This window comes from Acidaminococcus intestini DSM 21505 (genome assembly GCF_000425045.1).
GTDB lineage: Bacteria > Bacillota > Negativicutes > Acidaminococcales > Acidaminococcaceae > Acidaminococcus > Acidaminococcus intestini.
In genome coordinates, this window is the sequence record NZ_AULA01000006.1 from 1 (window position 1) to 57671 (window position 57671).

The 57671-nt window shown below is 48.2% G+C and carries 56 protein-coding genes, 1 tRNA gene and 1 riboswitch (1 of these 58 running past the window's edge); of the genes, 22 read left to right on the forward strand and 35 right to left on the reverse strand.

Translation table 11 applies throughout. From position 1 onward, the window contains the following. Nucleotides 1-284, forward strand: a 284-nt coding sequence (locus H503_RS0102540; protein ID WP_026385417.1) for an IS3 family transposase, incomplete at its 5' end; no start/stop codon positions are given. A gap of 58 nt (nucleotides 285-342) precedes the next feature. Here H503_RS0102540 and fba read toward each other — a convergent pair. Then, nucleotides 343-1272, reverse strand: a complete 930-nt coding sequence (gene fba, locus H503_RS0102545; protein ID WP_009015259.1) for a class II fructose-1,6-bisphosphate aldolase — start codon at nucleotides 1270-1272, stop codon at nucleotides 343-345. 49 nt (nucleotides 1273-1321) lie between these two features. Further along, on the reverse strand, nucleotides 1322-2212 hold the full coding sequence (locus H503_RS0102550; RefSeq protein WP_009015258.1) for an RluA family pseudouridine synthase: 891 nt from the start codon (nucleotides 2210-2212) through the stop codon (nucleotides 1322-1324). 162 nt (nucleotides 2213-2374) lie between these two features. On the opposite strand from H503_RS0102550, the gene H503_RS0102555 reads away from it, so the two are divergent. From H503_RS0102555 to H503_RS0102655, 21 genes are all read left to right on the forward strand, one after another. Next, a complete protein-coding gene (locus H503_RS0102555) occupies nucleotides 2375-2911 on the forward strand; it encodes a hypothetical protein (RefSeq protein WP_016459525.1) in 537 nt (178 codons plus the stop codon). Then, the gene (locus tag H503_RS0102560) at nucleotides 2908-3375 is read left to right on the forward strand and encodes a dCTP deaminase/dUTPase family protein (RefSeq protein WP_009015256.1); all 468 of its coding nucleotides are present in this window, start codon (nucleotides 2908-2910) and stop codon (nucleotides 3373-3375) included. The genes H503_RS0102555 and H503_RS0102560 overlap by 4 nt, the downstream gene beginning before the upstream one ends. Next, complete coding sequence (locus H503_RS0102565; RefSeq protein ID WP_009015255.1) at nucleotides 3372-3809, forward strand: hypothetical protein; 438 nt, start codon at nucleotides 3372-3374, stop codon at nucleotides 3807-3809. The genes H503_RS0102560 and H503_RS0102565 overlap by 4 nt, the downstream gene beginning before the upstream one ends. Before the next feature lie 91 nt (nucleotides 3810-3900). Beyond that, a riboswitch (Lysine riboswitch) is annotated at nucleotides 3901-4065 on the forward strand. Nucleotides 4066-4161: 96 nt separating this feature from the next. Further along, a complete protein-coding gene (gene dapB / locus H503_RS0102570; RefSeq protein WP_016459524.1) occupies nucleotides 4162-4932 on the forward strand; it encodes a 4-hydroxy-tetrahydrodipicolinate reductase in 771 nt (256 codons plus the stop codon). A 35-nt stretch (nucleotides 4933-4967) separates the two neighbouring features. Continuing rightward, the gene (locus H503_RS0102575; RefSeq protein WP_009015253.1) at nucleotides 4968-5999 is read left to right on the forward strand and encodes an aspartate-semialdehyde dehydrogenase; all 1032 of its coding nucleotides are present in this window, start codon (nucleotides 4968-4970) and stop codon (nucleotides 5997-5999) included. Between the two features lie 17 nt (nucleotides 6000-6016). Beyond that, nucleotides 6017-7249 carry an aspartate kinase gene (gene dapG / locus H503_RS0102580; protein ID WP_009015252.1) on the forward strand — a complete coding sequence of 411 codons (1233 nt, stop codon included), beginning with the start codon at nucleotides 6017-6019 and terminating at the stop codon, nucleotides 7247-7249. 4 nt (nucleotides 7250-7253) lie between these two features. Next, a complete protein-coding gene (dapA, locus tag H503_RS0102585; RefSeq protein WP_009015251.1) occupies nucleotides 7254-8147 on the forward strand; it encodes a 4-hydroxy-tetrahydrodipicolinate synthase in 894 nt (297 codons plus the stop codon). 124 nt (nucleotides 8148-8271) lie between these two features. Then, nucleotides 8272-9120: a PHP domain-containing protein gene (locus tag H503_RS0102590; protein WP_009015250.1), complete on the forward strand. Its 849-nt coding sequence runs from the start codon at nucleotides 8272-8274 to the stop codon at nucleotides 9118-9120. Continuing rightward, on the forward strand, nucleotides 9117-9983 hold the full coding sequence (locus H503_RS0102595; RefSeq protein ID WP_009015249.1) for an Asp23/Gls24 family envelope stress response protein: 867 nt from the start codon (nucleotides 9117-9119) through the stop codon (nucleotides 9981-9983). The genes H503_RS0102590 and H503_RS0102595 overlap by 4 nt, the downstream gene beginning before the upstream one ends. Before the next feature lie 54 nt (nucleotides 9984-10037). Continuing rightward, the gene (gene rnhC, locus H503_RS0102600; RefSeq protein ID WP_009015248.1) at nucleotides 10038-11000 is read left to right on the forward strand and encodes a ribonuclease HIII; all 963 of its coding nucleotides are present in this window, start codon (nucleotides 10038-10040) and stop codon (nucleotides 10998-11000) included. Nucleotides 11001-11096: 96 nt separating this feature from the next. Next, the gene (locus tag H503_RS0102605) at nucleotides 11097-12098 is read left to right on the forward strand and encodes a lysylphosphatidylglycerol synthase transmembrane domain-containing protein (RefSeq protein WP_014128458.1); all 1002 of its coding nucleotides are present in this window, start codon (nucleotides 11097-11099) and stop codon (nucleotides 12096-12098) included. Further along, nucleotides 12098-13021 (forward strand): NAD-dependent epimerase/dehydratase family protein, encoded by a 924-nt coding sequence (locus H503_RS0102610; protein WP_009016285.1) that lies wholly within the window; start codon nucleotides 12098-12100, stop codon nucleotides 13019-13021. Before H503_RS0102605 ends, H503_RS0102610 begins: the two co-directional genes overlap by 1 nt. 12 nt (nucleotides 13022-13033) lie before the next feature. Continuing rightward, nucleotides 13034-14017 carry a TAXI family TRAP transporter solute-binding subunit gene (locus tag H503_RS0102615; protein WP_014128459.1) on the forward strand — a complete coding sequence of 328 codons (984 nt, stop codon included), beginning with the start codon at nucleotides 13034-13036 and terminating at the stop codon, nucleotides 14015-14017. A gap of 292 nt (nucleotides 14018-14309) precedes the next feature. Then, nucleotides 14310-15986 carry a ribonuclease J gene (locus tag H503_RS0102620; protein WP_009016287.1) on the forward strand — a complete coding sequence of 559 codons (1677 nt, stop codon included), beginning with the start codon at nucleotides 14310-14312 and terminating at the stop codon, nucleotides 15984-15986. Between the two features lie 28 nt (nucleotides 15987-16014). Next, nucleotides 16015-18420 carry a DNA translocase FtsK gene (locus H503_RS0102625; protein ID WP_009016288.1) on the forward strand — a complete coding sequence of 802 codons (2406 nt, stop codon included), beginning with the start codon at nucleotides 16015-16017 and terminating at the stop codon, nucleotides 18418-18420. Beyond that, on the forward strand, nucleotides 18417-19613 hold the full coding sequence (locus H503_RS0102630) for a helix-turn-helix domain-containing protein (RefSeq protein ID WP_009016289.1): 1197 nt from the start codon (nucleotides 18417-18419) through the stop codon (nucleotides 19611-19613). The genes H503_RS0102625 and H503_RS0102630 overlap by 4 nt, the downstream gene beginning before the upstream one ends. A 19-nt stretch (nucleotides 19614-19632) precedes the next feature. Then, entirely contained in the window at nucleotides 19633-20961 is a 1329-nt protein-coding gene (gene rimO, locus H503_RS0102635) for a 30S ribosomal protein S12 methylthiotransferase RimO (RefSeq protein WP_009016290.1), read from the forward strand. A gap of 7 nt (nucleotides 20962-20968) precedes the next feature. Continuing rightward, nucleotides 20969-22210, forward strand: a complete 1242-nt coding sequence (locus H503_RS0102640) for a competence/damage-inducible protein A (RefSeq protein ID WP_009016291.1) — start codon at nucleotides 20969-20971, stop codon at nucleotides 22208-22210. A gap of 31 nt (nucleotides 22211-22241) precedes the next feature. Beyond that, nucleotides 22242-23840 (forward strand): DEAD/DEAH box helicase, encoded by a 1599-nt coding sequence (locus H503_RS0102645; RefSeq protein ID WP_009016292.1) that lies wholly within the window; start codon nucleotides 22242-22244, stop codon nucleotides 23838-23840. Nucleotides 23841-23845: 5 nt separating this feature from the next. Then, entirely contained in the window at nucleotides 23846-25663 is a 1818-nt protein-coding gene (gene hflX / locus H503_RS0102650) for a GTPase HflX (RefSeq protein ID WP_009016293.1), read from the forward strand. 3 nt (nucleotides 25664-25666) lie between these two features. Then, nucleotides 25667-26902 (forward strand): methionine gamma-lyase family protein, encoded by a 1236-nt coding sequence (locus H503_RS0102655; protein WP_014128461.1) that lies wholly within the window; start codon nucleotides 25667-25669, stop codon nucleotides 26900-26902. An 854-nt stretch (nucleotides 26903-27756) separates the two neighbouring features. Here H503_RS0102655 and lexA read toward each other — a convergent pair. The 33 genes from lexA to trmFO form a co-directional block, all read right to left on the reverse strand. Next, nucleotides 27757-28401, reverse strand: coding sequence for a transcriptional repressor LexA (gene lexA, locus H503_RS0102660; RefSeq protein ID WP_009014752.1), 645 nt, complete (start codon nucleotides 28399-28401; stop codon nucleotides 27757-27759). Between the two features lie 452 nt (nucleotides 28402-28853). Beyond that, nucleotides 28854-29609, reverse strand: a complete 756-nt coding sequence (locus H503_RS11740) for a hypothetical protein (protein WP_248604825.1) — start codon at nucleotides 29607-29609, stop codon at nucleotides 28854-28856. Then, the gene (locus H503_RS12675; protein WP_248604826.1) at nucleotides 29602-29985 is read right to left on the reverse strand and encodes a hypothetical protein; all 384 of its coding nucleotides are present in this window, start codon (nucleotides 29983-29985) and stop codon (nucleotides 29602-29604) included. The genes H503_RS11740 and H503_RS12675 overlap by 8 nt, the downstream gene beginning before the upstream one ends. Nucleotides 29986-30001: 16 nt before the next feature. Then, entirely contained in the window at nucleotides 30002-31279 is a 1278-nt protein-coding gene (locus H503_RS0102670; RefSeq protein WP_009014750.1) for an amidohydrolase, read from the reverse strand. A gap of 23 nt (nucleotides 31280-31302) precedes the next feature. Then, nucleotides 31303-32109, reverse strand: coding sequence for an S-methyl-5'-thioinosine phosphorylase (locus H503_RS0102675; protein ID WP_009014749.1), 807 nt, complete (start codon nucleotides 32107-32109; stop codon nucleotides 31303-31305). 5 nt (nucleotides 32110-32114) lie between these two features. Continuing rightward, nucleotides 32115-32783, reverse strand: a complete 669-nt coding sequence (locus tag H503_RS0102680; RefSeq protein WP_009014748.1) for an HAD hydrolase-like protein — start codon at nucleotides 32781-32783, stop codon at nucleotides 32115-32117. A gap of 168 nt (nucleotides 32784-32951) precedes the next feature. Next, the gene (locus H503_RS0102685; protein WP_009014747.1) at nucleotides 32952-34109 is read right to left on the reverse strand and encodes a M20/M25/M40 family metallo-hydrolase; all 1158 of its coding nucleotides are present in this window, start codon (nucleotides 34107-34109) and stop codon (nucleotides 32952-32954) included. Between the two features lie 16 nt (nucleotides 34110-34125). Further along, the gene (locus H503_RS0102690; protein WP_014128466.1) at nucleotides 34126-35286 is read right to left on the reverse strand and encodes a hypothetical protein; all 1161 of its coding nucleotides are present in this window, start codon (nucleotides 35284-35286) and stop codon (nucleotides 34126-34128) included. Between the two features lie 9 nt (nucleotides 35287-35295). Continuing rightward, entirely contained in the window at nucleotides 35296-35661 is a 366-nt protein-coding gene (locus tag H503_RS0102695) for a hypothetical protein (RefSeq protein ID WP_016459520.1), read from the reverse strand. 272 nt (nucleotides 35662-35933) lie between these two features. Continuing rightward, complete coding sequence (locus H503_RS0102700) at nucleotides 35934-37232, reverse strand: glycosyltransferase family 2 protein (protein ID WP_009014745.1); 1299 nt, start codon at nucleotides 37230-37232, stop codon at nucleotides 35934-35936. A 13-nt stretch (nucleotides 37233-37245) separates the two neighbouring features. After that, on the reverse strand, nucleotides 37246-37932 hold the full coding sequence (gene pssA, locus H503_RS0102705) for a CDP-diacylglycerol--serine O-phosphatidyltransferase (protein WP_009014744.1): 687 nt from the start codon (nucleotides 37930-37932) through the stop codon (nucleotides 37246-37248). Further along, complete coding sequence (locus H503_RS0102710; RefSeq protein WP_009014743.1) at nucleotides 37929-38570, reverse strand: phosphatidylserine decarboxylase; 642 nt, start codon at nucleotides 38568-38570, stop codon at nucleotides 37929-37931. Before H503_RS0102710 ends, pssA begins: the two co-directional genes overlap by 4 nt. Before the next feature lie 50 nt (nucleotides 38571-38620). Further along, a complete protein-coding gene (locus H503_RS0102715) occupies nucleotides 38621-39361 on the reverse strand; it encodes a WecB/TagA/CpsF family glycosyltransferase (protein WP_009014742.1) in 741 nt (246 codons plus the stop codon). A 20-nt stretch (nucleotides 39362-39381) separates the two neighbouring features. Then, nucleotides 39382-40992, reverse strand: a complete 1611-nt coding sequence (locus H503_RS0102720; protein ID WP_009014741.1) for a peptide chain release factor 3 — start codon at nucleotides 40990-40992, stop codon at nucleotides 39382-39384. 117 nt (nucleotides 40993-41109) lie between these two features. Next, a tRNA-Pro gene (locus tag H503_RS0102725) sits at nucleotides 41110-41186 on the reverse strand. 79 nt (nucleotides 41187-41265) lie between these two features. After that, complete coding sequence (thrB, locus tag H503_RS0102730; protein ID WP_009014740.1) at nucleotides 41266-42201, reverse strand: homoserine kinase; 936 nt, start codon at nucleotides 42199-42201, stop codon at nucleotides 41266-41268. Nucleotides 42202-42222: 21 nt separating this feature from the next. Next, a complete protein-coding gene (locus tag H503_RS0102735; RefSeq protein ID WP_009014739.1) occupies nucleotides 42223-43524 on the reverse strand; it encodes a homoserine dehydrogenase in 1302 nt (433 codons plus the stop codon). Between the two features lie 13 nt (nucleotides 43525-43537). Further along, complete coding sequence (locus tag H503_RS0102740) at nucleotides 43538-43990, reverse strand: ACT domain-containing protein (protein ID WP_026385420.1); 453 nt, start codon at nucleotides 43988-43990, stop codon at nucleotides 43538-43540. Nucleotides 43991-44057: 67 nt separating this feature from the next. Continuing rightward, on the reverse strand, nucleotides 44058-45053 hold the full coding sequence (locus H503_RS0102745; protein ID WP_026385421.1) for an NAD(P)H-dependent glycerol-3-phosphate dehydrogenase: 996 nt from the start codon (nucleotides 45051-45053) through the stop codon (nucleotides 44058-44060). A 10-nt stretch (nucleotides 45054-45063) separates the two neighbouring features. After that, complete coding sequence (gene plsY / locus H503_RS0102750; RefSeq protein WP_009014736.1) at nucleotides 45064-45678, reverse strand: glycerol-3-phosphate 1-O-acyltransferase PlsY; 615 nt, start codon at nucleotides 45676-45678, stop codon at nucleotides 45064-45066. A 22-nt stretch (nucleotides 45679-45700) separates the two neighbouring features. After that, nucleotides 45701-47029, reverse strand: a complete 1329-nt coding sequence (gene der, locus H503_RS0102755) for a ribosome biogenesis GTPase Der (protein ID WP_016459518.1) — start codon at nucleotides 47027-47029, stop codon at nucleotides 45701-45703. 14 nt (nucleotides 47030-47043) lie between these two features. Next, nucleotides 47044-48093: a type 2 isopentenyl-diphosphate Delta-isomerase gene (fni, locus tag H503_RS0102760; RefSeq protein WP_009014734.1), complete on the reverse strand. Its 1050-nt coding sequence runs from the start codon at nucleotides 48091-48093 to the stop codon at nucleotides 47044-47046. Between the two features lie 15 nt (nucleotides 48094-48108). Further along, nucleotides 48109-50151: a bifunctional 4-hydroxy-3-methylbut-2-enyl diphosphate reductase/30S ribosomal protein S1 gene (locus H503_RS0102765; RefSeq protein ID WP_009014733.1), complete on the reverse strand. Its 2043-nt coding sequence runs from the start codon at nucleotides 50149-50151 to the stop codon at nucleotides 48109-48111. 3 nt (nucleotides 50152-50154) lie between these two features. After that, nucleotides 50155-50760 (reverse strand): lysophospholipid acyltransferase family protein, encoded by a 606-nt coding sequence (locus tag H503_RS0102770; RefSeq protein ID WP_009014732.1) that lies wholly within the window; start codon nucleotides 50758-50760, stop codon nucleotides 50155-50157. Continuing rightward, nucleotides 50757-51428, reverse strand: coding sequence for a (d)CMP kinase (cmk, locus tag H503_RS0102775; RefSeq protein WP_009014731.1), 672 nt, complete (start codon nucleotides 51426-51428; stop codon nucleotides 50757-50759). The genes H503_RS0102770 and cmk overlap by 4 nt, the downstream gene beginning before the upstream one ends. An 8-nt stretch (nucleotides 51429-51436) precedes the next feature. After that, entirely contained in the window at nucleotides 51437-52681 is a 1245-nt protein-coding gene (locus H503_RS0102780; RefSeq protein WP_009014730.1) for a BaiN/RdsA family NAD(P)/FAD-dependent oxidoreductase, read from the reverse strand. After that, nucleotides 52674-53414: a pseudouridine synthase gene (locus H503_RS0102785; protein WP_009014729.1), complete on the reverse strand. Its 741-nt coding sequence runs from the start codon at nucleotides 53412-53414 to the stop codon at nucleotides 52674-52676. Before H503_RS0102785 ends, H503_RS0102780 begins: the two co-directional genes overlap by 8 nt. Further along, nucleotides 53415-54026: an SMC-Scp complex subunit ScpB gene (gene scpB / locus H503_RS0102790; protein ID WP_026385423.1), complete on the reverse strand. Its 612-nt coding sequence runs from the start codon at nucleotides 54024-54026 to the stop codon at nucleotides 53415-53417. Further along, the gene (locus tag H503_RS0102795; protein ID WP_009014727.1) at nucleotides 53998-54747 is read right to left on the reverse strand and encodes a segregation and condensation protein A; all 750 of its coding nucleotides are present in this window, start codon (nucleotides 54745-54747) and stop codon (nucleotides 53998-54000) included. Before H503_RS0102795 ends, scpB begins: the two co-directional genes overlap by 29 nt. A 49-nt stretch (nucleotides 54748-54796) precedes the next feature. After that, entirely contained in the window at nucleotides 54797-55450 is a 654-nt protein-coding gene (locus tag H503_RS0102800) for a site-2 protease family protein (protein WP_009014726.1), read from the reverse strand. Between the two features lie 107 nt (nucleotides 55451-55557). Further along, nucleotides 55558-56334 carry a GTP-sensing pleiotropic transcriptional regulator CodY gene (gene codY / locus H503_RS0102805; protein ID WP_026385424.1) on the reverse strand — a complete coding sequence of 259 codons (777 nt, stop codon included), beginning with the start codon at nucleotides 56332-56334 and terminating at the stop codon, nucleotides 55558-55560. Nucleotides 56335-56348: 14 nt separating this feature from the next. Next, nucleotides 56349-57257 carry a tyrosine recombinase XerC gene (gene xerC / locus H503_RS0102810; RefSeq protein WP_009014724.1) on the reverse strand — a complete coding sequence of 303 codons (909 nt, stop codon included), beginning with the start codon at nucleotides 57255-57257 and terminating at the stop codon, nucleotides 56349-56351. 67 nt (nucleotides 57258-57324) lie between these two features. Beyond that, nucleotides 57325-57671, reverse strand: partial view of a methylenetetrahydrofolate--tRNA-(uracil(54)-C(5))-methyltransferase (FADH(2)-oxidizing) TrmFO gene (trmFO, locus tag H503_RS0102815; protein WP_009014723.1) — the end only. 970 nt of this gene lie beyond the right edge of the window; only the last 347 of its 1317 coding nucleotides appear in the window; the start codon falls outside the window, past its right edge; its stop codon occupies nucleotides 57325-57327.

Consider the following 57671-nt stretch of genomic DNA (forward strand, 5'->3'; position numbering starts at 1 on the left):
GGCAGTATCAGCATGAATATTACAGAAGTGAATTGAAAAAGCATGGAATTATACAGTCAATGTCGCGTAAGGGCAACTGCTATGACAACAGTATTATGGAGACCTTTTTTGGTCGGATGAAAAATGAAATGTATTACGGAAGCGAAAAAGAATACACCTCGTTCAAGGTATTTGCTAAAGCAGTGAAAGAATACATTCATTATTTCAACAAGGAAAGGATTCAGAAAAAAACAAAATGGATGCCTCCCGAAATATATCGGGAAACATCCACTAATGCCATTTAACTAATTTATATGCGTCCAGTTTTTGGGGTACACATCAGAAAGGGCAGCTGTTTTTTGATTAAAGACGATGGGAGGAATTAAGGACGTCCCGCATTTTGTGGGAGACCATATCCTTGATGGCCTGTCGTCCAGCCCCTAAGTAGGAGCGGGGATCGAAGTCTTCTGGATGTTCTGCCAGGTACTTGCGAATGGATGCGGTCATGGCAAGACGCAGGTCCGTATCGATATTAATCTTACAGACACCGTATTTGCCTGCTTTAAGGAGCATGTCTTCCGGTACCCCTTGAGCTCCGTCAAGCTTGCCGCCATAACGGTTGCATTCTTCTACGAAGGCGGGAATGACCGTGGAGGCTCCGTGAAGGACCAAGGGGAAGTTTGGCAGCAGGTTGGAGATTTTTTCAAGACGGGCGAAGTCAAGTTCCGGCTTTCCTTTGAATTTGTAGGCACCATGGCTTGTCCCGATGGCAATGGCCAGGGAATCGACACCCGTTCTTTCCACAAATTCAACAGCTTGATCAGGATCGGTGTAGGTTGCATCCTTCGTATTGACCTTAACGGCGTCCTCCACACCGGCTAGTTTTCCCAATTCGGCTTCCACGACAACCCCTTTGCTGTGGGCATAGTCGACAACACGTTTTGTCAATTCGATATTTTCCTCGAAGGGATATTTGGAACCATCAATCATGACGGACGTAAAACCGCCATCAACACAGGCTTTGCAGATTTCGAAATCAGCACCATGGTCAAGATGGAGGGCAATGGGCAGATCCGTATCTTCAAGGGCCGCCTGGACGAGGTGAAGCAAATAAGCGTGCTTGGCATATTTACGGGCACCAGCGGAAACCTGAAGAATCAGCGGGGATTCTTCTTCTTTGGCGGCATCGACAATCCCTTGGACAATTTCCATATTATTGACGTTGAAAGCCCCAACCGCATAGTGACCTTCATAAGCTTTCTTGAACATGTCTTTCGTAGTTACAAGTGGCATAATACATCCTCCTATCAATAAAAGTCGTCCTCATTATATCATATTCCCTTCATCTTTCGTCCTTTTTTTTGGAAATACAGGGGGCAAAAGCCTTATTGGCAGGTAAGAAAAAAGGAAGGGACGGGTCCGTAATCTTCACGTCCTTTCCTGATAAGGGATGGCGGAACTGGAGCCGCATCGCGTGCAGGGCATGGGCTTTTTGGGACCCCTTTGCGCCATAGAGAGTATCGCCCAGGAGAGGATGCCCCATGAATGCCGCATGTACGCGAATCTGATGGGTGCGTCCGGTATAAAGATGGAAAGCAACCACGCTTTTCGCTGCATCCTGCCACAGCACGCGGTAGCGTGTACGAGCCGGCTTGCCCTGGGGCGCGACACAGCGCTCGATAAGGGAGCCATCCTTGCGGGCTATGGGCTGAGCGATGACCCCGGAGAATTTTTCCCAAGGGCCATGCGAGAGGGCAAGGTAGAGCTTTTTCATGGGGGCCTTAGTGAGCATATGATGGAGTGCGGCGTTTTTGGCAAATAGGACAATGCCGCTTGTTTCACGGTCGAGCCGCGAAACCGGATGAAGGGCGGCTTTAATGCCATGTTCCCTGTAATAGAAGAGAACACGGCGGGATAGGGAAGACTCTTGGGTAAGGCCGCTGTTGTGGACAAGCAGTCCTTGCTCCTTATGAACGGCAAGGAGAACCTCATCTTCATATAAAATCGTGAGGGGGCCTTCTTCCGGGACAAGGTCCGTTTCTTCTGGTAAAAAAGGAAAACTGACTCGATCATTGGCTGAAAGCGGTATATCCCATACTGTGACGAGGCCATTGACAAAAAGAGCCCGTGCTTTTTTTAGGGCTTTCCAGTAGGAAGCCGACAGCCCCCACTGCATGAGAAATGTCTTTAAATGAATCCCTGATTGGTTCTTCGGGACAAGCAGCTGGTTCATGGGAACCCTCCTTGGTATTGACTGGCACGCCTTCCGCCCTGAAGCATCCCCTTCAAGCAGTTGACTATCTTACCCACATTGAGTAAGATGAAGGGTAGGAAAATTAAAAGAAAATAAGATCCATAAGTTGTTGCTTAGAAGATGAGAAATGAGGAAAAGGTCATGAAAAAGGAGCTCTTGGTTCTGCTCGCATCAGTTTTGACATTCTATACAGGAAAAACCGTCTCCGCAAAGGAAACCTACCAGCTCCTTGGAGTCAATCCTGCTGGTGAGTACTATGTGGAGCAAGAGTCTCTTGAAAAGGCGCTTCAAAAGGAAAAAGGGGGCCTTCTTGAACAGGTTAAAACAAAAGCCGTTTTGAAGGATCAGAACTTTATCCGTCTTTTAGGGGAAACCTACGAGAAAAAACTCGAAGATAACGATCGACCTGGTTCGTGCGAACTTATTGTATCATTAAACTTAGAAAATCACACCTATAAAGTCGATCAGGTCGCCCTCCTGTCTAAGAAGGGAAAAGTCATAGAAAAGAAACATTTGAAGGAAGCCTTCATTCCCATTCCCAAGATGACATTCATTGAAGCCCTATCACGCTCTGCCCAGGCAGGTGTGGAACTAAGACATGAGAATCCGGTACTTCCCTCTGGAATCAGTGTGAAGACCCTAGAAAGCACAAAAAAGAGAGGTTATAACGAAAAATGAGAAAACGTGGTTTTGAAAAGATTGCCGCTTATGCAGATCGGTCATTTCCCATGCCGACAAGACAGACAAAATATTCCGCTGGCTATGACATTTATTTACCGGAATCTGTGACAATTCCTGCCCATTCCCAGAAAATGATTTCTACGGGGATCAAGGCCTATATGCAGGATGATGAATTCTTAGGTATCCATATCCGCTCCAGTATGGCCATTAAACGTCATTTACGTCTTGTCAACAATGAAGGAATTGTTGATGCTGATTATTACAACAATCCTGATAATGAGGGCCATCTAATGATTGCACTCGCCAATGATACCGATAAAGACATTGTCCTTCAAGCTCATGAGCGGATTGCCCAGGGAATCTTTTATCGTTATCTTACGACGGATGATGATGCAAGCAAGGAAAAGTCGGTTCGCAGTGGAGGGTTTGGCAGCACCACCAGCAAGGAGGCAGACAAATGAAATCAATGAATGATCTTGTAAATGCTTGTGCCACGATAGGTGATTGGGGCGGCTATAAGATCTATGAGTGGTATAAACTCTTTCCAGAAGAACGGGAAAGGGCCCTGCGGGAGTATATGTATCTTAAGACCCATATGATCCAGGACTGTGCGCACCAGGTTGGCCTTCATCCGTCCCTAGAGGTATGGAATGATTTTTTTGATCAGGTTGGCACTGCCTTTGAATTGGATCCTGCCAATCTTTGCCATGCCACCTACGATGGACTTGTGGAGGCCCTGCATGCCTATGAAGGCGAAAAGTTCAACGCCATTTTAAAAACTTTTGAGACCCGTAGCGGGATAGGGAGCACGGCTTATTCGCAGCAATTTGTGCCGGAACTGACTGATCTTGTGACGCGGACAGCTTCCAGCCTGCGCAAGCTTCTCCAAGAGTAGGCTTTTGGGAATCAAAAAAACAAAATACCTTTTTTTCTAAAAAACGATTGACATAATATACTGAAATGCCTATACTATACCCATAAACTTAACAGTTGATAGAGGCGCGGGAACGATAAGTACTTTTCAGAGGGACACCGTTGAAGGAAAGGAAAGGCCAACCGCCGAAGTGGTCCGCTGGGTACAGGGGGCTGCTGGGATGCCGGCTAACAGCGGGTATACTGTCGCCATTATTTGGTGGAGCGCTATCGGTAATAAATAAACAAGGCCTGCTGATGTGGGCTTTATTGTTGCGGTTATTGGGAGCGTTCTCAATGACCGTATTTTTGTAAATAGAGAAAGGATGGAGCCAATGATTAAAGTATTGGTCAATGGAGCCCTTGGCAAGATGGGTTCCACTGTCGTTCGAACGGTTCTTCAGCAAGAGGACATGGAACTGATTTCCGCTGTCGATGTCCATGGTGCTGGTAAGACCGTAGAAGGCGTTCCCGTGGACGCGAGTTTGGAGGAAGCCCTCATAAGAAGTAAACCGGATGTTGTGGTTGACTTTACGCGTCCCGATGTTGTCATGGACAGCCTGCGGATCATTACTAGCCATGGTGTCAATGCGGTTGTCGGCACGACGGGATTTTCTCCGGAAGATCTTGAGGAAGTCAAGGGGCTTGCTGAAAAAAATGGTGTCGGCGTCCTCATTTGTCCAAACTTTGCCATTGGTGCCGTTTTGATGATGAAAGCGGCGGAAGAAATTGCCAAATACTTGCCCCAAGTGGAGATCATCGAACTTCATCATGATCAAAAACTTGATGCACCATCAGGAACCGCCATGCTTACGGCCCAGAAGCTCGCCAAGGCCCGCGGCGGTTATGTGGCGCAGGGCAGGGAAGACGAAACAGAGAAGCTGGCGCATGTACGGGGTGGCAATTATGAAGGCATGCACATCCATAGCGTGCGGCTGCCTGGTTTTGTCGCCAGTCAGGAAATCATTTTCGGAAGCATGGGTGAACGCCTCGTCATCCGCAATGATTCCATCAACCGTGACTGCTACATGCCTGGTGTTATGCTGGGATGTCGGACCATGGTTAAACGCAGGGGCCTTGTGTATGGGCTGGATGCAATTTTGTAAGGAAGCGTTTCTAATTTGAAAGAGGGGGAACAATCATGAAGGAGTATAATCTAGCAATCTTAGGTGCAACGGGTGCAGTGGGGCAGGAATTCATCAATCTGCTCAATGAACGAGATTTCCCTTTTAAGAACCTGAAACTCCTGGCTTCTGCACGCAGTGCAGGCAAAGAACTGACGGTTCGGGGCAAGACCTATAAGGTCGAAGAAGCAAAGGCTGATTCCTTTAACGGAGTTGATGTTGCCCTATTTGCCGGCGGCTCGATCAGCAAGACGTTTGCACCAATTGCTGTCAAGGCAGGAGCCGTCGTCATTGATAATTCAAGTACCTATCGCATGGATCCTGAGGTTCCTCTGATTGTTCCGGAAGTCAATCCTCAGGATATTAAAAAGCATAAAGGCATCATTGCCAACCCGAATTGCTCAACCATCATCATGGTCATGGCCCTGAAGCCGATTTATGATCTTGCACGCATCAAAAGAATCATCGTATCCACTTATCAGGCGGCCTCTGGTGCCGGTAAGGACGGTCTTGATGAACTGGAACGCCAGATTAAGGAAGCTGCTGCCGGCAAGGAAATGACTGCTCATATCTTCCCCAGCGCAAGTGCTGCCAAACATTTCCCGTTGGCCCTGAATCTTGTGCCGCAGATTGATGTCTTCCTTGATAACCTTTATACAAAGGAAGAAATGAAGATGGTCAATGAAACCAAGAAGATTTTCTCTGATCCGGAAATGCGTATCACGGCGACAACGGTTCGTGTTCCTGTGTACCGCAGTCACAGTGAATCTGTCAATGTGGAACTTGAACATGATGTGGAACTTGCTGACATCCGCAAGGCACTCAGCCAGTTCCCCGGTGTTGTTCTTCAAGATGATCCTTCCCAGCAAATCTATCCGATGCCGCTTTACACATCGGGCCTCAATGATGTTTATGTCGGCCGCCTGAGACGGGATGAATCGGCCGACAGAAGCTTCAATTTTTGGTGTGTTGGGGATCAAATCCGCAAAGGGGCTGCACTCAACACGCTCCAGATTGCGGAAACCATGGTCAAGAATAACTGGCTCTAAGAGGAGGCCCTACGCAGATGAAAATCATCGTACAAAAATTCGGCGGAACGAGTGTGGCTACACCCCAGACCCGTCAACTCGTTGTCAAGAAAGTAAAGGAAGCCGTCGATGGAGGCTATGCGCCCATTGTCGTTGTTTCTGCCATGGGCCGCAGGGGAGACCCTTATGCAACAGACACGCTGATTGAAATGCTCCGTTCCGTCAATCCTGACCCGGATGTGCATGAATTGGACCTTATGATGGCCTGTGGGGAAATCATTTCTTCAACGGTTATGGCTTCCACCCTGCAGAAGGAAGGCTTCAAGGCCAAAGCCTTGACAGGTGGACAGGCTGGTATGGTGACAGATGGAAATTTTGGCAATGCCAAGATCAAGACAGTCCGTCCCAAGACACTGAAAACCCTTGTCGAACAAGGGATCATTCCTGTCATCTGTGGATTCCAAGGTGTCACTGATATGGATGGCAGCATTACGACCTTGGGACGCGGCGGCAGTGACACGTCAGCCGCGGCTTTTGGGGTTGCCGTAGATGCTGAAAAAGTAGAAATTTATACCGATGTCGATGGCGTCATGACGGCCGACCCCCGCATTGTTTCCGATGCCAAGATCATCAAGCAGATTTCCTATGACGAAATCCGTGAAATGGCGCATCAAGGTGCCAAGGTCATCCATCCCCGCGCCGTTGAGATTGTCATGCGATATGGGGTACCCATGGTCGTTAAAAGCACCTTTTCTGATGCACCGGGTACCCTTATCACGACGGATGACAAGATTGATACCCTGGAAAGTCAGGATGATGTTGAAAGCAATCATGCCAGTGGAGTTGCCAGCCTCAAGGATCTTTCCTTCTTCCAAGTGGACCTGTCGCAGGATACGTCCAATAATGGCAGCAGGGTCTTTAAAGATTTGGCTTCTCACGGTGTCAGCATTGGGAGTTTGAGTTTCCAGCCTCAGTCCCTTATGTTTGCGGTCTATACGGTCAATGCCCCGAAAGCGGAGGAAGTCCTCAAAGCCGAGGGATACCATTATACCCTCACTAAGGAATGTGCCAAGGTGACGGTCGTGGGTTCCCATATGGGCGGTACGCCCGGGGTCATGGCTCGCTTTGTTGGGGCCCTCACGGCAGCTGGGGTAAAAATCCTGCAGACAACCGATTCTGACAACCTCGTTTCCGCTATTATCGAAGAACGCGACGTGAAGACCGCGGTTTGCGCCCTTCACAGCGCATTTGCAACCCAGGAAGGAGAATAGTCTCATGAAGCCCTATTTTGGACGCCTTATTACTGCAATGATTACGTTTTTCCACGAAGATGGATCCCTCAATGCTGAAGGAACTGCCGAATTTGCTTCCTGGCTTGTCGATCATGGTTCTGACGCCATTCTCGTCGCTGGTACAAGCGGTGAAGCGCCAACCCTGACCTATGATGAGAAAAAGGAACTGTTTACGGCTGTTATCAAGAAGCTTGACGGAAGAGCTCCTGTCATCGTTGGGACTGGATCCAATGATACGGCCCAGACCCTCAACATGAACAAACTTGCTGAAGAAGTCGGCGCCGACGGCGTTCTTGTTGTTGGTCCTTTTTATAACAAGCCTTCCCAGGAAGGATTCTATCAGCATTTCAAGACGGTTGCTGAACATACCAAATTACCTATCTTGGTCTACAATGTTCCTGGCCGCACAGGAACCAATATCAAACCGCTTACCATGGCCCGGCTTGTCAAAAATTGTCCCAATATCGTGGGTATCAAGGAAGCTTCCGGAAACGTATCCCAAGTAGCGGAGCTTTATCGCATCATGCCGGAAGATTTCTCCATCTATAGTGGAGATGACGGTCTGACCCTGCCCTTTTTTGCGGTCGGCGCCTGCGGCCTCATTTCTGTCCGCAGCAATGTAGGCGGTGAACTTCTTCAGGATTTGATGCAAAGCTTTGAAAAAGGGGATGTAGTCCGGGCACGTGAACTCAATAAGGTCATGGTTCCTCAAGCTGATTCTATGTTCCTTGTCAGCAATCCAATTCCCATCAAGGAAGCTGTCGGATTGATGACACCTTTTACTCCGGGACCTTACCGCCTGCCGCTTTGCCCTATGACGGCAGAAGAACGCCAAAAGGTCCATCAGGCTTGGAAAGAAACAGGATTACTAAAGTGAGGAACTGGCGCTGTCGTGATTGACAGCGTCATTTTTTGTTTTATAGGGAGTTTATGAGTCCGTTCTCCGTTTTAGCGTCAATTATGGTATAATGACCATATATAAGAATGGAGGAACGGCACTTATGTTAGCGGACCTGCATATGCATACGACCTTTTCAGATGGGGTCAATACACCAGAGGAACTTGTACGGGAAGCAGAAAAAGCTCACCTATGCGCCATGGCCATTACCGACCATGATAATACCCTTGCCTATGATGAAGCAAAAAAGGTCATCGATGCGCGCCAGGATGGCATCCATCTGATCCGGGGTGTTGAGATGGATACGGATTATAAAGGAAAGGATGTCCATGTTCTAGGGTTCCACTTTGATCCTGCCGTCCCAATTTTCCAGCAGGCCCTTGCCTGGAACCGCAGCGGAAGGGTGGAACGGGTCATGAAGATCATTGAAAAAATCCAATCCCTGGGATATGAGCTTTCCTTTCAGGAAGTAAAGAGGGAAGCAGCAGGCGCCCATAGCCTTGGGCGTCCCCATATTGCCCGCGTTCTCGTCAAAAAGGGGTATTTTCCAACCGTAAAGGACGTTTTTGATACGCTCATCGCGGCAGGAAAACCAGCTTATCTCCGTCAGGTCAAGATGAGTCCCTTCGAGGCTGCCCGGATCATCCACAAAGCCGGTGGAATTGCCGTCCTTGCTCATCCGGCAGAGATTGAAAATCTTTCCTATGTAGAGGAAATCCTTCATAGCGGGGTCATGGATGGGATGGAAGTCTTCCACCCGTCCGTTCTGCAGGAAAAAAACAAACATGATTGGCTTGCCATCGCGAAAAAGTATCATCTCATGGTCAGCGGCGGAAGCGACCTACATGGCAATCCGGGGCGGTTTCCCATGCACTTAGGGGAATTTTCGATTCCGTATGATGCAGTATCGGAGATTGTCACATACCCTCAAAACAGGGGGAATGCAAAATGAAAGTGATTACTTTTACAGGCCCAAGTGGAACCGGCAAAAGTTTTCGTGCCATCAGTGTGGCGCACCAGCATGGCTGTGATGGCATCATCGATGATGGATTGCTTATTGAAGGCACAAAGATTTTAGCAGGAAAATCGGCCAAGACCGAACAGAATAAAGTGCAGGCGGTCAAACGGGCTATTTTTATGGAAAAGGACCACTGCGATGAGGTCAAGGAAGCTATTCAGCATAGCCGGATTAGCTGTCTGCTTGTCATTGGAACCAGTGACAAAATGGCGGTAACCATTTGCAAACGACTTGCATTGCCGGTGCCTTCGGAATTTGTCCATATCCAGGATATTGCCACGACTCGGGAAATGAAAAAAGCTCGTGATACGCGCATAAAGGAAGGAAAACATATCGTTCCTGTTCCGACTATCGAACTGAAGCCGCATCTATCGGGTGTTCTTGTGGATTTACCCCATCGTCTTTTTGGCCGCAATAAGAAACACAAGGATCTGCCTGAAAAATCCATTGTCAGACCTGCCTTTAGTTACTATGGAAAGATTTCTGTGACCGATTATGTCGTCAGTGATATCGTTCGTATTGTGGTCCAGAAAAACAAGGATGTGGACCGGATTTCCGCCATCAAGGTCCGGCGTCCGGCAGATACCAATAAAGGGATGACCATTTACCTGGATTTGGTCCTGTTCTTTGGTGCCCAGATCTTTGAGGTCGTAAGGCAGTTGCAGGCCAAAATCAAGGTTAAGGTCGAAGGCATGACCAGTATGCCCGTTCGGGATATCAATGTTTCAATCAAAAGCTTGACTGTGCGCAGTGAAAAGAAAGAAGAAACCATTGCCGCCATACCTCACGAATCATAAGAGGGGGAGGGGAAGCCCTCCTTTTCTCTTTTCTCTAAGGAGTCTCACGTAACCATGAAGTCCAAAAAACTTCCAGAATCCGTCTTTTTGGAGCGAATCCACGCTCTTCAAAGGGACCTTTGCACTTTGGCGTCCCAGCCTGTTGAACAAAAAAATGTGAACTTTGGCGTCCAGCTCATCGTGGTCAATGGTAGGGAGCGCGCTGTTGTCACGATTTATAATGGAAAAGATGGATGGCGTCCTGTGCTTTCACAGAAAGAGGGGCCCTTCTTTGACCGAGTGAGGAATGTTGTCTTTGGCATGGACGCAGCTTCTTCAACCCCATCTGGGGAAAAAGGTGTAGGGCCTCTTTTGACCCTTTTAGGAGCGGTCAAGAAGCCTGGTGAGTTATGGGCGGGCAGCGACGAATCGGGAAAAGGTGACTATCTTGGCCCTTTGTGCGTAGCCGCCGTCATTCTTGATGAAATTGGTGCCAAAAAACTTCTTGCCCTTGGGGTTAGAGATAGTAAGACTCTCTCAGACGCGAAGATTAGGAGGCTTGCGCCGCAAGTCTATGCCATAGCCAAAGCAAGTGCCGCGGCCGCCCTTATGCCCCAGCAGTACAACGAGGAATATGAGAAGGCGCAGAACCTGAATCCGCTTTTGAGTACTTATCACATTGGGGCCATTATGACTGTCCTTAAAAAAGTTCCGGAATGTCATTTTGCCCTGGTTGACCAATTTACCCGGTCTCCTTACATCAAAAATGAGCTGGAAAGAGCGGTTCCTGGTCTTTCTGTTTATTCTCATACGAAGGGAGAAGCGGATATGGCCGTGGCGGCAGCCTCAATTCTAGCTCGTTCCCTGTTTCTCAAGAAGATGGAGGAGTTATCCCAGGAGGCTGGTTTTGAACTTCCTTTTGGAGGCGGCGCCCAGGCAACACGAGCTGCAGAAAAAATCATCCAGCAGGAAGGGCGAGAACGCCTTGGCCATTACGCCAAACTGCATTTTGCCAATACAAAGAATCTCAAGGGATAGCTCCTTGTCTGTTTTCTTGTTCTCTAACCTATGATATAATAAGAGGGTTATGTAGCACTCATCACTTTCGTGAAATTTTGATGGGAAGGTCTTTCCATGAATAAACAAATTTTTCGCATGCTTCTCGTCCTCTTTTTTGTCGTTGTCTGTGTCTCCGCCGGCGTCATCTATTTTACCTTTGATCGCAGGGCCTTGGATTATCTGACGACATTTCGTCCGCAGTACGCCCTGCTGGCCCTTTTCCTTCTCGGTGTAGGTCTTTTCTTTGACGGGACACGACTTATTACGCTGACTCATCTTTCTGATGAAAAGATGGACTATAAGCACGTGTTCAATGTTGTCTTCAGCAACTATTTTCTGGCCCTTTTGACCCCGGGCCAAGGAGGCGGCGGGATTGCCCAGCTGATGTTCATGAAAAAAGCGGGCGTTTCAGTTGCTAAATCAACCTTGATCATCATTGTCAGGACCGTTATGTCCATTTTGTTTCTTTTCCTCACTGTGCCAGTTGTCTTTTATTTTGATCCGAGTCTTGTGAGCTGGATGCCGCCCAGCGTCATTGCCCTCGTTTGTGCCTTCTTTATTTTTGCACCTGGCATGCTGATTTACTGTATCGTTACAGGACGCTTTGAAAAATGGCTGGTTCGGTTCTGCCGCCGCTTTTCCCCAAAGGTTCAGGAAGCGGTCTTTCTTTGGTACCGTGATTTCCAGCAGGCCCTGCTCCTGCTTTTCAAGAATCCCAAGCAAGTTCTTCGAGCATTTATTGAATCCGGTCTCAGCCTGCTTTTTATTTATTCGGTTGTGCCCGTTTTTATTTACGCCTTTGGCATTACCAATATTCCACTTCATATCATTATGGGACGGATGTGTCTCATCAACCTTGTTTTATACTTTACGCCGACTCCCGGCGGTACTGGGGTTGCGGAAGGGGGATTTCTGGTCCTTTTCAACTCCTTGCTTCCAGCGGGTGTGGCCGGTGTAGTGGCCGTTATGTGGCGCTTTTTCTGTGAATATATTCCCTTTACGATTGGGGCCATCGTCACAATCAAAAGTTTTGGCCTTGATGTGTTGACGCAGATTCGGAGGAGGAACATCGACTGATGAAAAAAATCCTAGTGACCGGTGGGGCAGGTTTCATTGGATCCCACATCTTGGAAAAATGCAGTGAAGTTCCTGGACTTTCCGTAACTGTCCTGGATAATCTCTCTTCAGGATTCAAGGAATATGTCCCTCTTTCGATGAATTTGGTGCAAATGGACGTGCGGGATAAAGCATTGATTGATTTCCTGCTACAGGAAAAGTTTGATACAGTCATCCACCTAGCTGCCCAAACCTTGGTGCCTTTTTCCATGGAATATCCTTTGGTTGATGCGGACATCAACATCAAAGGGCTAATTAATCTATTGGAAGGCTGCCGCAAGAGCGGTGTCAAGCGAATCATCTTTTCATCGAGTGCGGCCGTCTATGGGGATAATCAGCATCTTCCCCTTACGGAAAAGGAAATCCCAGCGCCGACTTCTTTCTACGGTCTATCCAAGGTGACGGCAGAATCCTACATTCGTCTCTACTGCTTACTTTACGGGATGCATGGAATCATCCTGCGATTTGCCAATGTCTATGGCGAGCGGCAGGGAGAAACGGGTGAGGGCGGTGTCATCAGTATTTTTGCCCGTCTTCTTCACGAACATAAGCCCCTTACCGTTTTTGGCGACGGTCAGCAGACCCGGGACTTTATTTATGTAGGTGATATTGCGGAAACAATGGTTCGTTCCCTTAGTTATGAAGGACTTGCCACGCTGAACGTTTCGACAGGATGCAAGGTTTCCCTCAATGCGCTTTTATCCGTTATGGAAAAGCTCACGGGACAGATTCCTTCAGTACAATATGGACCGAGGAGGAAAGGGGATATCCGTGATTCGGTTTTATCCCATGAAGCCCTTCAAAAAGAACTCGGACCTATGACATTTACTTCACTTCAGGATGGCCTTTCCCGTACGCTTGCGTATTTTTCTACCCATCCGTAAGGAGGGATTTTCTTGAAAAAGATTATCATGGTCCTATTGGCGGTCAGTCTCTTTTTGGTCAGCGCCTGTCATAAAAAAGAGACGGCGCCTCAACCGGCTGCAGCACCGATGCCTCAGCTGCGCCTGGCAGCTGATGAAGGACCAAATACCAATGCCCGTGCAGCGGTTGCCATCAGCCGCTTGTTGAGTCTTCATTTTGATGGCCTTGATACAAGTACCCTTTCTACGGCGGGCTCGCTGGCTTCTTTGGATCTTATGAAGCAAGGAAAAGCTGATTTGGCCATTGTTCAGCAGGACGTTGCCGAAGCAGTTTTTTCAGGAAAGGCACTCTACGAAGGAAAACCTTACCAGGATTTTCGTGAACTGTGTTATCTGGGGTCCCGCACACTGTATTTTCTGGTGCCTCGACTTTCCACCCTCTCTGATATAAGGGAGCTCAAGGATTGTAAAGTCGCAGTAGGCGCTCCTGGATCGGGCATGGAAGTTACAGTTCGTGCCTTGTTGCGTGCTGCCCATATGAAACGTCAGGATATGGTCTTTCAGTATCTTTCCGATCAAGAAGCTTTATCTGCTGTAGCTTCCGGTCGAGTCGACGCAGCTTTGGTTATGGGGGGCTTACCGGATAAGGAAATCAATGAAGCTCTCGCGGGCGGAGCCCTTCGCTTGATTCCTCTTGAGGGAGCCGCTTTTGAGGAGCTAGCTGAACGGACGGGACTGTATTTGCCAACAACAATCAAATTAGGGACATATCCTTATATGGAGGGCCCTGTTTCCACCCTTTCTGTTCCAGTCCTACTTGTAGGAACAAGCTCGCTCCCGAAGGAGAGGACCCTGGCGCTGCGAAGCTTACTCCAAAATGGGGTGGGGGAGATCAAAAAAAGCGATGTTTCCCTCCTTTCTTTTCCAAATCAGACACTTTTTACGCCCTCAGGAATTCCGTTTCCTGAAAGTTGGGAGAGCTCGGAGAAGAAGAATCCGGGCGAATCTTCTCAATAAAGAGGAGAATGGCTGATTTTCTGCGCCAATCCGTTGCAAATCTAGACGCTACAAGTTATAATGAAATACTAGGGATTAGGGGAAGGATGGTCCATATCCTTCCCTTATTCTTAACGTGATTCTGTGTTAGCAGAGTAAAACAGGAATTTTCCACGGACTGTCATCGTCCCGTGGTTGATGGGTTTTAGGATCTAAAACCCCATAATTCATAGATTATCGTACTTTTGGAAGCCTTTCAGTCTCTTTTTTGTGTTAAAGGTGAGCTGCGAGCTTTCGCTAAAAAATTGAGGAGGTGTCCCTTTTGGCAAAAGGACAACAGAAAAAAATAAGCATCATCCCTTTGGGTGGTCTTGGTGAAATTGGTAAAAATATGACCGCGTTCCGTTACGGAGAGGAAATCATCCTGGTTGATGCCGGTCTTGCTTTCCCGGATGATGAAATGCTCGGGATCGATCTTGTCATTCCAAATTTTTCCTACCTTGTTGAAAACAAGGATAAGGTCAAGGCAATCTTCCTGACCCACGGTCATGAAGATCATATCGGTGCCATGCCCTATGTGATGAAGGAACTGAACTGCCCCGTTTATGGCTGCCCACTGACGCTAGGAATCCTGTCGGGCCGTCTTCGTGAAAATGGCGTTTCAGATCAAAAGTGCAAAGCGGTCAAGGCTGGGGCCACTGTTCGTGCTGGATCTTTTCGGGTCGAATTCATCCATGTGAACCATAGCATCCCCGATGCGGTATCTCTTGCAATCCATACGCCTGTGGGTACAATTGTCCATACGGGTGACTATAAATTCGATCAGACCCCTGTTGACGGCCAGCCTACGGACTTTGCACGGCTTGCCGAAATTGGAGATAAAGGCGTCCTGCTTCTGCTGGCTGATTCAACAAATATTGAACGGCCTGGATTTACGCCCAGTGAAAAGAATGTAGGAAAAACGCTCGATGAACAGTTCAGGGCTGCCAAGAACCGGATCATCGTGGCCACCTTTTCCTCCAACGTCCATCGCCTGCAGCAGGTCATTGACGCAGCTGTCATGACGCGCCGCAAGGTTGCCGTCATTGGACGCAGCATGGTCAATGTCGTCAATATTGCCAGCGAGATGGGATATCTCAAGATTCCTAAAGGTGTACTCATTGATATTGATGAAACACGCAACTATTCACCGCGTCAAATTGCCATCATTACGACGGGCAGTCAGGGGGAACCCATGAGCGCCCTTACCCGTATGAGCAATAGTGAGCATAAAAAAGTGTCCATCATGCCCGGCGATACGGTCATCATTTCCGCTACTCCGATTCCAGGAAATGAGCGCGGCGTGGGGCACACCATAGACAACCTCTATAAGCTCGGAGCGGAGGTCGTCTATGGACGGGAGCGGGGCATTCACGTTTCCGGTCACGCCAGTCAGGAAGAAATCAAGATGATGCATCGACTGATCCGTCCAAAATTTTTTATGCCGGTCCACGGTGAATACCGTCACCTCGTGCTTCATAAGAAGCTCGCTATGCAGCTTGGCATGAATAAGGATAATGTCGTCATTGCTGAAAATGGATCTGTTGTGGATGTAACTCCGAACTCCATTGGAATCAGCGGCCACGTAACAGCCGGCAAGACCCTCATCGACGGACTTGGCGTAGGCGATGTCGGCAATGTCGTTCTTCGCGACCGCCGCCAGCTCTCACAAGATGGGATTCTCATCGTTGTGGTAACTATTGATCACAGTAATTATTCCATTGCTGCTGGTCCTGATATTGTCTCCCGCGGATTTGTCTATGTCCGTGAATCGGAAGAACTCATGGAAGGCGCACGTGACCGGGTTCTCTCCACTCTTGATAAATGCCGGGAAAGCCATGTGACGGAATGGTCCAGCTTGAAGTCCGCCGTACGGGATTCCTTGGGGCGTTATCTCTTTGAAAAAACGAGACGCCGTCCCATGATTTTACCGTTGATCATGGAAGTTTAACTGTCTGATAAAATAAGGAAGGATTGCCGTGAAGAAAAAAACGCAGCCAAAGAATACAAAGAAGAGGACAAAGGCCGGGGAAAATGGTTTTTCCTACAAGCTTGAGGCCCTTGGGATCGTATATGCTGCTCTTGGCCTCTTCATGGCTGTAAGCCTTTGGTATCCCGAAGTCGGTTTTTTGGGAGATTCTGCCCATTATTTCCTGACCATGGGTCTGGGAAGGGGCGCTTTGCTTCTTCCTATCTATTTGGTGATTTTGGGGTTAGGCTATGTTGTGAATCATAAGCGTCTCCAGTTCTCCAAAAGATTCTTTTCCATCCTGCTTTTTTTGGTGTCCCTTCTTTCCCTCTGGCATGCCAGTGTGATCCCGGAAGGGGCTGAAATCCTGCCAGAATCATTACCTATCGGTGGCGGCCTCCTTGGAGGCGCCATCGTGTTTGTTTTCACAAAGATTGCAGGCCGTATTGGGACCTTTATTCTGCTCATTGCCCTGACCTTGATTTCCTTGGTCCTGACAAATCGCTTCTCCCTCAGCAAACCCTTGAAGGCAGCTGGGGAAGAGATGAAGAACGGAGCCATGACAGCCGCTCAGAAATGGAATGATTACCAAGATGCTCGCAGAAAGCGGAAACGGGAAATTTATGATCAGGAGCGGCAGGAAGAAGCACAAATAGATCAAGAGGCCCAAACCGAGGACCCTAAGCATCAGAGCATCAGTGAGATCATCAAGGGAGCCCTATCGAGTACAAAACCACTTGTTAAATTTGATAAGGATGAAATTGAGGGCACTTTGGCAGCCCAGTCACCGGCTGTGGAAAAGGAACCAGAATATGTGCCCTATGAACCTGTCATCCCACCGAATATTCCCGATGAGCCGGCAGGAACGGAGAAAGAAAAAACACAGACAGCCGTATCCAAAGCTCAGGCAGAGGGTACTGCCCTTAGCACAGTTGAACAAGCCGATGCGTCCAGCTATGAATTTCCTCCCTTGACGCTTCTTAACCCACCGCGACCTGTCAATCGAAACCATTCTCGCCAGGAAATGGAAACCCAGGGGCACATCATTGAAAAGACGCTGACCGATTTTGGTGTTAAGGCGGCCCTTGTCAATGTCACCAAAGGGCCTTCTGTTACGCGGTATGAACTGGAACCGGCTCCCGGTGTCAAGGTGAACAAGATCCAGAATCTAGCTGAAGATATTGCCTTGAAGCTTGCCGTGACGAGCGTCCGTATTGAGCCAATCCCAGGCAAGGCTGCCATTGGGATTGAGGTACCGAGCCGCTACAGTGAGGCTGTGACATTCCGTTCCATCGTGGACTGTGATGAAATCCGTAACGCCAAAGGAAAACTTTGCGTCGGTCTCGGCAAGGATATCTCCGGCCGTGTTATTGTGGCCGATCTCAGCAAGATGCCTCATTTGCTGATTGCCGGTTCTACCGGGTCTGGTAAATCCGTTTGCATCAATACCATCATTGCCAGTCTTCTTTATCGGGCAAAACCGAACGAGGTCAAACTTATCCTTGTTGACCCAAAGGTCGTAGAACTGACAAATTACAATGGCATTCCCCATCTTTTGACCCCCGTTGTTACAGGGCCTAAACAGGCCGCCTCGGCCCTTCATTGGGCTGTTGTTGAGATGGAACGGCGCTACAGCCTTTTTGCAAAAACGCAAGTGAGAAAGATTGACGACTATAACGCCGTTGTTCCTGCTGATGAAGCCCTGCCCTTTATTGTTGTCATCATCGACGAATTAAGTGACCTCATGATGGTTGCCGCCGTCGATGTAGAAGACGCAATCCTGCGTCTTGCCCAAAAGGCCCGTGCTGCTGGAATCCATTTGATCCTTGCGACACAGCGTCCGAGTGTCGACGTCCTTACGGGGACCATCAAGGCCAATATCCCTTCGCGGATTGCCTTTGCTGTATCCTCCAATACGGATAGCCGGACCATCCTTGATATGAGCGGGGCTGAAAACCTTTTGGGCCGTGGGGATATGCTTTATTTCCCGACAGGTGCCAATAAGCCAACCCGTGTCCAAGGCGCCTTCATCACCGACGAGGAATTGGGACGGATTGTTGACTTCATCAAATCTGAATCCATTCCGACCGCGTATGAGGAAGAAGTAACGACCCAAGCCCTATCAGAAGATAAGAAAAAGCATGCTGCTGGGGAAGGGGAGGACGAGGCTGAGGACGACTTATTTGAAGATGCCTTGCGTCTTGTTGTTTCTACCCACCAGGCATCCAGTTCCATGCTCCAGCGAAAGTTCCGTATCGGCTATACCCGTGCCGCCCGGCTTGTAGATATGATGGAAGAAAAGGGAATTGTAGGTCCCAGTGAAGGGAGCAAGCCCCGCAGTCTCATAATGAGTGAGACTGCCATTGCGGAACGTTTCTTTACCAAGAACCCAAAGAAAGAGGCTGACTTTTCATGAAGCATATTGGAGAATACCTAAAGCAGCGGAGATGCGAAAAAAATATAACTCTGGAGGAAGTGGCATCCCAGACTGGCATCCGGGAGCAATATCTTACCGCTCTCGAATCCGGTGATTTTGAGAAGATTCCTGGAGATGTGTTTATCAAAGGGTTTATCCGGAATTACGGCAACTTCCTTGAAGAAAATGGCAATGATCTTGTCGAAGCTTACACAAAGGGCCTTGCCACACCAGAAGCCCTGCATGAACCCTTGAAGGCAGCTCCTTCGGATGTAAAAGAACAGCCCGAAGTCCTGCAGGAGCCCGCTTCTTCCCCTGCTTCCACAGCAGATGCCACGCCCGAAAACGACGAAGAGCGCACCATGGTTGTGACCCCTTCCATGATGGAAGAGGCGAGACGCTCGTGGGAAGAAGAGGAAGCATTCGAAGAAGAACAAGAAAAGACTACCCCGAAAGTGCAGGCCGTCATCAAGGAAATCGATGATGAACCGGAACCCGATGAAAATCAAAAAGAGGAATCTGGTATCGTTAAGAAACTGCGCCATTTCATTGAAAGCATCCTGTATGAAGAAGTCGACGAGGATGATGACGAAGATGACGACGCTGACGATGAGGCGTTAGAAAACGGCGAGGATAGACAGGAAAGCCCGCTTTATGCCTATCAAAAAAAGGAACGTCAAGACAATCGGAAGGGTGTCAGTGCCTATCTAAATATTCGGATCTTCGGCATTGTATTTGCCATTTTCTTTGGGATCTTCTGTGTGGTCATGGCTTATTTCCTGTTTGGCGGCAAGACCATGCCGGAAATCCCTGCTACGACGAGTCTATCTGACAGTGTAAAGAGTGAAAATTCTTCAACCAGGAAGGCGGAAGAAGCAAAAAAAGAAGAGAAACAGCCGGAGACAAAGGAAGAAAAAAAGGGGGACACCAAAGCCTTTGGAAAAGAACAGAAAAATGGGGTCACGGTAACAGTTACGTATAATAAACCCGTCTGGACGGAAGCCGATATTGACGGTAAACGTGTGGAAACGGCTACGGTCAGTGCTGGGTCGACAAGAACGTACAATGGAAAATCCACTGTTAAACTGAGTTTCGGCAGTATTCGAGACGTATCCATCAAGGTCAACGGAAAAGACTATAAATTGAAGGATACAGAGTGGGGGACCATGAGCAAGACTTTCCGTGCCCAGTAAATAAAGAGAGGAGTCCAAGTTGAAAATAGGAGTTGTAAGCCTAGGATGCCCTAAGAACCTCGTTGATTCTGAGGTCATGATGGGACTTATCCGTGACCGTAAATGGGAACTGACTAATGATCCATCCCATGCCGACATCATTATCGTCAATACCTGCGGTTTCATCGAAAGTGCCAAAACCGAATCCATCAATACCATCCTGCAGATGGCAGAATATAAGAAAATAGATTCCCATCGTAAACTCATTATGACGGGCTGCTTGGGTCAGCGTTATGCCCACGAACTTTTTGAACAGATGCCCGAAGTGGATGCAATTATCGGAACAGAATGTTATGATGCCATTGGGTCGGTCATTGATCGCGTGGAAAAGGGAGAGCGTTTTGTGCTGCTTGAAGCGCCTAAGCAATACTCCCAGCCTAAGAGCCGCGTCCTTTCCACTCCGCAATATACAGCTTATGTGAAGATTGCCGAAGGCTGCAGCAATCGCTGCTCCTATTGTGCTATTCCAAAAATACGGGGACCATATCGCAGCCGACCCTATGAGGAAATTGTAGAAGAAGTAAAATCCTTGGTTCAGCAGGGTACGCGGGAAGTTATCCTTGTTGCGCAAGATACGACGCAGTACGGGATTGATTTATACCACAAACTGCGTCTTTCCGAGCTTTTGCGTGATCTGAATGAGATCCCTGCCTTAACATGGATCCGCATCCTATACTGTTATCCCGAATCCTTTTCTGATGAACTCATAGAGACCATGGCCCAATGCAAGAAGGTTTGCCACTATGTTGACCTTCCGCTGCAGCACGCCAGCAATTCTCTTTTAAAGACCATGCGCCGTAGGGATACGCGGGAACAGGTTGAAATGCTCCTTGCTAAACTTCGCAACAGGATGCCTGACATCTGCCTGCGGACGACTTTTATTGTCGGCTTTCCAGGAGAAACTGAAGCGCAATTCGAGGAACTCCTTGATTTTGCTCAAAAAGAACACTTCCAATGCGCAGGTGTCTTTACCTATTCACAGGAAGAGGAAACCGAGGCAGGTGCCATGAAAAACCAGATCGATGAAGCAACCAAGCAGGAACGCTATCATCGCTTGATGGCACTGCAAGCCAAGATTTCTGAGGAAATCCAACAGGAACGGGAAGGAAAGGTCCTGACAGTTCTTGTGGAGGGACATGATGAAAAAAATCCGGACCTTGCTGTGGCGCGGTCCTATGCGGAAGCTCCTGATATTGACGGTAAGATCTTTATTGAAGGTGCTAAGGGACTTCGGGTAGGGGACTTTGTCAACGTCCAGATCGATCAAGGCTTTACGTATGAGGCTGTTTCTCACCTCGTAAAGGAGTGAATGTTCTGTGGATGTAGAAATCATCAGTACGGGAACGGAACTTTTATTGGGGGATATCCTTAATACGAGTTTCCAGCTCCTGTCAAGAACCCTGAATGACGCCGGTTTCAGTGTCCTTTATCAATCAACGGTGGGAGATAATCAAAAGCGCCTTTTAGCTGCCCTTTCCATTGCGCAAACGCGTGCCCAGATCATCATCCTTACGGGCGGCTTAGGCCCCACAAGAGGCGATATTACAGCTCAGACCGTTGCCGATTTTCTTGGTCGTCCCCTTGTGCTGAGTGAGGAATGGCTGAAAAAGATGGAGGCTTATTTTGCCTCTCGCGGACTTGTCATGAGCCCCAATAACCGGAAACAGGCCTATGTACCGGAAGGGGCGGTCATTTTCAATAATGATGTGGGAACCGCACCGGGTATGGCGATTGAAACAAATGGCGGCAAGGTTTTAATCCTGCTGCCAGGACCGCCTGAAGAAACCAAGTTCGTCCTTGAAAATGAGATGATGCCTTACCTTCGCCAGAAATTCCAAAGTCAAGGGATCATCCATTCCCGCATTCTTCATCTAAAAGGGTTGACCGAATCCATGACAGCCGAAAAACTTGATGACATTATCATGGCACAGACCAATCCGACAGTGGCACTATACGCGCGCCGCGGTGAAATCCTTGTACGGATCACAGCAAAAGCTGCAAGCCTGGAAGATTGTATGGCACTCATTCACAACGAGGAGACCAAGATCCGTGCCAAAGTTGGAGAATATATTTACGGAACTGACTATGAGACTTTGGGGGAAGCACTGGGAAAGTTGCTGCGTGCTAAGGGCATGACCATCGCTTTTGCAGAATCCTGCACGGGAGGGCTTGCCTCAAGTCTGGTGACCGATGTACCGGGAAGTTCGGAATACCTCATTGGTTCCGTTGTTTCCTATACCAATCAGGTCAAACATGAGATCCTGGGCGTTCCCCAGGAAACGCTCGATACGTATACGGCGGTATCCAAGGAAACGGCGATTGCTATGGCTGAAGGGGTGCGCCGTTTAATGCGCAGCGATATTGGTGTCAGTATTACAGGGATTGCAGGTCCTACAGGCGGTTCACCGGACAAACCGGTAGGACTGGTTTATGAAGCCTGTGCAACAAAGCATGGCACGGTTGTACAGGAACTTCGCTATCGGGCTTCGCGCACGACCGTCAAACTCCGTGCAGCAATGAACGCCATGGCCCTTGCCATGGATGAAGCTAAGAAATGAATCGTGCCAAACAAGTATGTTAGGAGAACCTATGACAGAACCAACAATTACGACCTTTGAAGACCTGAACCTTGACAAAAAGATTCTCTCTGCCCTGAAAGACATGGGCTTTGAGGAACCGTCACCCATCCAGAAAGGGGCCATTCCCCTTGCACTTGAAGGGGATGATATCATCGGACAGGCTCAAACCGGTACGGGCAAGACAGCGGCTTTCGGCATTCCCATCATCCAATCCATTGATGAAAAGAATCGCCATGTCCAGGCCTTGGTCATGTCCCCAACACGGGAACTATGCATCCAGGTGGCAGAAGAAATCAGCAAAATTGGCCGGCTGAAGCGTGTCCATGTCCTGCCTGTATATGGCGGACAGCCGATTGAACGCCAGATTCGGAGCCTGAAACATGGCGTCCAGGTCGTTATTGGGACCCCGGGCCGCCTTTTGGATCATTTGCGCCGCGGCACCATCAGTTTGGACCATATCCACTTCCTCGTCCTTGATGAAGCGGATGAAATGCTTGATATGGGGTTCATTGAAGATATTGAGACCATCATCAAGGAAGTTCCGCCAGAACGGCAGACCATGCTTTTTTCAGCGACGATGCCCCGTCCAATCTTGAGCATCAGTAAAAAGTACATGCGGACACCAAAGGTGGTAGCCATCCACAAGGAAATTGTGACGGCTCCGACCATTGATCAATATTATTATGAAACGCGCGATAAAGTGGATGGTCTGTGCCGAATCCTTGATACGACAGATGACTGCAAGATGATCATTTTCTGCCGCACCAAGAAAGGCGTGGATGAACTGGTCATTGCCCTTGCCACCCGTGGCTATGAGGCGGAAGGCCTCCATGGGGACCTGAGCCAGACGCAGCGTGATCGGGTAATGAAGAAATTCCGTCAAGATCAGGTTGATATCCTCGTTGCAACAGATGTAGCGGCCCGCGGTATTGATATTGACAATATCACCCACGTGGTGAATTTCGATGTTCCCCAGGATCCGGAAAGCTACGTCCACCGCATTGGCCGTACTGGTCGCGCCGGCAATACCGGCGTCGCCTTGACCTTTATCACTCCTCGTGAATTCCGTCAGTTAAAGCTCATTGAACGAAGCGTAAAGACGAAAATTATCCGCGGCCAGCTTCCGACCGATGCCAATGTCCTTGAAAAACAGCGGGAACAAATCATTTCCAAAATGCAGAGCATTCTTGAACAAAATCAATATCATGATTATCTGCCTATTGCAGAAGCCCTGGAAAATGATTATGACATTCATGATATTGCGGCGGCCGCTATCAAATTCATGCAGGAAGGAAATAAAGCTTTGGAAGAGCCCCAGACTGCGGATGCGCTGCCTGAAGCTCTTGCCAACACGGGGGCTCGCCCCGGCATGGTTAGACTATTTATCAACATCGGCCGCAGTGCCAAAGTCACGGTACGGGATATCATCCAAAGCATTGCCATCGAAGCCGAGATTCCAGCAAAATCGATTGGCCGCATCAGCATCTATGACAAATTCAGTTTTGTTGAAGTTCCTGCCGACTCAGCAGAAAAAGTCATGGCCGTGATGCATAAAAATACCATTCGCGGATTCCGCGTCAACATGGAGCCCGCTAAAGCACGGAGATAAGCACCATGGATAACATCGTCTACGGGAAGACGGAGGGAATTAAAAAACGGGTCTTGGAGCAGCTTCAATCGCTCTACGACCTGCATCTTGATCAGGGCCAGCTCATTTCGGAGGAACTGGCCCTCCTTCTGCGTGATATTTCGGAATCCATTGGACGCGAAGTCTCTGTCTATGTGGACCGCAAAGGAATAATTTCCAGTGTTTCAGTTGGCAGTGATCATGCAGTTTCCCTTCAGGATACGGGAAGCCGGCGTTCTCTGTGGCGTTTGTCAGGAATCACTGCAATCCATACTCATCCGTCCGGCACATCTCGCTTAAGTGGGGTAGATATTTCCACACTTAAAAATTTGCGTCTTGACGGCATGGCGGCTCTTGCTTGGAAAGATGCGGAAGCGATGCCCCTTCTTTCTTTAGGCCTGATTACAGACCTTACTGATGATGGAGTGCCAGTTGCCGAGGAATTTGGACCTTATTCTGCCAAAGAAGCTGCCCGTATTCCTTATGGAACGCTCTTGCAGACGATTGAACGAATTTTAGGAAAAAAGACACGCAGCGAAAAAACGGGAAAAGAAGTAGAACGAGCCATGCTGGTTTCCCTTCATTGGGGAGAGGATTGTTCTCGCTATTGTGTTGAAGATTCCGTTGAAGAATTGGCACAGCTAGCAGAAACGGCAGGGGCCATTGTCGCAGCTAAATTTGTCCAGTCCCGTCCCAAACCAGATCCAGTATTTTTTATTGGAAAGGGGAAAGTTGAGGAAATGGCCCTTTTTGCTCAACAGGAAGATATTGATTTATGCCTTGTTGACGATGACCTCTCTCCGGCCCAGCAACGCAACCTGGAACAAGCGTTAGGTGTCCGGATCATTGATCGAACAGGCCTTATCCTTGACATCTTTGCCAAACGGGCCAGAACCAGTGAAGGTAAGCTTCAAGTGGAACTGGCTCAACTGCAGTATCTTCTGCCCCGCATCATGGGGCAGGGCGCCAGTTTGTCTCGCTTGGGCGGCGGCATCGGAACAAGGGGCCCTGGCGAAACTAAACTTGAAGTGGACCGCCGGCGGATCCGTGACCGTATCGGATTTTTAGAAGCCCAGATTGAAAAGATGAAGGGGGCACGCCGGACGCAGCAGAAAGCCCGGGAAAAAAGCAGGATCAAACAAGTCTGCCTTGTGGGCTATACAAACGCAGGTAAATCTTCCCTGCTGAATGCCCTTACCCATTCAGAAATCTATGCAGAAAATCAACTTTTTGCAACGCTTGATCCAACAACGCGGCAACTCAGCCTGCCCAATAAGGAAGTTTGTACCTTGACAGATACGGTCGGCTTCATTCAACGCCTGCCGCATCAATTAGTGGCCGCTTTTCGTTCGACGCTCGAAGTCGTAAAAGGGGCAGATCTCCTGCTCCATGTGATCGATGTGAGCCATGAACTTCACGAGAAACAGGAGGAAGCGGTGCTAAGCGTCTTAAAGGAACTTGGTGTAACAGATACACCAATCCTGACCGTCTACAATAAGATCGATAAGCTGCCGGATCATGAGGGGCTAAAAAAGCGGCTTGATCGAGAGGAATCCCTCGCCATTTCTGCCCGCTCTGGAGAAGGAATCCCCGCCCTTATTAAAAAGATTGCAAGCTTTCTCAATGAAGGAAAGACGGAAGTGACCCTGCTGATTCCTTATACAGAAACAAAGCTCTCGGCTCAGCTTCACGAAAAAGCGACGGTCCTATCCGAAAGTTACGGGGAAAAGGGAGCCCTTATGAAAGTCCGTTTGGATAAACATGATGTAAAGCACTATGCCCCTTATCTAAAGGAGGAAACATAAAACATGATCAATTGGGATGAAATCGAAGAGAAAGCCTTGCTTGAGGTGCAAAAGACGAGCTTTATCCATGAAAAGACTGCCCTTCTCAACACTCGTAAGGTCCTTAAAGCATTCCGTAATCATCAAGTAGCCGATTATTACCTGAAACCAAGCACGGGCTACGCCTATTCTGATACGGGAAGGGATGAACTGGATGGAATCTATGCGGAACTCTTCGGCACGGAAGCAGCCCTTGTAAGAAGTCAATTCGTTTCTGGTACCCATGCTCTTGCCGTTGCTTTATTAGGTGTTTTAAAGCCGGGAGATGAGCTGATTGGAGCTACGGGAGAGCCCTATGATACGATGCAGACCATCATTGGTTCCCCCATCAAGACCCCGGGCTCCCTAGTCAATCAGGGTATTAGCTATCACGAAATCCCCATGATTGCCAATCATCCCAACATCGACGCCATTGTGGCCGCAATTACCGACAAGACCCGGATGGTCCACGTACAGCGTTCCTGCGGCTACAGCAGCGTCCGCAAAACACTGACTGTCGATGAAATCGGAGAAATCTTCAGTGCAGTCAAACGGGTTAAGCCTGATATCATCTGCTTTGTCGATAACTGCTATGGCGAATTTATCGAAGATAAAGAACCAACCCAAGTCGGTGCTGACCTCATGGCCGGTTCCCTCATCAAGAACCTAGGCGGCGGTATTGCTCCGACCGGCGGTTATATCGTGGGACGCAAGGATCTTGTCGAACTTGCTTCCTATCGTCTCACGGCGCCAGGATTAGGCGGAGAAATGGGAGCAACGCTTGGGGATACGGCCCGTGAATTTTATGAAGGCCTGTTTTTTGCGCCTCATGTAGTCCTTCAGGCCATCAAGACTTCGATTTTTGCGGCTTCCGTATTCCAGAATCTCGGATTCGAAGTGTCTCCGCTACCAGAAGAACGCCGCAGCGATATCATCCAAACGATTACCCTAAAAACCAAGGAAAATCTCTGCCGCTTTTGTGAGGCCATTCAGGCAAGTTCTCCCGTTGATGCCCATGTAACACCTGTACCCAGCCATTTGCCGGGCTATCAGGATGAAGTCATCATGGCTGCCGGCACCTTCGTCCAAGGGGCTTCCATAGAACTGAGTGCTGATGCCCCTGTGCGCGAACCCTTTACGGTATACCTTCAAGGGGGCCTGACTTTTGAACACGGTCACATTGCCATTATGGAAGCAGCAAGAAAAATCATGGATAAATAATCGTGCAGCGGCAATTGATTCATAGATTGTGGATAAAAGTAAAATAGGAGAGGGGAGGGATAGAAAAATCCCTCCCCTCTCCTATTTTACTTAAGTTTCCAAGACAAGGCCGTCACTTGATGATTTCTCGCTCACAGCATCCCAGACAGGATTCTTTTAAAGGACCAAAGGGAATTGTTCCTGTATAGCAAAAGAGCTGCTGTCTCTAAGCTGCGGATCCCCTCTGATCGGATTTTACTCACCTTGCTGTTTATTTGGCAATCTACGTATTTTCTTTATGCCCATTTTGCCTCCTGTCCAATCTTCTTGTTCCAATAAATCAAGATTGACTGCTCCATTTGACCTTTGCTGGGTGCTGGATCGTTATGGATAAATAAGCACATATGTCACCATATTTCTCTTCTAAGACGATTTTAGAAAATGATAGACACCTCTTATGAGAAAACATGCTCTAAATGCAGATTTGAGCTTATAAGCCAGATTTCCATATCTGTAGGGCCATTATAAGAAAGACAGTCAGTTCGTCTTATGAAGAAATGAACAGTAGTCTTTTAGAAAAATGAAAATAATAAACAGCTGATCATGAGAAAAGTAGGAGCAAGTGGGAGCCATAGGAAAAAGCATCCTATATAACATCAAAATAGTAGTAAGAGGTAAAATGTGAAAAAGTGCTTCTTTCGAAAAATAAAACCGCCTCTATATTTTATGTTAGAGGCGGTTTTATTGAAATATGCATATATTTAATCATAAAATAGATAAAAGCCCTTAAAACGCAAATTTAAGCGTTTTAAGGGCATGAAACCTTTGTTGGGAATTTCATGGCTTATTATCTATCGTAAACGAGCAGGAAACAATCAAAGAACACGGAAAACACCTACAACAACTCCGGTAATCTTAATATTATCCGTACCAACGATGGGTGAATAAGCGCTATTTTCCGGAACTAGACGAATCTGTTTGAGTTCACGGAAATACCGTTTTATCGTCGTTTCTTCTCCATTTAAAAGAGCAACCACGATATCCCCATTTTGGGCGTAATCTTGACGGCGAACAAAAACATAGTCCCGGTCAAGAATTCCGGCATCTTTCATACTATCGCCTTCGACGACCATCATGAAGACATCGTCCTTGGTCCCGAGAAGTTCTGTTGGAATGGGGTACATATCCTCGATATGTTCATCAGCAAGAATGGGATCGCCGGCGTGAACAGCCCCAACAAGAGGCACGCCAACTACTTCCTTCTTGCGCCAGGCTTCATCAGAAACAAGTCCATACGTACGGGGTTTATCCGTATCCCAGTTCAAGAAACCTAAACTCGCAAGCTTCTTCATATTGTTATGAACACTGGCACTGGAGGCCAGGCCAACACCCTTACCAATTTCACGGACGGATGGGGGATAGTTATTTTCAGAGATATAACTTCGAATAAATTCAAGGATCATTTCCTGACGGTCCGTAAGTCCATTAGCGTGTATCGAATTTGCTTTAGGTCTGCCCATAAGAAAGCCTCCCATACAAGGTATTTTAAAGAAATATACTATATGTAGTAGTATATCAAGAGTTCAAATAATAGTCAAACGTACGTTTAGTAAAAGAGAAGAAAATATGAATAAAATAAAGATAATAAAAGAAAAACGAACAACGGAATGCAAAAGTAAAAATCATGATAGATTAAGGAAAAAGAAAATAAAGTTTACGCTAAGAGAATTCCGAGATTAAGATACGTAAAAGAAGATTGTCATTTTAGATAGGAGTGTAGCTTGCAGGAATGGTTGGCTGCAGCCACTTAAAACTGTACGCAGCTAAGGACGTGGGGAACAGAAAAAGCATTTTTTAAGCAGAAATTTTTACGTCCTATAATATATATTATGTAAAATGGTATAAAAATAAAGGCCGTAAAAAAAATCCCGGAACCCTCTTTTCCTAAGCCGTTCCGGGATTGTATCCGTTCTTAAGTTGATTTCTTTTTTTGACCAAGAAGTGTAAATGACTGTACGGCTCGTTTAAATGCACTGAGCTTCAGGTCATAGTTGATGGTATCATCTGTTTGAAAGTGGATAACATAACCTTCACCTTGTGGATTAAGGAGATATGCATTGAGTAGGAAGACTTTCTTTAAGTCTTCATTATCGGTCGACTGCGAAAGACTTCCGCGAAGGTCACCGACAATGATGGGTTCATGATGAAGGATTGTAATATTGGGTGTATAGCTTGTGATTTTTTCGATGAAGTTCTTTTCTGCTTCATTGATAGTCGCCTTTGTGGCAGACCCTAATTCCTTGAAACTGTCATCGCTGAGCCTTCGGATCATCATGGAATCCGTATGGACACTGCTCAAGCTGCGTCCAAAAAGGACATTATCGGCACGCAGTGTATAAATACGCCACCCACTGGGAATTTCCATCTGGAATCCGAGGTTGGGGTCGGTTAGGATATTTTCATCCGTATAATGGATCTTTTTCAGATCTAGATCCTTTGTGATTGCTTTTAAGGCTTCCTTGCCAGCTTCTTCATTGGCCTGTGTTGTACGGACCGTTACAACGCATAGATTATTTTTCTGCGTTTGGTATGCCCGTCCAATGATAAAGGGACGTCTTGTCTTTTCTGGATCTTTGGGAACACTGCGAAAATCATAGCAGCCTGCTTGCATTTCTTTTTCTAACTGAGCCGATGGGTTGTTCTTTTTTCCGTGAAGTTTATCACGCAAAAGAGCTGCCCTTATCAGTTGTTTGGCCAGTGGCCTTATCATCCATGCCTACAATCGTATTATCCTGATCATCTTGGATTTTCTTAAGGAATTTCGAAAGTTCCCGTTTCTGTTCTCCTGAGTATTGTTTCATGGGAACAGAAATAAAACTGGGCAGTGTATAAAGATCCGCACTGATGAGAAAGTCTTCCCCAACCTTAAAGCGAACACCTGTTTTTGTATGATACAATTCTGTACTGCCTGGCGGAATGGTCATGGTAAAGCCACCGCTTTTGGGTGTATAGCGCTGCGGAGCGGCCGCCATGGCAGGATGCTGGATGCTGAGGCCTAGGACTGTAAAGGCTGCCGTAAAGAGTGCAGCTATCCGTTTTTTCACTTCTCTCCCCTCCCCTTTAGGCCCTGGAAAGTCGCTCAGCACAGCGCTGAGCTTCGGCGCAAACTTTTTCGTAATCAAGGGTCAGATATTCGCCGTTTTCATAAAGCAATTTTCCATCTACAAAAACATGGCTGACACTGTGGGAACTGGCGGCATTGCAAAGAAGGGAATAGCGGTCATTGCGGGGGAACCATTCCGGTTCTTTCAGATCATAAAGGACAAGATCTGCTTTGTATCCTGTTGTGACGGCACCCACTTCATCAAAGCCGATGGCTTTGGCGCCTTCTAGGGTTCCGCATTTGATTGCAGTTTTAGCGGGCACGCTTCTAGGATTATCCTCTTTGACTTTGGACAGCATGGAGGCTAGACGTACCTCTTCAAGCATATCCAGATTATTGTTGCTTGATGCCCCATCCGTTCCAAGACCGAGGACAATGCCTTTTTGGAGCATTTGGCCGATGGGGGCAATTCCGCTTGCCAGTTTAAGGTTGCTCTGCGGGTTGGAGGCAATGCGTACATGATGCTTCCTTAGGATTTCCATATCCTTGTCATCAACATGGACGCAATGGGCAGCAAGGGTTCCCAGCTCAAATAAGCCCAGTTCTTCCATCAAGGCAATGGGCGATTTGTCATATTTCTTGAGACAGTCCGCCACCTCCCCTTTTGTTTCCGCAAGATGCATGTGGATTTCGGCTCCTTTTCGGGCCGCTTCCTTTACGATGCTGCAAATATATTCCGGAGCGCAGGTATATGGCGCATGGGGGCCATACATCACATGAATCCGGTCATTTTCGACGCCGTTCCACGTATCAAATAGAGCTGAATTCTCATCAAGACGGGCTTTGCCATCGGCTGCGGAAGACCCGGTAAGGCCCCTTGATAACGCAGCACGGATTCCCGATGAAGCCACGGCACGGGCCGTGGCTTCCATAAAGAAGTACATATCGGCAAATGCCGTTGTACCTGTACGGATCATTTCCGCTATGCCAAGGAGACTGCCCCAATACACGTCATTTCCCGTGAGATGATTCTCCATGGGCCAGATTTTGTCCTGCAGCCAGTCCATAAGGAGCATATCATCGGCATAACTGCGAAAAAGAGTCATAGCGATATGAGTATGGGCGTTTACTAAGCCCGGCGCAAGAAGATGGTCTCTGCCATCGATTACGAGGCTGCCTTGAACCGGCTCTTGACCGATATAGGCAATGCGTCCATCCTTTATCCCAACTTGATAGGTTTTTCCGTCATTTCGATCCAAGATCTCAGCGCCTTGGATCACGGTATCGTAAAACATCTGTTGCTTGTACCCTCTTTTCTTTAGATTTTATCAATGGGAAAACCACCCACAGCATGAGCCGCTTCCCGGCAGTGACAAGATGCCAAGGTCTGTTCTTCCTCTGTTAGGAAGGCATGGATGATGCGAGCAATGGTTTTGGCATTTTCATCCATCATGGCAACAACTTCCTCATGAGATAGGGCCGTCCAAGAAAGACCGGATCCCATATTGGTCACTAGGCTGCAATTGGCATAGCAAATCTCTGCTTCCCTTGCAAGGACGGCTTCCGGCATTTGGGTCATCCCTGCTACATCACCGCCCATAAGTCCATACATCCGAACCTCGGCAGCAGTTTCATAGCGTGGCCCTTCTGTAGCTACATAGCAGCCAGCTTTACTGTGTCGTACGCCAAGTCTTGTGAGGATGCCGTTGAGCCGCTCCCGCAGGACTGGACAATAGGGAAAGCTGAAGTCAACATGGCAGACCGGCATGACACCGCCATCAAAAAAAGTATGCTCGCGCGATTTTGTAAAATCAAGGATTTGACTCGTATTGACAAACGTCCCAGGAATCAAGCCGCGATTCAGGGAGCCTACAGCGGTAAAAGATAAGATTTCCGTTACACCCAACTTCTTCAACGCATAGATATTGGCACGATATGGAATGCGATGCGGCGGCAGACTGTGCCCCTTGCCATGACGAGCAATGAAGTAAACAGATGTATCATCGATCTTGCCTGCAAATCCTTCCGCCGTACCAAATGGGGTTTCTACCGTAATGAGGGACAGCGTTCCAAATATGGAGGTATCTTCGACACCTGTACCCCCAATGATTCCAATTTTGCGCATAACGTTCACCTCTGCTGATTCAAACTTTCAATGATAGGGAGAAGTTCCGGTAAAGATGCAATCGTATAGTTCGGTTTTATTTCTTGCTGGAAACGTATGGGGTCAAAGCTGGACCACCCGACCTTGACTGAAGCACGGCATCCAGCTCGCATTCCGCTCACTAGATCATAAGGACTGTCACCGACACAAAGGCATTCCTCACCGGAAAGTCCTAGCTTTTTTAGGGCAAGAAGGCTGGGTTCTGGATCAGGCTTATGAAGGGCTGTATCCCGTACGCCAATCACACCTTCTATATAGGGAGAAAGCCCCAGACAGCGTAGTCCCCGTTCACAAGTCTCATTGGTCTTGCTTGTCACAATGATGGAATGGATCCCCTTTTCCTTTAGGCGCTGACAGCCAGCCAAAACAGAAGGAAAGGGACGGATCATTTCATCATGAACAGAAAGCTGATACGTCCGATAAAAAGTCAGCAGCTCGTCGAGATGGGCTTCATCCCCACCACTCAGCTGCAGCATGGCCTGAGGCATAGGAAGACCAAACGTCGTCAAGATTTTCTCATCAGGCGGGACCTTCCCATAAAAATGAGAAAAGGTTTGATGGAAACAATGAAGGATGAGGGGTGTTGTATTGGCAAGGGTTCCATCAAAATCAAATAAGATTCCTGAAATGGTCATGAATGGCTCCTTGTGTGTGTCGCTTACGTTTCATCTGATAACAACTCATTTTACCATAATTTACCGTTGAAATAAAATGCGAACGTCCCAAAGGGTGTGAAAAGTCAGGGACATCTTTGCGTCAAATTCGGAGAAAAACCCCTCTGTCAGCAGAAGGAGGGGTTTTTCTTATAAAAGATGAAGCAACGCAGCTGCAAGGACCGATCGTTCAAAGAGGGAACTGACCAGGGCTTTTTCTTCATCCGTATGGGCACCGCTACCAATGACACCCATTCCACAAAGCGTTGGTATCCCCAGGCTTGCGGCAAGACCCGCATCGGATAAGCCGCCTACTTGAATGCCCTTAATTGGACTCATGGAATAAAAGGCGGCCGCTTCCTGAAGCTTCACAATCAGGCCTTTTCCCCCTTCTTTTAGGTCCATGGCAGGAATCAGATGGGTCAAATCAAGATCCGCCCACGTATCGGGAACGGTCTGGCTTGCCGTGGCCTCCTTTAGGTTTTCCTTGATTTCCTGGGCTAGGCTTTCCGTGCGGTAGCGGACCCCAATACGCAGCGTACATTCCCCAGGAATCGTATTTTCACCAATACCGCCATCGATGGCTCCGCAATTGATCAATTTTCCTCGGGAGATATCATTTTTGCTTTCCAGATAAATGATCTTATGAGCGGCTTCCAAGATAGCGGAACGTCCTTTTTCAGGGCTCGTACCGGAGTGGGCTGCACATCCATGTACATGGATGGATACAGGACCGCCGCCATAGCGTGAGAGAACGACCTGTCCGTTTTCGGCGCAAGGTTCAAAGTTTAAAAAGGCTTTTGCCCCTGTAATTTCCCTGCGCAGCACGGCTTTTGCATTGGAGTGCATATGAAGGGTTTCCTCATCCGTTACAAAAACAAATTTAATTGGAGGCGTGACGAGCGACAGTGCGCTAAGGGCTTTAACCGCATAGAGACTTACGACAAGCCCGCCCTTCATATCTAGGACACCAGGCCCGTGAGCATACCCCTCTTCGTCAATGAAAAAAGGGCAGGTCGACGCTTTTCCTTCCGGAAAAACGGTATCCATATGGCCGGAGAGGATGATGGGACCCTCCCCTTCCTCTTTTCCCCGTTCCGCTATAAGAAGGTCCGGGGCGCCCGAGACTTTTTGGAGCCGTATGGTAAATCCCATGGCGGCCAATTCTCCTGCAAGAAGGCTTCTTACCGATTCAACCCCAGTTGGCTGTTTGGGCCCGCTTTCTGTTTCTACAAGGGTTTTCCACAGCGATAGCATTTCTTTTTCATGTCCATATAGGTAGTGTGTCAGTTTTTCATTGTCTTCCATTGGCAAAGATTCCTCCTTACAATAGTGTGACGACAAATCCAGCAAGCAGGACAGATGTGATGGTAACGGTGACAAAACCAGCTACAAGCATCTTTGGGAGAAGGTAGTGCAGCAAGGCTGCACGTTCCTCCTCATTTCTTCCCATGGCAGCGGATACTTCCTGAGAGACAAGCATCGTTGTAGGAAAACCAAAGGTGCAAGTCACGCCAAGACTCACGCAAAGGGGAAAAGGCAGGGAAAAAAGCCTATTTGTCACAAGCCCCGCCGTAAAAAGCCCCAATATACCCAATAAGGCCGTAGCTGCAAGCGGCGGAAGGACGGAGAGCACTTCCTGCGGGGTTGTCCGGCTCAAAGAAGAAAAGATCACGATGGTAACGAAAAAAAGGATGATGCCGCTTGACTGTGTTTTTTGAAGGATGCCTTTTTCCAAGAATCCCAGTGCGTAAAAAAGGGTCCCAAGAAGAAGACACATGACAAGGTAATGAACCGCCCCACCCGTGAATCTTGAAGCATAATAAGCAATGGAAGCAACAAAAGATAATTTTGCAAGGTGTACGGAAGGACGATCAAAAAGACTGGGAAGGCGGAGCGGCTTTTTGACCTTATTTTCTTCCCCTTCCGACGCATAGCGTTTTACGAAATCCACGTCGTCCCTGAGATTTTTGGCCAAATGGCGCAGCATCAGGGAAGCAATAGGAATCCCGAAGAATTTTTGTGTCACGAGAAGGACAAGACAGAAGGTTCCTACTGTCTCGATTCCTTTTTCCTGTACCGCGTCAAGGATAATGAGCATGGCCGCGTTCCCGCCGGCAAAAATGGGAGACCCTGCGATGGCAAGGGCTCCATCCATGAAAAATGGGCCTAAATAGATGATAAAAATAACGGCCATCGTAACAGAAATCACACTGACTGCTGCCACCTTCCACTGACGGCGAAGTTCAGCAAAATCAATGGTGGTGCCCAAGGAGACAAGAAGCATTCCCACGGTCAGCATTCCGATTCCTGGAATATGGGCAAGTTGAATGATATCCTTGGGTAAGAGATTGAACCAAAAACCGATGGTTAGGATTACGGAAATCCCAAGAACCGTTGATAGAACAGCATTTGAACGCAGGGCGATGATTTCGCTCAAGGCGTAAAGAAAAAATAAAATCGTTATGGCAAGGATACCAGGCATAATCACACCTCACAAATAACTTGACAGATTCTTTCGGTGGCCTTTTTCCGGTAAAGAAAAATGGTCAAAAGCGTAATGAGAGCCAAACAAAGGGCTGACCCCAGCATACTGATGATAGGAAAAGAGCAGGTACCGCAATCGATGGGCATCAGCAGGCCTGTGGACACCATAATAACCAACGAAGATGCTGATCATCACTCTAGTTGATATAATGGCTCCAGCTATGATCAGTCGATTGACAAACATGAAGAGATAAGGGGTTGTTACAGAGGTTCCGAAAGCAAGATTGATAAATAGACCGTGAACGGCAAGAGTCCTATCGTCGCGGCACTGTGGGTAAAGGATGGCTGCAAACGTAATCCGTCCGGGTACCATAATAAGCTCCATCATATCGAAGGCGCAAAGAAAAGAGCTTCCTCGTCTGTTCTATTTCAATACGGATAATAGGCAGAATGAGTGCTGCCAATGAAAGCAATCTTTTTCGTCATTATCCGGTTCCCCCTTTTCTTCTCTGCTGCTAGACTGCGCATGGAAAATGTAAATCTTACCTTACACCTCTTTATCGCGCTGTGTCAATAAAGAAGAGGAAAATAGAAAAAACACCCTTCCCGTCTGTTTCATTTGATACGGTAAAGGGTGTTCATTGTTTAGGATTTATTCTTATCCTTTTCTTTGGAAAGGATAATCTGCTTGGGTCCGTGTTCGGAACTTTCCGGAACCAGTACATCATTGAAACTGATTCCCCTCGTATGAAGCGTATGGCTCCATACATGTTCATGACGGTGAAGGAATCCCAGCACCGTAATGGGTATCCAGCTATAAACAAAGATCGGATAAAAGATGGTATAGAACCAAGATTTAGGTGCTGCGTGGATTTTTAGAAGGATTACGGCAGGAATGACGTACTGACCAATCCCAATGACCTGCCAGATTTCATAAGGCAGGATGGCATAGAGCACGTTCGTGTAAAATGGAACATAGGTGTAGATTGTACTGGCAATGACAAACAGCGTTGAAAGAAGGAGGAAATAAGGCTGAAAAAGATCGATGACACCGTCAAGGATGATGATATCCCGTTTTTTGATGCCTTCCTTCAGGAGCTTTGGAATATACCGTTCCCCCACATCAAAGTGGCCTTGTACCCACCTTTTTCTCTGGTTCCAAGACTGTTTAAAGGTCAGGGCCTTTTCATCATAGACAATCGCATTGTCACACCAAGTCGTTGGAATGCCTTCCAAGAGGGATTTCATGGTAAATTCCATATCTTCCGTCAAGCAGGTTGCTTCCCATCCGTACTTCTTAAGGATATCCACGGCAATGCACATCCCTGTTCCGCCAAGAATGCTGGAAAGGCCAATATTGTATTTGGCTCTGGACCAAACTGCATTGGTGATCCAGAAGGAAATGGCAAAGACACCGCTTACCCACGTATCATTAGGGTTCTTGGAATCAAGATACCCCTGGATGAGGCGTTCCCCTTTTTGATAGCGGGAATTCATTTCCATGAGAAAGTCAGGATGGACAAGGTTATCGGCATCAAAAATAACAACCGCGTCAAATTGACGATTCATTTCAAAAAGCCGCTTGAACATCCATTCAAGGGCAAAGCCCTTCCCCTTTTCCGTATCATTAAAGCGCTCATGAACGCTGGCTCCGGCCTTGCGTGCGACGTCCGCAGTATGGTCCGTACAATTGTCGGCTACGACAAAAATCTCGTACATGGAATCAGGATAGCGAAGCATGCGAAGATTTTCCACTAGTTCGCCAATCACTCGTTCTTCATTATGAGCTGCTGCAATGACAGCAAAGGTTGTCTTCGGCGTTGTAATTTTCTTTTCTTTTTTTCCAGGCAGGATTCCGAATAAAGACAGGACAAAATAGTAAATGGTAAAAAATACAATCATGACCTGAAGCGGAATCATGATGATGTCAAAGTAACTCGTCATGAAGGACTCCTACTTACTCCCCTGCTTTTTTCCCCGTAACCTTTACATAAATGGCGTTGAGGACCCCGCAAATCGTGTAGGTAAACATGATGATAAAAGGCCAAGCATGGAAATTGGTTACAAGCATATAAAGACCAATGGCAAAAGACAAGATGACAGGAACCTTGAAAAGAGGATTGCCGTGTCCCTTGAAATCAGGGTAACGAACTTCACTGTACATCAATTTTGCCACTAACAGCGTCAGGATGGCTGTCCCCATCGGCCCAAATTGATAACCAGAAAGCACATAGGTCACAAGGACGCAGGCACCAGCCGGCGCCGGCATCCCTTCAAAATACCCAGAAACAACGCTCGTGTTGACATTGAAACGAGCCAGGCGCAGTCCCGCGCCAAAAGTGAAGAGGGACGAAATGATTTGTCCCCAAAGACCCAGATCCGTAAGACCATAAGTATAAATCAAGACAGCAGGAGCCATTCCGAAAGAACAAACATCGCAAATGGAATCCATTTCCTTTCCGAATTCCCCACTGACGCCAAGAAGACGTGCAGCCCGTCCATCGCAGGAATCTGCAAGGACGGCTAAAATAATGAAGATGGCAGCCCTTGAAAATTCACCATCCATGGAAAGATAGATGGATAAAACCCCAAGGACCATGCTGAGACCACTGATGCTGTTTGGAACCATGCGTCTATAATTCATTGTACTTGCTGCCTCCCCATAATTGTTATGCCGCCTTTGACTTTATCTCCCTTTTTGACAAGGATTTCTACGTCGCGAGGAACGATAAGCTCCGTGCTGGAACCAAATTTAATCATTCCGTACGTTTCCCCTTGCAGAAGCTGCTTACCAAGCGATGTCCAAGAGACAATGCGCCGGGCAAGGATACCCGCAATCTGGACGACGAGAACACGGCTTTGTTCGTTTTCAAGTCCAATGGCCATGCGTTCATTGACGATGGGCGCAGATCCCTTGAAAGCGGGCTCAAAGCCGCCGCATGTATAGCGCAGATATTTAACATAGCCCTTCATAGGTGCGCGATTAGTATGGACATTGAAAACGGATAAGAAGATGGTTACCTTCTTTGCTTCCTCATGAAGAAATTCGTCATCAAAGAATTCCTCGACAGCCATGACAGTCCCATCAGCCGGGGAATACAAGACATGGGGATCATCCGGCAGGGGGCGGTCCGGTTCCCGAAAGAAATAGGCAAAGTATATGGTCAGGATGAGCGGAATCCCAGCAAATGCCGGATCAGCCAAAAAGCCGACAAGGATGGTCGCTGCAAGACCTGTAAAAATGAACGGATAGCCGTCCTTTATGATTGTATATCGGGTCACGCCCTCACCTCCACTATTTGGTTATTATAATACAATTCAACACCCTTTGTCTATTTATGGGTTCTTTTTTCCTTCTGGACAGCAAGGACAAAACGCGGCAGGGCCATCATACGACCGATTCGGCTCGGTTCCTTATAAAGACGATAGAGCCATTCCAGGGAAGCTTTCTGCATCCAGTGAGGGGCCCGCGTCGTCTTACCGGCAAGTACATCAAAGGATCCTCCCAGTCCAATCCGGATAAGGGGCCGCAGCTGTTTTGCGTGATCACGCAGCCAGTACTCCTGCTTGGGCGCGCCAAGAGCTGCAAATAAGATCTGGGCCCCAGAAGCATTGATTTCGTCAATGATTTCCTCTATATCTGTTTCTGAAAAATACCCATTCCGCGTGCCAACGATGGAAACGCCGGGAGCCAACATCTCAGCTTTGGCTTTTGCAGCTTCTGCGATACCAGGAGCGGCTCCAAAAAAGTAGAGTTTGATTCCTTCCTCAGCTGATTTTTTGATCAGTTCCACGAATAAATCAAAACCAGCCACCCGTTCAGGGACTTCATATCCTAAGGTGCGGCCAGCCCAGACCGTTCCCGCCCCATCTGCAAGAACCAAATCGGCCTGTTGAAGGAGCGTACCATAGCGTTTGTCGTTCCGTGCCATCATGATGATTTCAGCGTTAGCCGTGACCACCTGTGTGGGCATCTTCTTTGCAATCCGATCCATGAGGAAGGAGACTGCTTCTTCCATGGAAAAAGGCGTAACAGGAACGCCAAGGATATTAATGGCCTTTTTCATGAGCATACCCTGCTCCTTTCCATAAGTTAGATGGCTCTTGCTTCAGATGGCACTTCTGTGAAATTGATACCAGGATTCCGCTCCAAGAGCCAGTTAAGATTCCATTCATTGGAAACAAGAACGACGGGACGGCCAAGTTTATCATAGACAAGCATCCCATTATCAAGGCCCTTCATATTACGAATGGCCTCGGCATCATCAGCATAGACCCAGCGAGCCACACTGTAGGGCAGGCGATCCATGAGAAGTTGGGCGCTGTATTCATTCTTAAGGCGATAATCCAGAACTTCTAACTGGAGGACACCGACTACTCCTACAACAAAGCTTTCCATGCCAATATTCTTTTGACGGAACACCTGGATGGCCCCTTCCTGTGCCAGTTGAACAATACCCTTTTCAAACTGTTTGCGTTTGAGGGAATCCTTAGGCTGGACCTTTGCAAAAATTTCAGGCGGAAAAATAGGAAAATCCTCGAATTGGATCTTATTCTTTTCACTTGTAAGGGTATCCCCAATGGTAAAGATGCCAGGATCGAAGACGCCAATGATATCACCAGGATAGGCTGTTTCTACGGTCGTCCGTTCCTGTGCCATGAATTGCTGGGGCTGGGAAAGCTTAACTGGATGATTGCCTTGGAGGTGCCAGACGGTCATGCCCTTCTCAAATTTGCCGGAGCAAATGCGCATAAAACTGATACGGTCGCGATGGGCCGGATTCATGTTGGCCTGGATTTTAAAAATGAAGGCGCTAAAATTCTCATCGTCAGGCATGACGACACCGCCATCCTTTAATTTGCGAGGCTGCGGCGCGGGGGACAGTTCCAGAAATTTTTCAAGGAAAGGCCGGACACCAAAGTTTGTCATGGCAGACCCGAAGAACATCGGCGTCAGTTCCCCATCCAGGACCTTTTGGAGGTCAAATTCATCACCGGCTAGGTCAAGAAGCTCAATGTCATCGAGCAGTGTCTGATAATTGGCCTCGCCGATGGCTTCCTTGATGGCAGGATCGTTTAAATCCCCCGTCGTTGATTTAAGGATCTTGCTGCCATGGCTGTTATCATTGTCAAAGAGTTCCACCTGTTTTTTGATTCGGTCGTAGACCCCGATATAGTGCCCATCAACCCCAATTGGCCAATTGATAGGGAAAGCATTAATATGAAGGATCTTTTCGATTTCGTCCATAAGATCCATAGGGGCCCGGCCATAGCGGTCCAATTTATTGACAAAGGTAAAGATCGGCAGTTTTCTTCGGTGGCAGACCCAAAAGAGTTTTTTCGTCTGTGGTTCCACGCCCTTGGCCGCATCAATCAGCATGACCGCGGAATCGGCAGCAATCAAGGTTCGATAAGTATCTTCACTGAAATCTTGATGGCCCGGTGTATCAAGGATATTAACGCGGTACCCATCATAATCAAATTGGAGCACGCTGCTTGTAACAGAAATCCCTCTCTGTTTTTCAATTTCCATCCAGTCAGAAACGGCGTGACGATTTGTTTTGCGGCTCTTGACCGATCCGGCAAGATGGATGGCGCCCCCATAAAGAAGCAGTTTTTCGGTCAAGGTCGTTTTACCAGCATCCGGATGGGAAATGATGGCAAAAGTCCGCCTTTTATTGATTTTATCCTGTAATTCACTCATCGATGAAACTCCTCCTAAAGCCCGGTTAAGGTCAATTCCGTATGCTATGTTCATACCCTGAAAGAGGCATGAAAAAACGCCACAAAGTTTCGAACTTTATGGCGTCAAATCACAAATTGGTCGGAGCGGCGAGATTCGAACTCACGACCTCTTCCACCCCAAGGAAGCGCGCTACCAAACTGCGCCACGCCCCGACAACAGTAATAATTTTACTCGATATTCTCCATAAAGTCAACCCTTATTTTTGAAATCACGAAAATAAAGGAGGCTTCATCAGAATCTTTCCGCTTCTTCTGCTAGAGAAACAACGGCTCCTTCCGTGTCTATGCTGACCTGATGAAGGGTGCACGCAATGCCAAGCTTACGGAAGGGTGCTGCTAGAGCCTCTGCAATGCGGGAGCGATCCTTTTCCTCCGGTACATAGGCCATAAGGGTCGAACCCGATCCTGAGATGACGGCATTGTACGCACCGGCATCGCGAGCCCCTTTGAGGGCCTCTGACGCCCCCGGGATCAGGGGAAGCCGATACGGCGTATGAAGCTTATCTTCCAGCGCTTCCGGAAGGTTTTCAAAGTGTCCTGTAATGAGTGAGCCGACGAGCATAGCTGCGCGGCTTGCAGAATACACCGCATCCTTATGAGGAATCTCTTTCGGCAGAACCTTCCTTGCCTCTTCCGTGGATACATGAAGGGCTGGGACCAAGACAATCATGCCCAGAGGACAGGCCGGCAGAAAACGCAAGCTTTTGACCTTGTCATCGGCCATGATATTGATGGTGATCCCACCGAGGATGGCAGGTGCTACATTATCTGGATGCCCTTCAATGAGGGTTGCTTCCGTAACCAGTTCCTTTTTGGTCAGCGGTGATCCCAGCATGGCATTAGCTGCCATAAGACCAGCCACTACAGCCGTCGAACTGCTTCCGAGCCCCCTTGATACAGGTACGTGTATGACGCTTGTGACGCGGATTCCCGTTTCCTTTCCCTGATATTTCTCCCATAATGCATAAAAGGAAGAGACCGCCAGATTATGGCGGCCCAAAGGAAGGATTTCGGCACCTTCCCCTACCCCTGAGACTTCGATTCCCTGCGGAATCCGTTCAAAAGTAAATACATTATAGAGGGAACAGGCAAGTCCTAAGCAGTCAAATCCAGGTCCGCAGTTGGCGGAAGTTGCAGGGACTCGGACCGTGACTTTTTGAACGTCCATACTTTCCACTCCTTTGCTGACTTAACAGATGGATTGGTCATCTTCAACGCGAAGTACGTTGCTGATGCGATTGACGACTTTCGTTACTGCCAATTCCTTTGTGGCTTCTTCCAGGTCATAAACGGAAACAGGATGAGTAATTACAACAATTTCTGCTAAATCACCTAATTTACGAGTCTGCAGGACATTGAAGAGACTGACCTCGTGTTTGCCAAAGACACTGGCAATCTGTGCCAATACACCAGGCGCTTCGTCGACGAGAAGGCGCACGTAAAACTGGGAGAAAACTTCCTCCTTAAGCGCCAGGGCTTTCTCTTCATAGCAGGTACAGCCAACCCTGCCATTGCATCCTTCACGGATGTTACGGGCACATTCAATGATATCACCGCACACCGCACTGGCCGTCGGAAAACGGCCGGCACCGCGGCCATAAAACATGGCCTCACCAATGGGCTGACCTTCGATATAGACGGCATTAAAGACATCATCCACCGACGCAAGCGGGTGATTCTTACGAAGCATCGTTGGATGGACCCCCACAGAAATCTTCCCATTTTTCAACTGCTTGGCGATTCCCAAGAGTTTGATGGTGTAGCCCAGTTCCTCTGCATAGACGATATCACGAAGGGAGATCTTTTCAATACCTTCAATTTCGACTTCATCCAAATGGACCCGTGTATTGAAGGCAATGGAAGAAAGGATGGCAATTTTTCGCGCTGCATCAAAGCCACCGATATCAGCGGTTGGATCCGACTCGGCATAACCTTTTTCCTGTGCCTGTTTGAGCACTTCTGTAAAATCCATATGCTCTTCAGTCATCCGGGTCAGCATGTAGTTCGTCGTCCCATTGATAATTCCCATAATGAGGGAAATCCGGTTGCTTGCCAAGGATTCTTTCAGCGGTCGAATAATGGGGATTCCCCCAGCCACCGATGCCTCAAAAAGAAAATCGACATGGTGGGCTGCTGCCAACTCAAAGAGTTCTTTCCCGTGAACAGCCACAACATCCTTATTGGCCGTAACAACGTTCTTACCGGCCAATAAGGCTTTTTTCATGTACTCAAGGGCAGGATGCTCCCTGCCAATCAGTTCAACAACAATATCAATATCAGGGTCACCGGTGATTTCTTCGATATCCGTGACAACTGGCAGGGACGGATCCAAAGCATGCACCTTTTCCGGATGCCTTGCCAACACCTTTTTGATACGGATAGGTGTCCCCACCCGTTCCGTAATGAGCGCTTCATGATCTTTTAGGACAAGAATCACGCCTCCACCGACGGTTCCTGTGCCCAAAAGCCCAATATTGATTTCTTTTTTCAAAATAAGGACCCCTTTAATCGACCTGACCAAGCACGTTCAGCCGTTTTACTCCTTCGATGAGGCGAACCTTATCCAAAAGGGCCTCCATATCGATGGTGAGGAATTTTGTTTCCACGGAAATGGTTGTGTTGGCAACACCCTGCAGGGGAACACCTTGGTTGATCGTGATAACACTTCCCCCATCAGCGGCAATTGTGTTGAGAACGCTAGAAAGAACACCTGGTTTGTGTTCCAGGAGCAGGGAAATAGTGATGACCTTTTCACGACTTGCATCATAGAAGGGAAAGACGTAATCCTTGTATTTGTAGTATGCACTACGGCTTAGCCCAACCTTTGCAACAGCTTCATTGACAGTCTTAAGTTTACCGCGTTTGAGGATTTCCTTGACCATAATGGTTTTTTTGATGGCTTCAGGTAGGATTTCCTCTCTGACTAAATAGGACTCTGATTTTTTTTCGTTTGTCATGTTGCATCTATCCTTTTCCAAAGAATGTTTATCCTTTCTAGAAGGACATTATATCATAATTCAATAATTAGTTCCACTCTTTCTTCCCCGATCGTGACATAAGATCATGGGCCGCAAGAGTGATTTCCTTATGATGGTACAGAACTTCATAAAGTTGATCGATAATAGGCATTTCGACACCAAGTCTGTGAGAAAGGGCATAAACGGTCTTTGTCGTACTCATGCCTTCAATGACCATATGGGTCCCTTGCTCTATGTCCTTGGCAGCTTTTCCTTGGGCAAGCAAGGTGCCTGCCGTATGGTTGCGGCTCAAAGGACTTGTGCAGGTCGCGACAAGATCTCCGATTCCACTTAGCCCGGCAAAAGTTTCCTGATGGGCTCCCAATTTAAGCCCAAGTCTTGTCATTTCTGCAAGGGCTCGGGTAATGAGAGCTGCCTGACTGTTTTCACCAAGCCCCAGACCCGAAATCATCCCTGTCACAAGGGCATAGCAGTTTTTCAGGGCACCGCATAACTGAACGCCAAGGATATCGTCTGAAATATAGGGCCGAAAATATCCATTGAGGAACAGATCCTGCAGGATTTTTGCTGCCTTTGGATCTTTTGAGGCGATGACGGAAGCACTTGGCTGCTTTTGGGCAAGTTCCTTAGCAAGATTGGGGCCGCTTAATGCTGCGATGGCCTGTGCCTCAGGAAAATAGTGTTCCAACACATCCGACATCAGCTTTCCCGTTTCCCGAGAGAATCCTTTTGTACAGGTAAGAAGGATCTTTCCTTTCCCTTTCGTAACCCTGGAAAGGTCACTGCATACAGTCCCCATCCCCTTTGATGGGACAACAAAGACAAGGACCTCCGCTGTTCCCACCCATTGAAAATCATGGGTTACATGAATGGATGGTGAAAGCGTAAGGTCTGGCAGATAATCGTTATTGATCCGCGTCTGTTCAATGAGCGCGGCTTTTTCTGGATTCCGAGCCCAAAGCACGACGTCATGGCCATTATCAGCAAGGATTTTCGAAAGGACGGTTCCCCAGCTTCCTGCACCAATTACAGCGATGGACATGGTTTCCTCCTTATTTTTTATCTTTCACGGACAGATGACCTTCCCGAATTTTGTTTTCCGTGCCGTGAAAGAGTCGGACCATATTTTCATAATGGCGGACAATGACAACAGCAGCGATGATTGCCGTAAAAATAACAAGAGGAAGATCGTAGCCTAAATAATAGGCGCCAAGAGGTGCGCAAAAGGCAGCCACAATGGAACCCAACGAGACATAGCGTGTGACAAAGACGATGGCAAGCCATACGGTGAGGGCAAAAACAGAAACATCAGGCATGAAATAAAGCAGGACACCAAGCCCGGTAGCAACGCCTCGTCCGCCTTTAAAATGGAGGAAACAGGAAAAACTGTGCCCCAAGATGGAGGCAGCTGCACAAGCAAGCTGCGGCCAAAGGTCAGTGGACACAAAACGGCTAACCAACAAAAGAGCCACAACGCCCTTGCCCAGATCCCCCAATAGGACCAGGGAAGCCATGCGCGCACCGACCGTTCGAAAGACGTTCGTCGTCCCAATATTATGGCTTCCGTACTGCCTAATATCAATGCCGCAGATGGCTTTTACAAATACGAGGCCACAAGGAATGGACCCCATGAAATACCCGATAAGAGCTCCTAACAATACACTCATTCCAATGCGCCTTCCTTATGGGTCAGTTATCTTCATTCTTACCGCGTACAATGAGATTGATGGGCGTTCCTTGGAATCCAAAGGCTTCCCTCAGCTTATTTTCAAGGTAACGCTGGTAGGAAAAGTGCATGATTTCCGGTTCATTGCAGAAAATCACGAAGGTCGGCGGTTTGACCTTGACCTGGGTTGCATAAAGAATTTTCAGGTGCTTGCCCTTTTCCATGGGCGGTTGGTTCATAGCCACGGCATCGGTCACAACCTGATTGAGGACGGATGTTGAAATCCGCATGGCATTAGCTTCGGCCGCATCTTTGATAAGATCGGGCAGGCGGCTGATGCGCTGCTGCGTCAGGGCCGAAACATAAACGACATTGGCATAAGGCATGAAGATGAGTTCTTTTCGAATAGTTTCCGTATAATGAACAGTTGACATCTCATCCTTTTGATACAGATCCCACTTATTGACAACAAGGACAATACCCTTGCCTGCCTCGTGGGCATAGCCTGCAATCTTTTTATCCTGTTCGGTAACGCCATCAACGGCATCGAGGACCATGAGGACAACATCGGAACGGTCCACTGCACGTAGGGTACGGATAATGCTGTACTTTTCAATCGGTTCATCGATTTTCCCTTTGCGGCGCATCCCTGCCGTATCGATGAAGAGGTAAGTCTGACCATCCTTCATGACAGGAACGTCAATGGCATCACGGGTTGTCCCTGCCACATCGCTGACGATGGAGCGGGTCTGCCCAATGATGTCATTGAAGATGGAGGATTTGCCCACATTCGGTCGTCCAATGATTGCAACCTTGATGACGTCATCATGATCATCATCATCGGATTCATCCTCATCAGGAAAGTGGGATACAACGGCATCAAGCAGGTCGCCGAGGTTAAGTCGGTTGGACGCCGAAATCATATAGGGTTCTCCAATGCCCAGGTTATAGAATTCATAGGCTTCCAGTTCCTGGGTCGGCGTATCGGCTTTATTAACAGCAAGGACGACCGGTTTTTGGGCCATACGGATCAGTTTGGCCACTTCTTGGTCTTCTGTCGTAACCCCTGTACGGGCGTCACAGACAAAGAGGATGACATCGGCTTCCTTGATGGCAATCTTAGCCTGCTCCCGGATGGAAACGGCAATGGAGTCGGTATTGGCAATTTCAATCCCGCCCGTATCGACCATCATGAAGCGGCGGTCGAGCCATTCTGCTTCGGCATAAAGCCGGTCCCGCGTGACACCCGGCGTATCTTCCACAATGGAGATGCGGCTGTCCGCAAAAATATTGAATAAAGTTGACTTGCCGACATTCGGTCTGCCGACAATGGCAACAATGGGTTTACTCATATAGGATTCCTCTTTCAATCATTCTGGTCATACTTCCGGAGCCATGAAACAGCTTGGGCCGTCTCGCCGGTTAGATAATATCGCGCCTCGTGAAGATCCCTGAAGGTTCTGCAGCCAAGAAGGGTATAAAAGTCAAGAACCTTGTTCAGCAACCGCTGCAGAAAATGAATGGTTTCCTCAGTTCCTTCCTGCTGAATCTTTTGCAGCAGATTACCTGCCATGGCAACCGCTGAAGCCCCAAGGACCTGGGCCTTGACCACATCAAGGGCGCTCCTGATGCCTCCTGAGGCAATGACCCCATTTCCCCAACCAACCGTCTGTACGACGGATAGCAGGGACAGGACCGTGGGGATGCCCCATTCCGAGAGCTCTTCATTGCCTTCTGGGTAACGCTGATGCTCGATGGCAGGGAAATTGGTTCCCCCTGCCCCACCAATATCAAGGAGTGTTACGCCAACATCAAGGAGGTCCTGGGCCTCTTTTTTGGCCATGCCGCAGCCTGTTTCCTTGACAATAACAGGGACCCCAACACCTTGTACCATAGCTTCTATATGAGATAGGCAGTTCGAAAAGTCCCGATCCCCTTCTTCCATCGCAAGTTCCTGGGCAGGATTCAAATGAATCTGAAGGGCGTCGGCAGAAATCATGTCAATAGCGGCCTTTGCCTGCTCTACAGAGGCAAAAGCACTTAAATTAGCAAAGATGAGCCCCTTGGGATTGCACTTTCGGACAATCGTATAGCTATCTCGATGAAGCCCCGTTCGCACCGTACCAAATTGGGAACCAACGGCCATGGCTGAACCCGTTTCGCGGGCGACAATGGCCAGTGATTCATTGATTTTTGCGACCGCGTCTGCCCCGCCTGTGATGGCATTGATGATAATCGGATGGGCCAGAGCGGGCAGGCCTGGCAGTAAGCAAGTCAGGTCCACCTCATTACGGCAGATGCCTGACAGGCAATGATGAAGCAAATGAACGTCAGAAAAGCCGGAAGCGCAAGGCCCATCCCCGACACAAAGTGCGTATCGGATATGATCGAGCTTACGACTTTCCCGGCTTTTCATTGGAGACTCCTTTAATTAGTTGGCTTCGTTTTCTACCTCAGCGAGTTTTTCACCCAGATCCTGGGAGAGAGCGCCTTTTTTGCCTAGGTACTGGCTCATTTCAGCCTTTTCAGCATCTTCCTTTGCTTTGGTGATGCTGAGGGCAATCTTCTTATGTTCCGTGTCAACACGCAGAACCTTGACCTTGACTTCCTGACCAACTTCCAGAACATCTTCCGGTTTTTCGATACGCTGTTCGGAAATTTCGGAGATGTGGATCATGCCTTCGTTCTTATCATTCAATTTGACAATCGCACCGAAGGGAAGGAAGCGAAGAACCGTACCGGTAACAATGTCACCGACATGGATGTTCTTTGCAGCAGCCTGCCAAGGATCTTCCTGAAGCGCTTTAACAGAAAGGCTAATACGGCCTTTTTCAGCGTCGAGGCCTTTGATGTAGACTTCAACTTTGTCACCGACTTTGTAGAGATCGGCCGGTTTGACGCTACGATCCCAGGAAATTTCAGAGATATGAACAAGGCCCTGAACAAAAGGTGCAATTTCAACGAACATCCCGAAATCGACGATGCTCCGAATCGTCCCTTCAACAGTTTCACCTTCATGGAAGGTTTCAAAAGCCTTATCCATGGCTTCCTTGCGTTCTTCTTCACGGCGAGCGCGTTCTTCCTTATAGGCAGCGTTTCTGGCAGCACGTTCTTCTCTCAGGACATTTCTGCGGGAGAAGACAAGACGTTTCTTTTCAGGGTTGATTTCAAGAAGGGAAACTTCAAGTTCCTTACCTTCATATTCCTTGACATCATCCACATGTCTAAGATCAAGGTGAGAAGCAGGGATGAATCCTGTTAGGCCTTCATAGGCAACGGTCAGGCCGCCTTTAACGGCACGCAGGCCTTTAACGGTAACCACTTTCTTTTCATCAGTGAATTCTTCCGGCAGTTTCAGCCAAGCCTGGTCAGCTTCAGCTCTCGTCTTGGAAAGAACAACGAGACCATCCTGATTTTCGCTGGCAATGACTTTCAGCGTGACCTTATCGCCTTTATTTACAGTGGGAGCGACGGTTTCCTTGGTACCACCCTGAACCCATTGGTCAAAGGGTACGGAACCTTCGCTCTGGTAACCAAAGTTAACAACCACTTCATCTTTGGTTACGTCGATGACCGTGCCCTCAACAATCATACCAATGTGCAGTTTCATGCTTTCTTCTTGTCCCAACAGTTCTTCCATCGTTTCCATAGCTACAATAGCCTCCTCAATAATTTCCTGCGGTGTAGATGCACCAGCAGTAATGCCAATTTTTTCTGCTCCGGCAAGCATGGATAAGGTAATCTCGCTAGCGTCCTGCAAAAGATAGGTTCGGGGATTGATAGGGCGTGCAAGTTCCGCCAAATGGCGTGTGTTGGCACTGTTTTTTCCGCCAAAGACAAAGAACGCGTCACAGTTTCCAGCAAGTTTCCTTGCTGCTTCCTGACGTTCAGCAGTGGCTGTACAGATGGTCCTTTCCACTTTGTAGTCACCAGATCGTTTCTCCTGCGACAGATGAAGCAGAAGGTTAAACTTCCCTGCCTCAAAAGTCGTCTGGCTCACTACACCAAACTTATCTCTTACAGGAAGAGATTCCAGGTCATCAGCTGTTTCGATGACCAGAGAATCCTTACCTGCCCAAGCCTTGATACTTTGCACCTCAGGATGACGCTTCTCCCCAATGATGATGACAAACCGACCTTCCTTGGAAAGGGCGGCGGCTGTCTTTTGTGCTTTCCGCACATGGGGGCAAGTGGCATCAATGATCTTAAGTCCTTTTTGTTCGGCTTCCTCATAAATTTGAGGAGCTGCACCATGGGAACGAAAGATAACCGTATCACCAGCGGAAAAATCGGCCAGTGTTTCCTTGCATTGTACACCTTTTTGCGCGAGCGATTCCACAACCCGAGGGTTATGAACAATTTCACCTAGGGTGGCAATACTAGTATTATATCCTTTTACGTTCATTTGTGCAATGTCTATCGCACGTTTTACTCCATAACAAAATCCACAGGGATCTGCGACAATGATCTGCATGGCTCAAATGCCCCCATTTTCCTTGATGAGACGGGATATTTCACCCATCAGTTCCTCCGTAAAGGCTTCCGTATCTTTTTTACTGCCTTCAGCCCCAAAGACAGAAATAGGTTGACCAAAAACAACTTTGATATGGGGCCAGAAGCCTTTTTGAGCTCCCAGGTTGGACCCTAGGATGGCTGTGGGGACTACTTGTGCCTTTCCCTTGATGGCAATCGCCATGGCACCTGGTTCTGCTTTTCCGAGCTTTCCCGTCCGGATCCTGTGCCCTTCTGGAAAGATTCCAAGGACCTTACGGTCTTTCAGAAGTTTCAAGGCATGACGAATGGCATGCGTATCGGCAGCCCCGCGATGGACCGGAAAGGCGCCCAAGGAGCGGTAAAGCGTTCCTAGAACAGGAACAAAAAGTTCTGATTTGGCCATAAAGTGAATGGGTCTTGAAGCCGCCGTTCCAATCATAGGAGGATCAAGGAGACTGACATGATTGGAAGCGATGACAACAGGTCCTTCGTGAGGAATGTTTTCGCGGCCAATGGTCTCCAAACGGAAAAAGATGGAAAACAGTACTCTAAAAAGCAGCTGTACAAATCGGTACCACATGAGATTCATCTCTCCTTTTTAGCCAAGGACAGGATTGTTTCCGCGACTTCCTGAATGGACATCTGTGTAGAATCAATGAGCACTGCATCATTTGCCTTTTTGAGAGGAGAAATCGCCCTTGTCTCATCTAAACGATCCCGCTCACTGATTCTCTTTTTAAGGTCTTCCAAAGAAACAGTCTCCCCCTTCACCTTAAGTTCCTCAAAGCGCCGGCGAGCCCGTTCTTCCACGGAGGCAGTCAAAAAGACCTTAAGCTGGGCATGCGGAAAGACGACCGTGCCAATATCACGTCCATCCATGACAATCCCACCGTTTTTTCCCATCTTCCGCTGCTGAGCAACCATTGCTGTGCGAACGCCGCCATAGGCACTGACCTGTGAAACATTCCGGGAAACTTCAAGGCTACGAATGGCATCTGTAACTTCGTGATCATTGAGATAGACCTGGTTCCGGCCATCTTCATAGCGGAAAGAAATCTTGATGCCTTGGGCCATTTGAGTCGCAGCCGATTCTGTAAGAGAAAGTCCTGCAGTTAGGCAGGAAAGGGTCACAGCACGATACATGGCCCCTGTATCGATATAGGCATAGCCAAGACTGGCAGCGACTTTCTTTGCAATCGTGCTTTTCCCTGCTCCCGCAGGGCCATCTATAGCAATGATGATCTTTTTCAATGTCATTCCTCTTTTCAAAGTTCAGCTGCTTCTTTTCCCGCTACATAGCCGGAGGAAAAAGCCGCCTGCAGATTATAACCGCCTGTAAAGCCATCTACATCCATGACTTCACCGGCAAAAAAGAGATTCGGGTAAAGCCTGGAAGCAAAGGTCGATGGTGAGATTTCCTTGATGCTTACGCCGCCGCTTGTAACAATGGCTTCTTCAAGAGGGCGCGTCCCCGTAACCGGAAGGGGAAAACCCTTGAGGACATCAACGAGACGAAGGCGTTCCTTGCGTGTCAGCTGATTGACAGGCTGCTCAGGCACCAAACAGGCCTCTTCTATGACAAAGGGGATAAGGGCCTGGGGCAGCAAGTCGTGCATGCCCGCTTTGAGGCCTTTGCGGCTGTATTTCTGAAAATCCCGCTGAAGCCGCGCGTCAAGCTGCTCCCGGGTAAGCGCCGGCTTAAGGTCGATGGAAAGATTCAAAAAGCCTTGCGGATGGGCTTTGAAATAACGCGCCGCTTCCCGGGAAAGGGTAAGAATAATGGGTCCGCTGACTCCAAAATGAGTAAAGAGCATTTCGCCAAATTCCTTTCCTACCAGCTTTCCTTTATCCCAAAGGGAAGCCTCTACATTGCGCAGGGATAGGCCTTGGAGGGCCTTCATGTCCCCCAGGTCGCAATTCAAGGGAACCAAAGCAGGACTCGGCGCAATAATGGTGTGGCCAGCTTGCTGGGCAAGGTCATAGCCGTCCCCCGTTGATCCAGTTCGCGGATAGGAAGCCCCTCCTGCCGCAATGATAAAGGCATCAGCTTCATAATAGCGACCATCTGTATCATATACGGCACTGACCTTACCTTCTTGACACGCTAGCTGCGTGATTCGGCGGTGAAAGAAAATCTTTCCTCCAAGTCCATAAAGGATTCCTTCCAGAGTCCGAACTACATCGGAAGCTTTATCGCTTTGGGGAAAGACGCGGCCTCCCCGCTCCACTTTGGTTTTTAGTCCATGGCTTTCCAAAAGAGCAATCATATCTTCATTGGTAAAGCGATGAAAAGCACCGAAAAGGAATTTGCCATTACCCGGGATATGGGCAATCATCTCATCCATCGTGCAGTGATTGGTGATATTGCAGCGCCCTTTCCCCGTAATCATGAGCTTCCTGCCAGCCCGTTCCATTCGCTCCAGGATAGTTACGTCGGCTCCCCTCTGGGCTGCAGAGATTGCCGCCAAAAGTCCCGCCGCCCCGCCGCCAATGATAATGACCTTATTCATGATGCATCACCAGCTTCTTCAAATGCACGACTTCATCATCTGTCAATTCGCGATAGGCTCCTTTTTTGACACCCTGTAAAGAAAGGAAAGCGACCTGAGTCCGTTTGAGTTTCCTCACAGGATAGCCAATGGCTTCGCACATGCGCCGAACCTGGCGATTGCGTCCTTCGTGAATGGTGACTTCAAAAATTGACTGATCACGACGGGAATCATAGCGTTTGACCTCCACGAGGGCAGGCGCTGTCATCCCATCACACAGACGGATACCCGTCCTCAGCTTGTCCAGCTTTTCTTCTTCAACGTGCCCGTCGACAACGACTTCATAGGTCTTATTGATGTGATAACTGGGGTGGGTCATGCCTTGGGCCAAGGCGCCATCATTCGTCATAATGAGAAGGCCCTCCGTCATGAAATCCAAACGGCCCACTGGATAGACGCGTTCCCGTTCCTTATCCATCAGCTCGGCGACCGTCCTGCGGCCCCGCGGGTCCTTCATGGTGGTCATGACGGCAGGCGGTTTATTGAGCAGGAAATAACGGTGTCTTTCCTTGCGCAAGGGACGCCCGTCAATGAGGATCCGATCCGTAGGAGAGACCTTTGTTCCAAGTTCTATCACGGGCTTGCCATTCACGGTGACCCGTCCTTGCAGGATGATCTTTTCACACTCCCGGCGGCTTGCAACGCCAGAGGCTGCCATCATTTTCTGCAGCCGTTCAACTTGTACTTCCGTCATTTATTCATGCCCCGTCTGGTCCAGACTGGGTACTCCTTCCTCATGTACAGATTCTTTATCTCTTCCTATGTCCGCCGCCTCTTCCCTTTTAAAGACCCCATCCAGAAGTTCTTCAGGCAGTTCCGGCAACGCAGAGAGGGATTCAAGGCCAAAGGTCACAAGAAACTTTTCTGTCGTGCCATATAAAATAGGCCGCCCCATGACTTCCTTGCGGCCAACTTCCATAATGAGTTCCATCTCCGTCAAGGTACTAACAACCCCATCAACCTTGACCCCACGAATGGCTTCAATCTCACTTTTGGTAACCGGCTGTTTATAAGCCACAATGGCGAGAGTTTCCATAGCTGCGTTCGAAATCTTCTGTTCCTGCTTTTCGTAAAGATCCCGGATCACACTAATGGCCTCTTTTTTAGTGACCGCCTGAACGCCCCCAGCGACTCGCCTTAGTGTAAGGCCCCGATCCTCCTCTTGATAGGACGTTGAAAGCAGACTCAAGAGATCATCGGCTTCATTCAGCGAAAGATGAAGCGCACTGGCTATCCTGTCAAGGGATAGGGGGTCACCAGCGGCGAAAAGCAAGGCTTCAAGCTGTCCCAGTTTCGATATCGCCATGAGCGGTCTCCTTTCGTTCTGTAATATAGATAGGGGAAAAGGCGCCATCCTGCTGAATGGAAATCTGCTTTAGGCGCAGCAGTTCTAAAAGGGCCAGAAAGGCAGCAATGGTTTCACTCCGATTATGTCTGGCATGGATAAAGTCGGTAAAAGCCAGTTTCTGTTTTTTACTTTTCTTTTTTCTCAGAAGGTGGAGAACTTCTTCCATTTTGTCCTGGACATGGAACTCCTGCCGCGGAATAACAGCCGGGCGCTCGTCTGGAGCAGGAATCATCCTGATCAGGGTGCGAAGCAGATCGGCCATGGTGTAGGACTTGATCTTTCTTGTCCCTGTATCCAGCTTCATAGGTGCCCGAACAGCAAAAAGGCGGGATTCCGTAAGGCATTCCCTAAGGAGTCCAGCCCTTTTCTTGAACTTTTGGTAGAGAACAAGCATTTCTACGAGCATGTCCCGCGGATCGTTCTCTTCATCCTCTTCCGCATCATCCTTTGGCAGGAGCATACGGGATTTAATTTGAAGCAGCATCGCTGCAATGAGTAGAAACTCACTTGCCATATCAAGGTCATAGACCTGCATCTCATTGATGTATGAGATATACTGCTGCGTAATTGATACGATGGGGATATCGTAGATATCGACTTTATCTTTTTCAATGAGATGGACAAGCAGGTCCAGCGGTCCTTCAAAATCAGGCAGTTTGACGGTCAAGGCTTCCGACATAAAACGCAATCCCCCACAAGCTGTCCCCCGTAACGCAAGGCCGCTTCCCTTACGGCAGGAAAAAGGCAAAAGGCGTCAGCAGAAGATAGCTGACTTCACTGGCCAAACGAAGATAAAGCGTTGCAAGAGGACTGATGATGATTCCAATTATACCTGTAAAACACAGGACAATCAAGATAAGGTTCGAATAAGGCCCAACAAGATTGGCATAGCGATATTGCGCACTGGGCGATAAGAAATAGCTCAGGACCTTGAATCCATCCAAAGGTGGGAGAGGCACCAAATTGAAGAAGGCAAACCAAACATTGTATAAGCTTAGCCACTGCAGGAAAAAATGGACGCTGTAAAACGTTCGGGAAGCAAAATAGCGCAGGAAAAATCCGTCCAGTGAAAGGGCCAGGAAACAGAGAAACAAATTGGCCAAGGGTCCAGCAAGGGCCACCTTCATCATGTCATGTCGGGGGTGCCGATAATATCTTGAGTCGACCATGACAGGTTTGGCCCAACCAAAACCGACAAGAAGCAGGACCAAGGTTCCGATGATATCCAAATGGGCCAAAGGATTCATCGTAAGGCGCCCCTGCGCACCTGGGGTTGGGTCACCCAAATGCGTGCTCATGGCACCATGGGCATATTCGTGAACCGTAAGGGCCATAAGCAGGGCCGGGATGCGGTAGATAATGGTTGCATCAAGGGAAAGCATAATGGTATTCCTTTCTGAAACAACATAAGGAAGCATGACGCGGAACTGTCCGCTGCCCTTCAGATAAAAAGCAAGGGTGCCGAATAGACCAGCACCCTTGATGCAGATTATTTTCGATGTTCTTTTAGACCATCCCGCAGATATTCATTGAGGATACTGACATAAGTTCCTTTCATTCCCAGGGATTCGGTCTCGAGGACGCCCGCGCTTTCAAACTTACGCAGGGCATTGACGATGACGCTGCGCGTAATACCGGCCTGGTCAGCAATCTTACTGGCTACCAGAAGGCCTTCATCCCCTGGCAGTGCCTTCAGGATTTCAGAGATGGCTTCCAGTTCGCTGTAGGACAGATTTGAAAAAGCAATCTGAACCATAGCCTTTTTACGGGAGGCTTCCTCGATGTGTACAGCCTTGTCATGGAGCAGCTGCATGCCGATGACAGTAGCTGCATATTCTGACAGGAGTAAATCGGAATCGATGAACTCCTTCTTGAACTTTCCAAGGATCAGTGTACCTAGACGGACCCCGTTTCCAAAGATAGGGACAACCGTTGTATATTTGCTTTCAAAAAGACATTTGGTATCATCACTGAAGGCACACATATTCTTGACAAGTCGATAGTTGGAAGAGGTCTCACGAATCTGTTCCAGCCACTTTACATAATTTTCAGGAAAACGGCCAACGTCAAGGACCTTTTTGATCATCAGTTCACATTCAAATCCATCAAGGATTGAATAGCCCAGCAGTTCACCTTCACTGGAAACAATGTAGATATTGGCCTTGATGACGTCCTTGAGGACTTCGGCCATCTTTTTGTAGCTGATGACTTCCGTGTTCTGCAGAAGCTTGTTGATCATTCTTGTTTTTTCTAATAATGCCAGCATGCTGTCTCCTCCCATTACGCTCTTGGATGATGTTTCTTATACACCGATGCAATTCGGTCCGCTGTGACATGCGTGTAAATCTGCGTTGTTGATAAACTTGCGTGTCCAAGCAGTTCTTGAACGGAGCGCAAATCCGCTCCGTGATCGAGTAGATGTGTGGCAAAAGTATGCCGAATCGTATGAGGGCTGACGTGTTTTTGAATGGACGCCATTTCCACATAACGGTCAAGGATACGTCTCACACTGCGTGCTGTAAGAGGCGTACCTCGATGATTGACAAAGATGAAGTCATGAGAAGGGACTTCATACTTTTCCATGAGTACGCGCCGAGCTCCTGTCAAGTAAGCGTTCATGGCCCTAATACAGGGATGACCTAAGGGAACGATCCGTTCCTTATGGCCCTTTCCCAAAAGTAGGGCATAGCGATTGGATAGGTCCAAACGGGTCAACGTCAGTCCCACAAGCTCCGACACGCGGCAGCCTGTTGAGTAGAGAAACTCCAGCAGTGCCCGATCCCGCTGACCTAGCTCCGTAGAAAGATCAGGCAGCTCCAAGAGATGATTCATCTCGAACTCCTCTAAAAAAACAGGCAGTTTTTTTTCGAGTTTTGGGGTCTTGACCTTGGTAAAGGGATTCTTGTCCGTAAGGCCTTCACGCATGAGATATCGATAAAAGGACCGCAGGGAAGAAATGCGTCGGGCAATAGTTCGTCTCGCCTTTTCCTCCCGATGAAGCTGGGCGAGATAAGAACGGATATCAAGAAGGGATACCTCAAGCCAAGTAGCTTTCCCCCGACCTGACAAAAACACGGAAAAAGCAATCAGGTCATCTTTGTAGTTCAGGATTGTATTGGGGGAATCATTGCGTTCTACACGCAAATAACGAAGAAAACGCTCAGCCATTGGGTCCAGTACATTATTCATGGCAAGCACCTCCCCCATTCATGAAATTGTAGGTAAAATCCTAATAATTCATACTAGCACATATAAGTTAATTGTGCAACAAATTTTTATAATTTTCCAAAATATCCAGTGCTCTCATCGCGATGGCGTGATTCTTCTCTTTTTTACCACGGATACGTGGACCGTCCCACGGGGCAATGAGTCCAAAATTAATATTCATGGGCTGGAAATGCTTGACTTCTGGATTGCTGATGTAATGAGACAGGGCACCAATGGCCGTTTCCCTGGGGAAAAGAAGCTTTGCCTTTCCAGAAAGGGTACGGGAAAGGTAGATGCCTGCAGCAAGGCCGGAGGCTGCCGATTCCACATACCCTTCCACACCTGTCATCTGACCGGCAAAATAAAGGTGAGGATGACTCCTCAGGCTGTAATCGG

Excerpts from the sequence above, each read along its gene's own strand:
- fba (WP_009015259.1), bottom strand. The coding sequence starts at position 1,272 with ATGCCACTTGTAACTACGAAAGACATGTTCAAGAAAGCTTATGAAGGT.
- H503_RS0102550 (WP_009015258.1), bottom strand. The coding sequence starts at position 2,212 with ATGAACCAGCTGCTTGTCCCGAAGAACCAATCAGGGATTCATTTAAAG.
- H503_RS0102555 (WP_016459525.1), top strand. The coding sequence starts at position 2,375 with ATGAAAAAGGAGCTCTTGGTTCTGCTCGCATCAGTTTTGACATTCTAT.
- H503_RS0102560 (WP_009015256.1), top strand. The coding sequence starts at position 2,908 with ATGAGAAAACGTGGTTTTGAAAAGATTGCCGCTTATGCAGATCGGTCA.
- H503_RS0102565 (WP_009015255.1), top strand. The coding sequence starts at position 3,372 with ATGAAATCAATGAATGATCTTGTAAATGCTTGTGCCACGATAGGTGAT.
- dapB (WP_016459524.1), top strand. The coding sequence starts at position 4,162 with ATGATTAAAGTATTGGTCAATGGAGCCCTTGGCAAGATGGGTTCCACT.
- H503_RS0102575 (WP_009015253.1), top strand. The coding sequence starts at position 4,968 with ATGAAGGAGTATAATCTAGCAATCTTAGGTGCAACGGGTGCAGTGGGG.
- dapG (WP_009015252.1), top strand. The coding sequence starts at position 6,017 with ATGAAAATCATCGTACAAAAATTCGGCGGAACGAGTGTGGCTACACCC.
- dapA (WP_009015251.1), top strand. The coding sequence starts at position 7,254 with ATGAAGCCCTATTTTGGACGCCTTATTACTGCAATGATTACGTTTTTC.
- H503_RS0102590 (WP_009015250.1), top strand. The coding sequence starts at position 8,272 with ATGTTAGCGGACCTGCATATGCATACGACCTTTTCAGATGGGGTCAAT.
- H503_RS0102595 (WP_009015249.1), top strand. The coding sequence starts at position 9,117 with ATGAAAGTGATTACTTTTACAGGCCCAAGTGGAACCGGCAAAAGTTTT.
- rnhC (WP_009015248.1), top strand. The coding sequence starts at position 10,038 with ATGAAGTCCAAAAAACTTCCAGAATCCGTCTTTTTGGAGCGAATCCAC.
- H503_RS0102605 (WP_014128458.1), top strand. The coding sequence starts at position 11,097 with ATGAATAAACAAATTTTTCGCATGCTTCTCGTCCTCTTTTTTGTCGTT.
- H503_RS0102610 (WP_009016285.1), top strand. The coding sequence starts at position 12,098 with ATGAAAAAAATCCTAGTGACCGGTGGGGCAGGTTTCATTGGATCCCAC.
- H503_RS0102630 (WP_009016289.1), top strand. The coding sequence starts at position 18,417 with ATGAAGCATATTGGAGAATACCTAAAGCAGCGGAGATGCGAAAAAAAT.
- H503_RS0102645 (WP_009016292.1), top strand. The coding sequence starts at position 22,242 with ATGACAGAACCAACAATTACGACCTTTGAAGACCTGAACCTTGACAAA.
- hflX (WP_009016293.1), top strand. The coding sequence starts at position 23,846 with ATGGATAACATCGTCTACGGGAAGACGGAGGGAATTAAAAAACGGGTC.
- H503_RS0102655 (WP_014128461.1), top strand. The coding sequence starts at position 25,667 with ATGATCAATTGGGATGAAATCGAAGAGAAAGCCTTGCTTGAGGTGCAA.
- lexA (WP_009014752.1), bottom strand. The coding sequence starts at position 28,401 with ATGGGCAGACCTAAAGCAAATTCGATACACGCTAATGGACTTACGGAC.
- H503_RS0102670 (WP_009014750.1), bottom strand. The coding sequence starts at position 31,279 with ATGTTTTACGATACCGTGATCCAAGGCGCTGAGATCTTGGATCGAAAT.
- H503_RS0102675 (WP_009014749.1), bottom strand. The coding sequence starts at position 32,109 with ATGCGCAAAATTGGAATCATTGGGGGTACAGGTGTCGAAGATACCTCC.
- H503_RS0102680 (WP_009014748.1), bottom strand. The coding sequence starts at position 32,783 with ATGACCATTTCAGGAATCTTATTTGATTTTGATGGAACCCTTGCCAAT.
- H503_RS0102685 (WP_009014747.1), bottom strand. The coding sequence starts at position 34,109 with ATGGAAGACAATGAAAAACTGACACACTACCTATATGGACATGAAAAA.
- H503_RS0102690 (WP_014128466.1), bottom strand. The coding sequence starts at position 35,286 with ATGCCTGGTATCCTTGCCATAACGATTTTATTTTTTCTTTACGCCTTG.
- H503_RS0102695 (WP_016459520.1), bottom strand. The coding sequence starts at position 35,661 with ATGGTACCCGGACGGATTACGTTTGCAGCCATCCTTTACCCACAGTGC.
- H503_RS0102700 (WP_009014745.1), bottom strand. The coding sequence starts at position 37,232 with ATGACGAGTTACTTTGACATCATCATGATTCCGCTTCAGGTCATGATT.
- pssA (WP_009014744.1), bottom strand. The coding sequence starts at position 37,932 with ATGAATTATAGACGCATGGTTCCAAACAGCATCAGTGGTCTCAGCATG.
- H503_RS0102715 (WP_009014742.1), bottom strand. The coding sequence starts at position 39,361 with ATGCTCATGAAAAAGGCCATTAATATCCTTGGCGTTCCTGTTACGCCT.
- H503_RS0102720 (WP_009014741.1), bottom strand. The coding sequence starts at position 40,992 with ATGAGTGAATTACAGGATAAAATCAATAAAAGGCGGACTTTTGCCATC.
- thrB (WP_009014740.1), bottom strand. The coding sequence starts at position 42,201 with ATGGACGTTCAAAAAGTCACGGTCCGAGTCCCTGCAACTTCCGCCAAC.
- H503_RS0102740 (WP_026385420.1), bottom strand. The coding sequence starts at position 43,990 with ATGACAAACGAAAAAAAATCAGAGTCCTATTTAGTCAGAGAGGAAATC.
- H503_RS0102745 (WP_026385421.1), bottom strand. The coding sequence starts at position 45,053 with ATGTCCATCGCTGTAATTGGTGCAGGAAGCTGGGGAACCGTCCTTTCG.
- plsY (WP_009014736.1), bottom strand. The coding sequence starts at position 45,678 with ATGAGTGTATTGTTAGGAGCTCTTATCGGGTATTTCATGGGGTCCATT.
- der (WP_016459518.1), bottom strand. The coding sequence starts at position 47,029 with ATGAGTAAACCCATTGTTGCCATTGTCGGCAGACCGAATGTCGGCAAG.
- fni (WP_009014734.1), bottom strand. The coding sequence starts at position 48,093 with ATGAAAAGCCGGGAAAGTCGTAAGCTCGATCATATCCGATACGCACTT.
- H503_RS0102765 (WP_009014733.1), bottom strand. The coding sequence starts at position 50,151 with ATGCAGATCATTGTCGCAGATCCCTGTGGATTTTGTTATGGAGTAAAA.
- H503_RS0102770 (WP_009014732.1), bottom strand. The coding sequence starts at position 50,760 with ATGAATCTCATGTGGTACCGATTTGTACAGCTGCTTTTTAGAGTACTG.
- cmk (WP_009014731.1), bottom strand. The coding sequence starts at position 51,428 with ATGACATTGAAAAAGATCATCATTGCTATAGATGGCCCTGCGGGAGCA.
- H503_RS0102780 (WP_009014730.1), bottom strand. The coding sequence starts at position 52,681 with ATGAATAAGGTCATTATCATTGGCGGCGGGGCGGCGGGACTTTTGGCG.
- H503_RS0102785 (WP_009014729.1), bottom strand. The coding sequence starts at position 53,414 with ATGACGGAAGTACAAGTTGAACGGCTGCAGAAAATGATGGCAGCCTCT.
- scpB (WP_026385423.1), bottom strand. The coding sequence starts at position 54,026 with ATGGCGATATCGAAACTGGGACAGCTTGAAGCCTTGCTTTTCGCCGCT.
- H503_RS0102795 (WP_009014727.1), bottom strand. The coding sequence starts at position 54,747 with ATGTCGGAAGCCTTGACCGTCAAACTGCCTGATTTTGAAGGACCGCTG.
- H503_RS0102800 (WP_009014726.1), bottom strand. The coding sequence starts at position 55,450 with ATGCTTTCCCTTGATGCAACCATTATCTACCGCATCCCGGCCCTGCTT.
- codY (WP_026385424.1), bottom strand. The coding sequence starts at position 56,334 with ATGCTGGCATTATTAGAAAAAACAAGAATGATCAACAAGCTTCTGCAG.
- xerC (WP_009014724.1), bottom strand. The coding sequence starts at position 57,257 with ATGAATAATGTACTGGACCCAATGGCTGAGCGTTTTCTTCGTTATTTG.